This window comes from Paenibacillus sp. LPE1-1-1.1, from assembly GCF_040676435.1.
GTDB lineage: Bacteria > Bacillota > Bacilli > Paenibacillales > Paenibacillaceae > Pristimantibacillus.
Genome location: NZ_JBEGHY010000012.1, coordinates 346,029 through 403,699, shown reverse-complemented (window position 1 = coordinate 403,699; position 57,671 = coordinate 346,029). Strand labels below are relative to the sequence as shown.

The 57,671-nt window shown below is 49.6% G+C and carries 51 protein-coding genes, 1 pseudogene and 1 other annotated feature (1 of these 53 only partly in view); of the genes and pseudogenes, 18 read left to right on the top strand and 34 right to left on the bottom strand.

Features of this window, described 5'->3' with window-relative positions; translation table 11 throughout:
* The 4 genes in view from MRBLPE1_RS12470 to MRBLPE1_RS12455 are tightly spaced (at most 24 nt apart) and all read left to right on the top strand, a layout consistent with a single transcriptional unit that may run on beyond the window.
* On the top strand, window positions 1-323 hold the 3' portion of the coding sequence (locus MRBLPE1_RS12470; protein ID WP_364145695.1) for an ABC transporter substrate-binding protein. 724 nt of this gene lie to the left of the window's left edge; the window shows 323 of its 1,047 coding nt (coding positions 725-1,047); the start codon falls outside the window, past its left edge; it ends in the stop codon at window positions 321-323.
* A gap of 24 nt (window positions 324-347) precedes the next feature.
* Complete coding sequence (locus MRBLPE1_RS12465; protein WP_364145693.1) at window positions 348-1,226, top strand: ABC transporter ATP-binding protein; 879 nt, start codon at window positions 348-350, stop codon at window positions 1,224-1,226.
* Window positions 1,219-2,055 carry an ABC transporter permease gene (locus MRBLPE1_RS12460; protein WP_364145691.1) on the top strand — a complete coding sequence of 279 codons (837 nt, stop codon included), beginning with the start codon at window positions 1,219-1,221 and terminating at the stop codon, window positions 2,053-2,055. Before MRBLPE1_RS12465 ends, MRBLPE1_RS12460 begins: the two co-directional genes overlap by 8 nt.
* A 15-nt stretch (window positions 2,056-2,070) precedes the next feature.
* Complete coding sequence (locus MRBLPE1_RS12455; RefSeq protein ID WP_364145689.1) at window positions 2,071-3,441, top strand: LLM class flavin-dependent oxidoreductase; 1,371 nt, start codon at window positions 2,071-2,073, stop codon at window positions 3,439-3,441.
* Window positions 3,442-5,105: 1,664 nt separating this feature from the next.
* On the opposite strand, the gene MRBLPE1_RS12450 is transcribed toward MRBLPE1_RS12455, so the two are convergent.
* From MRBLPE1_RS12450 to MRBLPE1_RS12435, 4 genes are all read right to left on the bottom strand, one after another.
* Window positions 5,106-5,444 (bottom strand): hypothetical protein, encoded by a 339-nt coding sequence (locus MRBLPE1_RS12450; RefSeq protein ID WP_364145687.1) that lies wholly within the window; start codon window positions 5,442-5,444, stop codon window positions 5,106-5,108.
* Window positions 5,445-5,605: 161 nt separating this feature from the next.
* Complete coding sequence (locus tag MRBLPE1_RS12445; protein WP_364145685.1) at window positions 5,606-6,496, bottom strand: sugar phosphate isomerase/epimerase family protein; 891 nt, start codon at window positions 6,494-6,496, stop codon at window positions 5,606-5,608.
* 19 nt (window positions 6,497-6,515) lie between these two features.
* The gene (locus MRBLPE1_RS12440; protein WP_364145683.1) at window positions 6,516-7,373 is read right to left on the bottom strand and encodes a sugar phosphate isomerase/epimerase family protein; all 858 of its coding nucleotides are present in this window, start codon (window positions 7,371-7,373) and stop codon (window positions 6,516-6,518) included.
* A complete protein-coding gene (locus MRBLPE1_RS12435) occupies window positions 7,370-8,428 on the bottom strand; it encodes a Gfo/Idh/MocA family protein (protein ID WP_364145681.1) in 1,059 nt (352 codons plus the stop codon). The genes MRBLPE1_RS12440 and MRBLPE1_RS12435 overlap by 4 nt, the downstream gene beginning before the upstream one ends.
* Before the next feature lie 141 nt (window positions 8,429-8,569).
* Here MRBLPE1_RS12435 and MRBLPE1_RS12430 point away from each other — a divergent pair, with 141 nt between their 5' ends.
* Window positions 8,570-9,436: an AraC family transcriptional regulator gene (locus MRBLPE1_RS12430; RefSeq protein ID WP_364145679.1), complete on the top strand. Its 867-nt coding sequence runs from the start codon at window positions 8,570-8,572 to the stop codon at window positions 9,434-9,436.
* Window positions 9,437-9,472: 36 nt separating this feature from the next.
* On the opposite strand, the gene rnhA is transcribed toward MRBLPE1_RS12430, so the two are convergent.
* The 6 genes and pseudogenes from rnhA to MRBLPE1_RS12400 all read right to left on the bottom strand — a co-directional run bounded on the left by rnhA (window position 9,473) and on the right by MRBLPE1_RS12400 (window position 16,044).
* The gene (rnhA, locus tag MRBLPE1_RS12425) at window positions 9,473-10,141 is read right to left on the bottom strand and encodes a ribonuclease H (RefSeq protein WP_364145678.1); all 669 of its coding nucleotides are present in this window, start codon (window positions 10,139-10,141) and stop codon (window positions 9,473-9,475) included.
* 46 nt (window positions 10,142-10,187) lie between these two features.
* Window positions 10,188-10,907: pseudogene (locus MRBLPE1_RS12420) on the bottom strand (GNAT family N-acetyltransferase); the annotation flags it as partial.
* A 428-nt stretch (window positions 10,908-11,335) separates the two neighbouring features.
* A complete protein-coding gene (locus MRBLPE1_RS12415; RefSeq protein ID WP_364145676.1) occupies window positions 11,336-12,088 on the bottom strand; it encodes a methylenetetrahydrofolate reductase in 753 nt (250 codons plus the stop codon).
* Between the two features lie 166 nt (window positions 12,089-12,254).
* Complete coding sequence (locus MRBLPE1_RS12410; RefSeq protein ID WP_364147249.1) at window positions 12,255-13,637, bottom strand: serine hydrolase domain-containing protein; 1,383 nt, start codon at window positions 13,635-13,637, stop codon at window positions 12,255-12,257.
* Between the two features lie 118 nt (window positions 13,638-13,755).
* Complete coding sequence (locus tag MRBLPE1_RS12405; protein ID WP_364145674.1) at window positions 13,756-15,132, bottom strand: UDPGP type 1 family protein; 1,377 nt, start codon at window positions 15,130-15,132, stop codon at window positions 13,756-13,758.
* Between the two features lie 15 nt (window positions 15,133-15,147).
* The gene (locus MRBLPE1_RS12400) at window positions 15,148-16,044 is read right to left on the bottom strand and encodes a LysR family transcriptional regulator (RefSeq protein WP_364145673.1); all 897 of its coding nucleotides are present in this window, start codon (window positions 16,042-16,044) and stop codon (window positions 15,148-15,150) included.
* A 119-nt stretch (window positions 16,045-16,163) separates the two neighbouring features.
* Here MRBLPE1_RS12400 and MRBLPE1_RS12395 point away from each other — a divergent pair, with 119 nt between their 5' ends.
* Complete coding sequence (locus MRBLPE1_RS12395; RefSeq protein WP_364145671.1) at window positions 16,164-17,246, top strand: branched-chain amino acid aminotransferase; 1,083 nt, start codon at window positions 16,164-16,166, stop codon at window positions 17,244-17,246.
* Window positions 17,247-17,378: 132 nt separating this feature from the next.
* Here MRBLPE1_RS12395 and MRBLPE1_RS12390 read toward each other — a convergent pair whose 3' ends face one another.
* The gene (locus tag MRBLPE1_RS12390) at window positions 17,379-17,783 is read right to left on the bottom strand and encodes a VOC family protein (RefSeq protein WP_364145669.1); all 405 of its coding nucleotides are present in this window, start codon (window positions 17,781-17,783) and stop codon (window positions 17,379-17,381) included.
* 213 nt (window positions 17,784-17,996) lie between these two features.
* Here MRBLPE1_RS12390 and MRBLPE1_RS12385 point away from each other — a divergent pair, with 213 nt between their 5' ends.
* The 3 genes from MRBLPE1_RS12385 (at window position 17,997) to MRBLPE1_RS12375 (ending at window position 20,677) form a co-directional block, all read left to right on the top strand.
* Window positions 17,997-18,977, top strand: a complete 981-nt coding sequence (locus tag MRBLPE1_RS12385; protein ID WP_364145667.1) for a phosphotransferase — start codon at window positions 17,997-17,999, stop codon at window positions 18,975-18,977.
* Between the two features lie 151 nt (window positions 18,978-19,128).
* Window positions 19,129-19,410 (top strand): ArsR/SmtB family transcription factor, encoded by a 282-nt coding sequence (locus tag MRBLPE1_RS12380; protein WP_308998926.1) that lies wholly within the window; start codon window positions 19,129-19,131, stop codon window positions 19,408-19,410.
* A 70-nt stretch (window positions 19,411-19,480) separates the two neighbouring features.
* Window positions 19,481-20,677 (top strand): MFS transporter, encoded by a 1,197-nt coding sequence (locus MRBLPE1_RS12375; protein ID WP_364145665.1) that lies wholly within the window; start codon window positions 19,481-19,483, stop codon window positions 20,675-20,677.
* Between the two features lie 124 nt (window positions 20,678-20,801).
* Here the strand turns inward: MRBLPE1_RS12375 and tyrS are convergent, their stop codons facing one another.
* The 3 genes from tyrS to MRBLPE1_RS12360 form a co-directional block, all read right to left on the bottom strand.
* Window positions 20,802-22,091, bottom strand: a complete 1,290-nt coding sequence (gene tyrS / locus MRBLPE1_RS12370; protein ID WP_364145663.1) for a tyrosine--tRNA ligase — start codon at window positions 22,089-22,091, stop codon at window positions 20,802-20,804.
* Between the two features lie 71 nt (window positions 22,092-22,162).
* Entirely contained in the window at window positions 22,163-23,215 is a 1,053-nt protein-coding gene (locus tag MRBLPE1_RS12365) for a hypothetical protein (protein ID WP_364145662.1), read from the bottom strand.
* A 21-nt stretch (window positions 23,216-23,236) separates the two neighbouring features.
* A complete protein-coding gene (locus tag MRBLPE1_RS12360; RefSeq protein WP_364145660.1) occupies window positions 23,237-24,025 on the bottom strand; it encodes an alpha/beta fold hydrolase in 789 nt (262 codons plus the stop codon).
* Between the two features lie 162 nt (window positions 24,026-24,187).
* On the opposite strand from MRBLPE1_RS12360, the gene MRBLPE1_RS12355 reads away from it, so the two are divergent.
* Window positions 24,188-24,718, top strand: coding sequence for an acyltransferase (locus tag MRBLPE1_RS12355; RefSeq protein WP_364145658.1), 531 nt, complete (start codon window positions 24,188-24,190; stop codon window positions 24,716-24,718).
* Between the two features lie 195 nt (window positions 24,719-24,913).
* On the opposite strand, the gene MRBLPE1_RS12350 is transcribed toward MRBLPE1_RS12355, so the two are convergent.
* The 6 genes from MRBLPE1_RS12350 to MRBLPE1_RS12325 all read right to left on the bottom strand — a co-directional run bounded on the left by MRBLPE1_RS12350 (window position 24,914) and on the right by MRBLPE1_RS12325 (window position 36,959).
* Window positions 24,914-26,593 (bottom strand): glutamine--tRNA ligase/YqeY domain fusion protein, encoded by a 1,680-nt coding sequence (locus tag MRBLPE1_RS12350; RefSeq protein WP_364145656.1) that lies wholly within the window; start codon window positions 26,591-26,593, stop codon window positions 24,914-24,916.
* A 92-nt stretch (window positions 26,594-26,685) separates the two neighbouring features.
* Window positions 26,686-26,940 (bottom strand) — a binding site (T-box leader).
* Window positions 26,941-27,108: 168 nt separating this feature from the next.
* Window positions 27,109-27,591: an SRPBCC family protein gene (locus MRBLPE1_RS12345; protein WP_364145655.1), complete on the bottom strand. Its 483-nt coding sequence runs from the start codon at window positions 27,589-27,591 to the stop codon at window positions 27,109-27,111.
* 1 nt (window position 27,592) lies between these two features.
* Window positions 27,593-27,904 carry an ArsR/SmtB family transcription factor gene (locus tag MRBLPE1_RS12340; RefSeq protein ID WP_364145653.1) on the bottom strand — a complete coding sequence of 104 codons (312 nt, stop codon included), beginning with the start codon at window positions 27,902-27,904 and terminating at the stop codon, window positions 27,593-27,595.
* Window positions 27,905-28,604: 700 nt separating this feature from the next.
* Window positions 28,605-30,002 (bottom strand): threonine synthase, encoded by a 1,398-nt coding sequence (gene thrC, locus MRBLPE1_RS12335; RefSeq protein ID WP_364145652.1) that lies wholly within the window; start codon window positions 30,000-30,002, stop codon window positions 28,605-28,607.
* A gap of 164 nt (window positions 30,003-30,166) precedes the next feature.
* Window positions 30,167-36,019, bottom strand: coding sequence for an immunoglobulin-like domain-containing protein (locus MRBLPE1_RS12330; RefSeq protein WP_364145650.1), 5,853 nt, complete (start codon window positions 36,017-36,019; stop codon window positions 30,167-30,169).
* Between the two features lie 283 nt (window positions 36,020-36,302).
* On the bottom strand, window positions 36,303-36,959 hold the full coding sequence (locus tag MRBLPE1_RS12325; RefSeq protein ID WP_364145649.1) for a pentapeptide repeat-containing protein: 657 nt from the start codon (window positions 36,957-36,959) through the stop codon (window positions 36,303-36,305).
* A gap of 246 nt (window positions 36,960-37,205) precedes the next feature.
* On the opposite strand from MRBLPE1_RS12325, the gene MRBLPE1_RS12320 reads away from it, so the two are divergent.
* Window positions 37,206-38,483 carry a DUF3895 domain-containing protein gene (locus MRBLPE1_RS12320; protein ID WP_364145648.1) on the top strand — a complete coding sequence of 426 codons (1,278 nt, stop codon included), beginning with the start codon at window positions 37,206-37,208 and terminating at the stop codon, window positions 38,481-38,483.
* 11 nt (window positions 38,484-38,494) lie between these two features.
* On the opposite strand, the gene MRBLPE1_RS12315 is transcribed toward MRBLPE1_RS12320, so the two are convergent.
* From MRBLPE1_RS12315 to MRBLPE1_RS12300, 4 genes are all read right to left on the bottom strand, one after another.
* The gene (locus tag MRBLPE1_RS12315) at window positions 38,495-38,866 is read right to left on the bottom strand and encodes a carbohydrate ABC transporter permease (protein ID WP_364145646.1); all 372 of its coding nucleotides are present in this window, start codon (window positions 38,864-38,866) and stop codon (window positions 38,495-38,497) included.
* Window positions 38,867-39,006: 140 nt separating this feature from the next.
* Entirely contained in the window at window positions 39,007-39,159 is a 153-nt protein-coding gene (locus MRBLPE1_RS12310) for a hypothetical protein (RefSeq protein ID WP_364145645.1), read from the bottom strand.
* A 233-nt stretch (window positions 39,160-39,392) separates the two neighbouring features.
* Complete coding sequence (locus MRBLPE1_RS12305; RefSeq protein ID WP_364145643.1) at window positions 39,393-40,952, bottom strand: glycine betaine ABC transporter substrate-binding protein; 1,560 nt, start codon at window positions 40,950-40,952, stop codon at window positions 39,393-39,395.
* A gap of 13 nt (window positions 40,953-40,965) precedes the next feature.
* Window positions 40,966-42,075, bottom strand: coding sequence for an ABC transporter ATP-binding protein (locus MRBLPE1_RS12300; protein ID WP_364145642.1), 1,110 nt, complete (start codon window positions 42,073-42,075; stop codon window positions 40,966-40,968).
* 217 nt (window positions 42,076-42,292) lie between these two features.
* Between MRBLPE1_RS12300 and MRBLPE1_RS12295 the strand changes: the two genes are divergently transcribed.
* From MRBLPE1_RS12295 to MRBLPE1_RS12285, 3 genes are read left to right on the top strand one after another with little or no spacing between them, the layout of a single operon-like run.
* Window positions 42,293-42,817 (top strand): DUF4358 domain-containing protein, encoded by a 525-nt coding sequence (locus MRBLPE1_RS12295; RefSeq protein WP_364145640.1) that lies wholly within the window; start codon window positions 42,293-42,295, stop codon window positions 42,815-42,817.
* Window positions 42,818-42,822: 5 nt separating this feature from the next.
* Window positions 42,823-44,214, top strand: a complete 1,392-nt coding sequence (locus MRBLPE1_RS12290; protein WP_364145638.1) for an MBOAT family O-acyltransferase — start codon at window positions 42,823-42,825, stop codon at window positions 44,212-44,214.
* Between the two features lie 21 nt (window positions 44,215-44,235).
* Window positions 44,236-45,384: a DHHW family protein gene (locus MRBLPE1_RS12285; RefSeq protein WP_364145636.1), complete on the top strand. Its 1,149-nt coding sequence runs from the start codon at window positions 44,236-44,238 to the stop codon at window positions 45,382-45,384.
* 52 nt (window positions 45,385-45,436) lie between these two features.
* On the opposite strand, the gene ptsP is transcribed toward MRBLPE1_RS12285, so the two are convergent.
* The 6 genes from ptsP to MRBLPE1_RS12255 form a co-directional block, all read right to left on the bottom strand.
* On the bottom strand, window positions 45,437-47,179 hold the full coding sequence (gene ptsP, locus MRBLPE1_RS12280) for a phosphoenolpyruvate--protein phosphotransferase (RefSeq protein WP_364145635.1): 1,743 nt from the start codon (window positions 47,177-47,179) through the stop codon (window positions 45,437-45,439).
* A 39-nt stretch (window positions 47,180-47,218) separates the two neighbouring features.
* Window positions 47,219-47,491, bottom strand: coding sequence for an HPr family phosphocarrier protein (locus MRBLPE1_RS12275; protein ID WP_364145633.1), 273 nt, complete (start codon window positions 47,489-47,491; stop codon window positions 47,219-47,221).
* A gap of 22 nt (window positions 47,492-47,513) precedes the next feature.
* Window positions 47,514-47,966: a PTS sugar transporter subunit IIA gene (locus tag MRBLPE1_RS12270; protein ID WP_364145631.1), complete on the bottom strand. Its 453-nt coding sequence runs from the start codon at window positions 47,964-47,966 to the stop codon at window positions 47,514-47,516.
* Between the two features lie 76 nt (window positions 47,967-48,042).
* Window positions 48,043-49,428, bottom strand: a complete 1,386-nt coding sequence (locus tag MRBLPE1_RS12265) for a fructose-specific PTS transporter subunit EIIC (RefSeq protein ID WP_364145629.1) — start codon at window positions 49,426-49,428, stop codon at window positions 48,043-48,045.
* Between the two features lie 38 nt (window positions 49,429-49,466).
* A complete protein-coding gene (gene pfkB / locus MRBLPE1_RS12260) occupies window positions 49,467-50,411 on the bottom strand; it encodes a 1-phosphofructokinase (protein ID WP_364145628.1) in 945 nt (314 codons plus the stop codon).
* Window positions 50,408-51,196, bottom strand: a complete 789-nt coding sequence (locus tag MRBLPE1_RS12255) for a DeoR/GlpR family DNA-binding transcription regulator (protein ID WP_364145626.1) — start codon at window positions 51,194-51,196, stop codon at window positions 50,408-50,410. Before MRBLPE1_RS12255 ends, pfkB begins: the two co-directional genes overlap by 4 nt.
* Window positions 51,197-51,461: 265 nt before the next feature.
* On the opposite strand from MRBLPE1_RS12255, the gene MRBLPE1_RS12250 reads away from it, so the two are divergent.
* Window positions 51,462-52,529: an LLM class flavin-dependent oxidoreductase gene (locus MRBLPE1_RS12250; protein ID WP_364145625.1), complete on the top strand. Its 1,068-nt coding sequence runs from the start codon at window positions 51,462-51,464 to the stop codon at window positions 52,527-52,529.
* Between the two features lie 569 nt (window positions 52,530-53,098).
* Window positions 53,099-54,175: an SDR family oxidoreductase gene (locus tag MRBLPE1_RS12245; protein ID WP_364145624.1), complete on the top strand. Its 1,077-nt coding sequence runs from the start codon at window positions 53,099-53,101 to the stop codon at window positions 54,173-54,175.
* Window positions 54,176-54,239: 64 nt separating this feature from the next.
* On the opposite strand, the gene MRBLPE1_RS12240 is transcribed toward MRBLPE1_RS12245, so the two are convergent.
* Entirely contained in the window at window positions 54,240-54,614 is a 375-nt protein-coding gene (locus tag MRBLPE1_RS12240) for a winged helix-turn-helix transcriptional regulator (protein WP_364145622.1), read from the bottom strand.
* Window positions 54,615-54,872: 258 nt separating this feature from the next.
* On the opposite strand from MRBLPE1_RS12240, the gene MRBLPE1_RS12235 reads away from it, so the two are divergent.
* A complete protein-coding gene (locus tag MRBLPE1_RS12235; protein WP_364145620.1) occupies window positions 54,873-55,241 on the top strand; it encodes a DUF4180 domain-containing protein in 369 nt (122 codons plus the stop codon).
* 47 nt (window positions 55,242-55,288) lie between these two features.
* On the opposite strand, the gene MRBLPE1_RS12230 is transcribed toward MRBLPE1_RS12235, so the two are convergent.
* The 3 genes from MRBLPE1_RS12230 to MRBLPE1_RS12220 all read right to left on the bottom strand — a co-directional run bounded on the left by MRBLPE1_RS12230 (window position 55,289) and on the right by MRBLPE1_RS12220 (window position 57,266).
* Entirely contained in the window at window positions 55,289-56,167 is an 879-nt protein-coding gene (locus tag MRBLPE1_RS12230) for a DUF72 domain-containing protein (protein ID WP_364145618.1), read from the bottom strand.
* 120 nt (window positions 56,168-56,287) lie between these two features.
* Window positions 56,288-56,752 carry an MEKHLA domain-containing protein gene (locus MRBLPE1_RS12225; protein WP_364145617.1) on the bottom strand — a complete coding sequence of 155 codons (465 nt, stop codon included), beginning with the start codon at window positions 56,750-56,752 and terminating at the stop codon, window positions 56,288-56,290.
* A gap of 97 nt (window positions 56,753-56,849) precedes the next feature.
* Window positions 56,850-57,266 (bottom strand): disulfide oxidoreductase, encoded by a 417-nt coding sequence (locus MRBLPE1_RS12220; protein WP_364145615.1) that lies wholly within the window; start codon window positions 57,264-57,266, stop codon window positions 56,850-56,852.
* A gap of 80 nt (window positions 57,267-57,346) precedes the next feature.
* Here MRBLPE1_RS12220 and MRBLPE1_RS12215 point away from each other — a divergent pair, with 80 nt between their 5' ends.
* Window positions 57,347-57,469: a hypothetical protein gene (locus MRBLPE1_RS12215; RefSeq protein WP_364145613.1), complete on the top strand. Its 123-nt coding sequence runs from the start codon at window positions 57,347-57,349 to the stop codon at window positions 57,467-57,469.
* Window positions 57,470-57,671 lie beyond the last annotated feature (202 nt).

The window sequence follows — 57,671 nt, the reverse complement described above, 5'->3', positions numbered from 1 at the left end:
TCATAAAGAAGAATCCGAATGCCACGCGATTATTTGTCGAAGCGACAGCCAAAGCCATTGAATGGGCGCGCGTTACGCCGACCGAAGAGGTCGTAGCCCGCTATGAATCCATCATTAATAAGCGCGGCAGGAAAGAAGACGCTTCGTCCGTCAAATATTGGCGCAGCACAGGCGTCGCCGGCAAAGGCGGCCTGATATCCGATAAGGAATTCGATACTTGGATTAATTGGTTCGAGGCGGAAGGCTCGCTTAAGAAGGGGCAAGTTAAAGCAGCGGATCTGTATACGAATGAATTCAGTCCTTACCTGAATGAAAGCAAATAATCCATTCCAAGGGAGTGATTGCGCATGACAGCCAAAATTAGCATTCAGCATGTTCAAAAATCTTTTCGCATCAAAAGGAATCTAGGCCATCTCGCCGAAAACACGCAGCCGATCTCCGCTCTGCAGGACATCAATCTGGATGTGAAGCAGGGGGAATTCATGGTTATCGTAGGGCCAAGCGGCTGCGGCAAATCCACCCTGCTAGATCTGCTTGCCGGCTTAACGAAGCCTAACAGCGGCCAGATCCTGCTCGATAACAAAGCCATTACCGGACCCAATTTAGACAGGGGAATCGTGTTCCAGCAGTATGCTTTGTTCCCTTGGAAAACGACGCTCGAGAATGTCGAGTTCGGCTTGGAAGCCAAAGGCGTTGCCCGTAAGGAGCGCCGTGAAATCGCTCAGCAGCATATCGCTTTGGTCGGCCTTGCCGGCTTTGAAAACCGTTATCCGCATGAGCTTTCCGGCGGCATGAAGCAGCGGGTCGCCATTGCCAGAAGCCTTGCCTATGATCCTGAGGTACTGCTTATGGATGAACCGTTCGCTGCGCTGGATGCCCAAACGCGGGAAACGCTTCAGAGTGAGCTGCTCCGCATCTGGGAAGCCACGAAAAAAACAATTATTTTCATCACGCATGGCATAGAAGAAGCTGTTTATTTGGGACAGCGGGTGGCTGTAATGACCTCGCGGCCCGGGCGAATCAAAAAAATAATTACGATCCCCTTCGAGGCCCGCACAAGCGAAGAGGATTTACGCGCCAAGCCTGAATTCGTAAAGCTTCGCCATGAAATTTGGGATCTGCTCAAGGATGAGGTAAGCAGGGCTCAGGAACAGGAAAAGACAAAAACCTTAAACAGCTTCTCTAACGGTAAATCTACTTTGAAAGAGGTGGCCGGCGATGGCTAACGGAAGCATAGGGGAAACAGTTATTTTACGCGAGAACAAAACTACGGAAGCCGTGGATTGGACTTTGGCCAAACTGCGGAAAGCGTTCAAATTCTCGATCGTTATCGTATCGCTGCTTGTATTTTGGGAAATTGCCCCTCGAATCGGGCTTGTTAACGTCACGTTCTTTCCTCCGCTTACAGAAGTGCTTCAAGCGTGGTGGCAGCTGTTCATTTCCGGGGATCTCGCGGAGCATTTGACAGCCAGCCTGCTCAGATCTGGAGGCGGCTTCCTGCTTGCAATCGCCATCAGCATACCGCTTGGCCTGGCGATCGGCTGGTGGAAGCCGGTTGCGGAATATTTGAACCCTTTGCTGGAGCTTATGCGGAATACAGCCGTCCTGGCGCTGCTCCCTGTCTTCATCCTGCTGCTGGGCCTTGGTGAAACCTCTAAAATCGCCATCGTCCTGTATGCGTGCTCCTTCCCGCTTCTGCTCAACACCGTCAGCGGCGTCAAAAACGTTGATCCGCTCTTGATCAAGTCGGCGCGGTCGATGGGCTTGACCTCGATCCGTTTATTTTACAAGGTCATCATCCCCGCTGCGCTGCCAACGATCTTTGTCGGTATTCGCCAAGCAGGTGCCAGCTCCATCTTGGTACTGGTCGCTGCTGAGATGGTCGGTGCGCAATCCGGACTTGGCTACTTCATTCAATACGCGCAATTTAATTTTCAAATTCCGAGCATGTATGCAGGCATTATAACGATTTCCTTCATAGGCGTGGTTGTGAATTATTTGTTGGTAGCATTGGAGAAACGTTTGACGAGATGGAAACAAACCTATAGCGAATAGAAGGGTGCGATCAATATGAGTCAATCTAAGAGGCAGCTGCATTTGAATTTATTTATTATGAACGCGGGGCATCACGAGGCAGCTTGGAGGCATCAAGGAACGGAGCCGCAGCATATCACGGATATCGAGTATTTTGCACGGCTGGCCAAAACGGCTGAGGCCGCGAAATTCGATTCGCTTTTTCTGGCCGACGGGCTCGCTATCAACAACAATATCAAGCATGGCGCTTTTGTCGGGCTTGAGCCATTTACGCTATTGTCCGCGCTAGCCTCGGTGACCAAGCGCATCGGACTTATCGGTACCGTGTCGACCACCTACAATGAACCGTTTCATGTTGCGCGCAAATTCGCTTCGCTCGATCATATCAGCAAAGGCAGGGCAGGCTGGAATATCGTCACCTCTGGAAGCGCGGTCGAGGCGAACAATTTCAACAAGGACTCCCATTTGGAACACGGCAAGCGTTACGAGCGAGCGAATGAATTCCTGCAAGTAACGACCGGCTTATGGGACAGCTGGGAGGATGACGCCCTCGTTATTGATCGTGAATCGGGAACCTTTGCCGACCATCATAAAGTTCGCAGCATTAACCATGTAGGCGACTCCTTCAAGGTTCGCGGACCGCTTAACATTCCGAGATCGCCGCAGGGCTATCCCGTGCTCGTGCAAGCCGGCTCCTCCGAGGACGGCAAGGAGTTCGCCGCGCAATATGCGGAAGCGATCTTCACCGCGCAGCAAACGCTGGAGGACGCGCAGCTTTTCTATTCCGACGTCAAAGCACGCTTGGCCAAATACGGACGCTCGCCGGAGCAGCTGCTGATCCTGCCCGGCATATGCCCGATCATCGGCCGCACCGAGTCGGAAGCAAAGGAAAAAGAACAGGAACTAAACGAGCTGACGGTCATTGATTACGGATTGACCCAGCTGTCCAATATGCTGAACGTCGATTTATTCACCTATCCGCTCGACGGCAAGCTCCCTGAGCTGCCGCGTCTTGAAGAAATAAACGGAAACAAAAGCCGTTTTCAGTTAGTCGTTGATTTGGCGACGCGCGAGGATTTGACGATTCGTCAACTGCTTCACCGCCTTGCAGGCGGACGCGGGCACCGTACCTTCGCGGGAACGGCTGTGCAAATCGCTGACCAGCTCGAGGAATGGTTCGTAAACGGCGGCAGCGACGGTTTTAACGTTATGCCTCCTTATCTGCCGGCGGGTCTTGAGGAGTTTGCGGAGCAGGTCATTCCTGAGCTGCAGCGACGCGGTTTGTTCCGGACGGAATACGACGGCCATACGCTTCGCGAGCATTTCGGGCTGAAGCGGCCGGTTAATCCATACTCGGCTGCTTCGACCTCCGGCGCGGCTGGAGCAGCGGTGGCTGCAAACTCATAAAGCAGCTTGCCGCCAGCTAGCCTTGAAGCCAACGCGGGTATGAGCTGGCTGAGCAGAAACGCCGCCGTTACGCCCGACGCTGACATCTAACGCTAGATGCTACTCGACAAATGTGTGCCGCGAACGCGGCACACATTTGTCGAGTGAAAATACGCAGCAGCCTCCGTATTATCAACTACAGTGTAGTTTACGCAACAGAAATCGTTCTGCAGCACCGCAATCCAGCCTACGATGCAGTTAGTACAACAGAATCTTCGAATCCGCGCAGTTTTCCGGGTCGAAGGCTATTTCTGTTGTACTTTATGCAGCGTAGCTTCTCCAGTAAAGTCCCATGTAAGGTTTCTGTTGTACTTTCTGCAGTGTTGTTTGTATGGCAGTGACAGTTCGCGATCTTACTCCAACACTATCCCTCTTACCGTTATGAGTAGCTCATGCCCGGTGCTGGGATGCTGCGATAATTAAGCTAAAGCCTCAGCATTCTCAGCTACAGTGTAGTTTGCGCAACAGAAATCGTTGTGCAGTACCGCTATCCAGCCTACGATGCAGTTAGTACAACAGAATCTTCGAATCCGCACAGTTTTCCGAGTTGAAGGCTATTTCTGATGTACTTTCTGCAACGTAGCTTCTCCAGTAAAGTCCCATGTAAGGTTTCTGTTGTACTTTCTGCAGTGCTGTTTGTATGGCAGTGACAATTCGCGATCTTACTCCAACACTATCCCTCTTACCGTTATGTGTAGCTCATGCCCGGAGCTGGGATGCTGCGATAATTAAGCTAAAGCCTCAGCATTCTCAGCTACAGTGTAGTTTGTGCAACAGAAATCGTTGTGCAGCGTAGCTTCTCCAGTAAAGTCCCATGTAAGGTTTCTGTTGTACTTTCTGCAGTGTAGTTTGTATGGCAGTGACAGTTCGCGATCTTACTCCAACACTATCCCTCTTACCGTTATGTGTAGCTAATGCTCGGAGCTGGGACGCTGCGATAATTAAGCTAAAGCCTCAGCATTCTCAGCTACAGTGTAGTTTGTGCAACAGAAATCGTTCTGCAGCACCGCTATCCAGCCTACGATGCAGTTAGTACAACAGAATATTCGAATCCGCGCAGTTTTCCGGGTTGAAGGCTATTTCTGCTGTACTTTATGCAGCGTAGCTTCTCCAGTAAAGTCCCATGTAAGGTTTCTGTTGTACTTTCTGCAGTGTAGTTTGTGTGGCAGTGACAGTTCGCGATCTTACTCCAACACTATCCCTCTTACCGTTATGTGTAACTCATGCCCGGAGCTGGGACGCTACGATTATTAAGCAGCAGCCTCCACATTATTAGCTACAGTGTAGTTTGTGCATCAGAAATCGTTCTGCAGCACCGCTATCCAGCCTACGATGCAGTTAGTACAACAGAATCTTCGAATCCGCGCAGTTTTCCGGGTTGAAGGCTATTTCTGCTGTACTTTCTGCAACGCAGCTTCTCCAGTAAAGTCCCCTGTAAGGTTTCTGTTGTACTTTCTACAATGTAGCTAACGCCCTGAGCTGAAAAGTTAAATACTCAGCGTCCGCAGCATGATGGGAGCACGAATGAAACAACCAAAGCCGCTGACAAAACGAAGAAGGTGACTCATAAGACAAATATGGCTACATAAGGCCTTATTGGGACCTTCTTTTTATGAGATTGCACTTCAAATCCCCATCTTCGCTTGAAATGCAGCAACTAGATAAAAGACCTGTAGTCCCAGAAAGACAGCTGCATAAGAAGGATTCAATAGAAATAGGTAACGGAATCTAGATTTAACAACAAACTTCCGCTTATATTGCTTGATGGCCATACCAGCCCCTAAAGAGGATAATAGAAAACAGACAACCAAGGCGATGATCAAACATACAATGAGCAGCTTCAAGCTTGGTGTTATTCTATCTGTGACAATATGGTTAGATTCAATAGCAAAAGTAAGAATAGTAAGAGCCAAAACACCCCAACTTACTGCTCCAAACCAAGCTATCAAACGGTTTTTTCGCATCAGAAATCCCCTTCGCAACTTACTATTTAATTGGCTTCCACACACTTAAACAGCCTACGCTCATAGCATACAAAAAACCTCCGGAATCTTCCAACAGAAGATTCGGAGGTTTTTTGTATACTACCTGCAGCTTTTTATATTTCCTATCCTATGACTCTCTCTTACGCCCTAAAACCCTTCAAAAACTGAACAGCCTTGCTAATATCCGCCTCCGGATTCGTGCCGACCTCGCGTTCGATCGTCAAATAGCCGGTGTAGCTGATTTCTTGCAGCGCCTTCAGGTACGCAGGCCAGTCAACGCCGCCTTCGCCGAGCGGAACCTCGCGGAATGCCGAGCCCGATTCGGCCATTACGGCGATTTGCTCATGATCCAGCGTAACCTCGTACCCATAGTCTCCGTAAACGTCGCGCGGATCGATAGGCCCAAGCTTCAAGCCGTCCTTGGCATGCGTATGAACGATATAATCCTTCAGCATATAAACGCCCTGTACGGGATCATCGCCTGTCACCATGACCATATTGGCCGGATCGAAGTTCACGGCAACGCCCTTGGTGCCGAGTCCGTCAAGGAATGATTTTAAATGCGCCGAGGTCTCCGGGCCTGTCTCGATGGCAAAATAACCATTCATGTCTTTCGCGAACCGCGCCAGCTCCTCGCAGGCCATATGCATCGTCTCGTATACACGGCCGTTTTTGTCGCTAGGTACAATCCCGATATGCGTCGTAATAATATTTGTTCCAAGCTCCATGCCGAGCTCCATGATCCGCTTTGACTTATCGATCTTTTCGCGGTTTTGGGCAGGGTCCTGAAAACCGTGGCCGCCCAAGTCGCCGACCAAAGCAGAAATATCGAGGCCAAGCCCGTCGATATAGGCTTTCCATTCCTTTCTCGCTGCCGCCGAGAGGTTAGCGGGATCAAGCTCACCATGCACCGCGTACATTTGCACGCCATCCGCGCCGACCTGCTGTGCTTTCAGCAAGCCTTCCTTCACGCCAACCTGAAAGCTATCCACGATTACGCCAATTTTATTCGTTATGATAGGCAAAGTCATACCCGCATCGCTCCTCCGATTATAGTTCGTTCCATACCCGCTTTACGAATTCAAAGCCCAGTCTTGTTCCAAGACGGCAATCCTCCAAGCCTTCAAACTCAATGGAAATAAAATCATCGTAGCCGCTGTCCTTCACGAGGCCAAGCACCTGAGGGATCGCGATATCGCCGTGCCCGACAATTGCGCCGCGCAGCCAGTTGCCGCTTTTTGACTTAAACCAGCCTTCGCCTGGGTTATCCGTAGCCGGTCGGTAGTAAAAGTCTTTGATATGCACCATGGAAGCCAAGCCGATATTATTTAAAACCGCAGCATAGGGATTTTCGTCTACGCAAAGGAAGTTACCGATATCAAGCGTCGTTTTAAAATTCGGACGGTCAACTACCTCAATAAGAGCCTGTACGCGGTCGCTGTCTTGAATATAATAGCCATGATTTTCAACGCTTGTCGTAATGCCGTGCGGTGCCGCGTAGTCCGCTATGACTTGGCATGCTTTTGCCAACATCGGAAGCTCCATGAGGAAGTTGGAAATCGATAGGTTCTGCGACGATGCCACGTCATGGCGCATCTTCTTCACGCCAAGCGCAGCTGCGATATCGACTTCACGCTTCAAACGTTCAATTTCCTGCTCAAATTGCTCATCATCCAGGCCGGAAAAGTTTGCGCCTACCGCATAGTTAGACAGCTCGATGCCGCTTTTCTGCGCCTGCTTCTTAATTTCTTCGATCAGCTCCGGGTTTTCCGTTAGGTTAAAGCCTAAAGGCACAATTTCAGCATGTTCCGCACCAATCGAAGCGATAAACACGATAACATCCTGAATTGTCATTTCTCCGCGCTGGAGAGCGCCGTATAAGCTATATGTGCTAATTCCTAATTTCATAGACGCACTTCCGCTCCTTTCGCTGCCGACTCGTAAATGCCGACCAATATTTTCATGATTTCAACACCGTCCTCAACGGGGCTGATCGGCTGCTTGCCGCTTGAAACACAGTCAATGAAATGGTTGATTTCATTTTGGAAAGCTCCGCTAAAATTAAAACCTTTGTTGTCCGTCTGCGGATAGATGTTCAAAATCGTGTCATTCTGCTCCGTTACGATAACCGTTTCCGGATCGATCTCGAAGCCGCCTTTTTCCCCGTAAAGCTTCACGGCCGTTTCATCCGATTTCGCATGCAGCGTGAAGCTGACATCAACAAGAAGCGAAGCGCCGTTCTCAAAACGTATCAAGGCGTTTGCCATATCTTCTACCGTATTTTTAGACGCATCGTAATCCGCTGCTTGATAGAAGCTTAAATTTTTCACATTTGAACGGTTGCCCAGCTTATGGTATGTATTGGCGCTAACGGATACCGGCTTTGGACGACCCATCATGTACCAGCAAAGATCGATGACATGTACGCCGATATCGATGAGCGGCCCGCCGCCCGAGCGTTCGATGTCGGAGAACCAGCCGCCCGGATTGCCCAGTCGTCTTAGCGTCGAGGCTTTCGCAAAATAAATCTCGCCGAATTCACCGCGGTCAGCCATTGCTCGCAGCAGCTGCGCATTCGTGTCATAACGGCGAACGAAGCCGACCTGCAGCAGCTTGCCTGATTTTTCTACCGCTTCCTGCACTTTAAGCGCATCCTCGACGGTTTTGCACAGCGGCTTCTCAACGAGCACATGCTTTCCCGCGTGAAGTGCTGCAATGCTGATCTCGGCATGCGTATTGTTCCAAGTACAGATGCTGACTGCATCGATGACGGGATCTGCAAGCAGCTCGCGGTAATCCGTATATACCTTCTCTGCGCCGTATTTCTCAGCCGCGGCTTGGGCCCGCTCCGCATTCAAATCGCATACCGCGTATAAGGATGCATTTGGATTTTTCTTATAGGCATCTAGATGCAATGATGAGATAGAGCCTGTTCCAATAACCGCGATTTGTATCGGTTTCATTGCTAATCTCTCCTTCAGTATCGTATGGTAGGTTTTGCGTGTCTATACTTTCGTATTATAATGGTTTCAATATGTAACTCCATGCAAAGCTGTGCGGTTTGTTTGTACAATTGTGCTATTAACAGAGAGGAGGCCAACCAGATGGAGAAATTCGAGTCGCTCCGTGAGCCTATGGATATGCCCGATCCGCATTTTCCGATCAAAGTGCACCGCAGCACCTTTGATGAGCAGGGTGTGGTCATTTTTCCGCATCATTTCCATGAGCATCTTGAGTTTCTGTATATCGTTACCGGGAAAGCCTCTATAGAGTGCGGTTCTACAACGATTACAGCATCCGCGGGAGACTTAATCGTCGTGAACAGCAATGAACTTCATTACGGCACGAGCCTCTCCCCGGATTTGTATTACTATGCGCTCATCGCTGACATTTCACTGCTTCACAGCCAATCCGTGGACGCCGCCGAAACCAAATTCATTACGCCCATCACGCAGAACCGGCTGCTGCTCCAAAATTATATAGGCAATGACAGCAAGGTATCCTCCTGCATGCTCGCCATCGTTAATGAGCTCGAGCGGCGAGAGTTTGGCTTTGAGCTGGCCATCAAGTCGGAGCTGTACCGGCTGCTGACCCTATTGCTGCGCGGCCATGTTGCTACCGTTCTCACGCAAGACGAATATGCCGAGCGGATAAAAAATATCGAGCGCTTTGCGCCAGTTTTCCAGCATATTGAGCAGCATTACAAAGAGGAGCTGTCCGTCGACCGATTGGCCGGCATGGCTAATTTAAGCCGTTACCATTTCAGCCGTTTGTTCAAAGAGCTGAGCGGCCATACCGTCACGGAATACATCACGACGACCCGCCTTGGAAAAGCGGATTATCTGCTGCGCCACAGTCCATTGACCGTATCGGAGGTTGCCGCTGCGACGGGCTTTAACGATATCTATTACTTCAGCCGCACCTTCAAAAAACACAAAAAAGTTTCCCCGTCATCGCTCCGGGGAAACTAATTTTTTATCCTATCACTTTAAAAGTTAACGAAAGGACTATTTCCGACCAAAATCCGCCCGGATTTCGCCCCACTCTTCCGTGTTCCATTTCACAACCTTATTCGGATATGTATTCATCTGAATCCATTTGACCGCTTCATCCGTCAGCTCCCAAATCTTCGCGGTAGATGCGTCGCGCTTCAAGGTGGATGCCACCTTCTTGTTGCGAAGCCAGCTAAGCGCCGTTCTTGAATCCGTATATACCGTCTGCTTGCTGTCTTTCTCCTTCAAATACCTTAGCGCATGCACGATGGCAATAAATTCGCCTAAATTATTAGTCCCGTTCTGAATCGGCCCGACATAAAATAAAATATCACCCGTCTGCGTATCCACGCCTTTGTACTCTACGGGGCCCGGGTTTCCTCTCGTGCCTACGTCCACGGAAATGCTGTCGTAATCTATGGATGCCGCCTCTGCTTCGAGCATAACCGTCTGCTTGAAGCTGCTCCCAGTTTGCGCGCGCGGTTGCGATGATGAAGCCTCCTTCCCGCTTCCCCAGTGCTTCTGCCAGCCGTCCTTAAAAGCCGATTCCGCCAGCTGCTTGGTTTCAAAGGATTTGAACTTTGAATCCTTCACTCCGCTGACCTGCGCTTGGCATTCCGCCCAAGTCGTGAATACGCCCGTTTTTTTGCCTACCCATACCACATAATATTTCACTTTAGCCATTTCGAAAAAAACCACCTTTATCTATAAACCGGATTAGCGCTGCCGCTTATTGCTTAAAATCCTCAAACGCCAAAAAATAAACAGGGTAATTAGGCAGCTGCTTAAAACCAAGCTTCCCCGCTATCGCAATGGAATCCTTGCGGAAGCTCTCCGTTGTCCAGTGAGGCGTTCCGCCTTTCTGAATGCATTGATGAATAAATGCAGCTGCCATCGCGGTAGCCAGTCCCTTGCCCCGATGCAATGTCTCGTAAGTATTGATGCCAATCTCATATTCGCTGCCGCTTACGAATACCGACAGGCAGGTGCCGATCACTTCATTTTCCTTAAAAATACAGAAGCCTATTCCTTTGGCGAGAAACGTCTCCGTCGTGTCCCAAAACTTTAATATTTCCTGTTCAATCTTATTTTTGGCATCCCGCTCCATAGCCTTTCTGTCGATCGACAGCAGCTCATATTCACCTGGCAGAACAGGCCATGCCTCCAGCGCCAAAAATGCTTCCATTTGAAAAGAAAAGGGAACCCGCTCTCCCCGGGACAGCCGATTGCGAAATATTCGCTCGACCAGCGCATCCGAGGGTTCCTCGGTTATCAGCTCTAGATTAAAATAATCCTCGCCGATTCCAATCGCTTCCGGCTTTATGCGTTCAATAATGAAGCGCTCCAATTGCGAAAAGAAAGCCTCGCTTGGGCCCCCAATAAGATAGAACATTTCATTTTGGGCCCAGATAAAAGCTGCTGCTGGTGCTTTCGGATCATCAACGTAAACCTTTCCGAGATTGTTCCCTCCAAAACGCCGTAAATCACAACCGCATGCTCACAGTCTTCAAGCAGATGCCGGATTAAGCGACAGCCCTCCGCTGGTTGCAGCTCATAAATCATGAGAATTCCTCACATTCTATTTAAACATTAAACCTTAAACTCAAAGCGCTTTGCTTATCTTCCACGTACCGATGGTTAGGACAGGCTTCAAACCGCGAACAAGCACGGTCTGCGATACGAGACCTTTCAGCCTAAACCATCAGCTCCGCTTCCCCGCGCTTTCCTTCATGCTTTTTCCAAAGCTTCTTTGAACCTATAATACCAAATAGCCGAGCCCTAAGAAACAAAGAGGTATCCTATCTCCAAAGGCAGCAAAAAAAAGACAACCGTCACAAAACGGCTGCCTGATCCTTTCACTGCGCTAATTCGTACAAATCATACCAGCACCTTACTAAAGACGCCGTCGAAATAGGCCTGTAAATCTACTTTAATGGGCATAAAATAGATGTTGCTATTCGTTTCCTTCGTATAAGCCAGCGCCTGCCGCGAGAAGGCAATGTTCCATTCCAAAGTAGGCTTAAAATCCTTCGGAAAAACGACATGGTTTCTCGTTTCCCAGTACCGCTTAGAGGTTTCCGATACGACGGGAGAAACTCCCCAGAAAATATCGGCGCCCTCCAGCATTTCCGAATACAGCTCCATGAGCCGCAGGTCAAAGAAAGGCTGCGTGAAGAAACCATCGACTCCCGCATGAAGCTTCTGCTGCACATATTCGTATTCCTCTCGAATGCTGCTTCGATAAGGGTCTATCGCCGAATAGATCTTAATATGAGGATGCTCACGCTTCAGCTTGGTAATTAAATCAAGGCAGGTCGTTGGATACATCTGCTTGCTGCTATTTTTCGGTTCATCGCCGGTAACGACAAGTACCTCTGAAATACGATGCTCGTCCAAGTAGTCAATTAATGAAAAAGGCTTCCCCGCGTCAAAATCCATGGAACGAATATGAGGAATGCAGTCATTATAATAAGATTTAGACAGGCTTGAGGCTTCCCAGCTTCTAAGATCAAACCTCGTCAAATCCGGAATGTTGATCGTATTAATGGATGGAAACTCTGTTTTCACTAATTGAAGCTCGGCTTTCAAGCCTTCTGAATCTCTCGGTACCAGCTCTAACGAAATTCTCACCACATGGTCTCCTTGCTTCATCTGAGATAAACAAATCCAAACAGCCCTCTATTTTCGAGTTGCATAATAATACATAATACCGAATTTAAATTCAAACTACCAATAAGGATAATAGAACCCATCTATCATTATTTCTTATAAACGCATTAGCCGTCAAACCGGACCGTCAAATTTGGTGTTCCCGTTTCTTTACCGCTTTCTTCGCCCCGCCATACAGCTGTACAAGCAGCTCCATCCTCTCAGCAGAAGTGCAAAAAGCGACCTTGCCTTGCATTCCTTTCAAGAAAAAATCAATCTTATGCTCTTGCACGCAATAAGGGCACAACTCAAATTTAAACGATTTATCCAGCGAGATATAGAGCCGTTCTTGCTCAAAGGTGATCTGAAACGATACCTTAGGCTCATCCTCCACCGCATAGCTGCCAAGGAGCTCCTGCTGGCGGCTTGCGGCGAGTAAGACAGGAGCATACGCAGGCGGCGGCTGGAGCTCGTCGCCAAATGCGATTTGGGCCAGCTCCTTACTTATATGCCCAACCTGCGTCGTAACCAGGTTGGACAACACAATGACGGTTAAATCCTCATCCTTGTAATGCTTCATTTCGGAAATAAAGCCGTTAATGCCGCCGCTATGACCGATTACTTTTCGGCTGCTGCCGCGAATCTCTTCTTCATATACGAATAAGCCATAACCGTATTTACCGTTGAAAGGCGTCGTCATGCGCTCATATGCCTGTTCGTTGATTTGTCGCTGCGAATGCAGGGAAAGTCCCCATATGTATAGATCCTCTATCGTCGAATACATGCCGCCCGCGCCGGACGGAATCGACATATCCGTAAATTCCGCGTGAACCAGGCTGCCCCATACTTCATAACCCGCAGCGCGGTTTTTTAATATTTTCGCAGCGTCATCGTATCCTGAATTAATCATGCCGAGCGGCTTCAATAAAACATGATGGATATAATCCGCATAGGTCCGGCCTGTGATTTGCTCAATCAAATAACTAAGAAGCACATAGCCAGAATTACTATAGTCGAACTGCGTGCCCGGTTCAAACAGCAATGGCAGTCCGATGAATCTGTCAACCGTGTCCGATGTTGAGGAAGGCATTCTCATCCTGGCAGCGTAGTCGTCCAAGCCGGTAAAATTCGGTATTCCCGCGGTATGCGTAAGCAGATGGTGAATCGTTATTTTATCGCCGTTTGGGTAGCTCGTAATATACTTAGAGATCGGATCGTTAACATTAAGCTGCTTTAGCTCATGCATCAGCATGATTGCCATCGCCGTAAATTGCTTGGTCATAGAGCCAATCCGGAATTTCGTTTGCGGAGTATTCGGAATCCCATGCTCGAAGTTTGCCATGCCATAGCCCTTGCTGAGCAGGGTCCTTCCCTCTAAAGCAACCAGTACGCAGCCGTTAAGATAACCGGATTGCGCAAGAGAACTGCAATGCTCATTTAACCGCCGGCTCAATAGCTCATTGGACATTAAGCTTGCTGCATGCATCTGATCATCTCCATCCCAAATGGTTTCCATTTCGTACTTGTCCATCAAAACTTTTACCATCCCATTCTACCAAACACATGTTCGTATTGTAAACAATTTCCTGGCGTTGAACAAAAAAAAGGCCCAGCTTTCGCTGTTCCTTTACAGTCCTTGCCATTCCTATTTATTCGGATGCTCCTGCTTTTAGGATCTCGAGCCACTCTTCTTTCCGCAACCCTTCGCCCCCGTATGACAGCAGCGGCGAGATCTCAATTTCGGCATTGCGCAGCTGTTCCGTTGAGATACCCGCAGCCTGCAGCCAGCTCGCATGAAGCTCCATTATGAGCTTTCGCGCGCTTTCCGGACTATCGACTCCCGTTTTATTTTTCACCGGCGCAAATTCCTCCTGCCGGCTTGTCTTAAGCACGGTTAACCGGTTTGCCAATGGAAAAAAATCAAATATAAAACGCTCAAGCTTGTAGGCATTAGGTTCAGCAGGCTTGATGAGCCCGCCTTCCGCATCCCAGACGTTCATTTTTTTGGCGGCGACATGATAAGGCATCTCGGCATCGGCATGCGCTTCAATAAAGTCCAGCTTAAATAAATGGATCGAAATATGTCCCAGGCCGTAAAACAATCGTCCGTCGATCGTTCTTTCCGTTTTTACCTTATCCGGAATCTCGGTATATTCCAATACAGCGGGACGGCCGTTCTTCAAACAAATAACACCGATTTTCTCCTCCGCGTCCGTTTTCTCAATGACCTTCGTGGCAATCGGATTACCATGTGAAGCGGCCACGCCGATAAATGCGGGATCGGCGACTTTAATCAGCGCATTGTCTACATTGTAATAAAACAGCCATTCCAGCCCTCTTTGCTTCATGTCGTCGATTGCGCCAGACCGCTTCAGGGCTGCGAAGCACTCGCCGTTGCCGCTTGGAGCGAGCCGGATTGTTCCTTCTCCCGAAAGCAGCAGCTTTCCATTGAAATCAAGCGCAGGCATCGTATTTTGCGGAAAGAAGAAGCAGTCTCCCGCCGAATAACCAAAATAGTCCGCCGACCGAAAAAAGGCCACCGTTGCCTCATGGTTGTCAGGGCTAGTCATGATATACCAGGGAATCGTTTTACCGGCTTTCCTGGATAAATAAAGCAGCCGTTCCGCTTGAAGCTGAAATAACGATTTTCGGGATGGCAGTCCGATATCCAGCGTTCCTTTTGGGCCTTCATGGCCTAATCGGCTTCCTTGTCCCCCGGCAACGACAACTGCCCCAATACGGCCGCGACGCAAAAGCTCCCAGCCTCGTTCGGTAAAAGCTGCCTGTTCCTGCTCCCCGTAATCCGCCCAATCTTCAAAAGGAATCGGGCTGATCCGTTCATTTAAGGATACCGGCTGCCGATTTTGTTCAGCAATGGATTTGAATAAGGACTCGAAATCGATTTGCTCGATTTGAGCAGCCAATTTTTCTTTTGCGGCCTGAGGCAATTGCCTCAAAACCGTCAGCACATGCTCCTGCTTATAAGCAAGCAGCGTCTCTTCCACTTGTTTTAGATTAGGCTCCAACACCCTTCCTCCTTTCTACATTACCGTTCGGAAGCTCTCAATAAATTGCTGCGCCCGCTTAGGCAGGTAGTGGTCCTTTAGCCAAAGGATACCGACATCGGACTGAAAGTCCGCATCCTCGATAGCGAGCATTTTGACAACGGTGCTGGGGAAGGATGACATGACCGATTTTGGGAAAACCGTCGCTCCAATCCCTCCTGCAATTAGCGACATGATAATCGCAACGCTCGAGCATTCGCATATAATATTGGGCTCGAAGCCATGGCGTTTGCATTCATTGACGACCTGCTCATGCATGCGAGTCGTTTTGTCCGTCTTGAGAGTAAGGAATGGAAACTGCGCAAGCTCCTTCATGCACAAAGCTTCCTTTCCGGAATATTTCGTCCATGAGCTTGGAATGACGGCTACGAACGGATCGGAAGGCAGCGGCAGCACCGAATATTGCTGCGGATGCTTCTGAGCCTCAAACGGCAGCCTTGCGACGATAAGATCAATCGCCCGCTTCTCCAGCTGCTCGCCTAAGTAAAAGTGGTCGCCCTCCGATATTTTGAACGTGACCTGGGGATACTTCTCCCTAAATAGCTCAATTCGCTTCGGAAGCAGGGAAATGCAGGAAACGACCGACCCGATGGATAAAACGCCGCGAACTCCCTCCTCCATTCCCTTTACTTCCCGGAGGGATTCGTCGAACTGCGTAAGCAAGGCTTCCGCCTTCTGCTTGAGGAGCTCTCCCGCATCGGTAAGCTTAAGTCCTTTCCCGTTTCGCTCAAACAGCCTGATTCCTAGCTCCTCCTCGATCAGCTTAAGCTGGCGGCTTAAGGGAGGCTGCTCCATATTAAGCAGCTTGGCAGCGCGCGTAACCTGTCCTTCTTGTGCTATAGTTAAGAAGTATTTCAGCTGACGCATGTCCAAATCGTTCACTCCGTTCATCTATACCCAAAAGGTATGGACATTCAATAAAATAGATATTTTAAATATACCGTATGAAGTGTTAGCATTCAATTATCGATCACTAAAGGGAGATGGGCCAATTGCTTCAATCATTGGAAATCGAGTTAACCAAAAACAAGAAACAACAGCCAGCAGCAGACCAGCTTGGGTTCGGTAATCATTTTACGGATCATATGTTTATTATGGATTATTCGACGGACAAAGGCTGGCATAAGCCGCGCATCCAACCTTACCAACCGATCGTATTAGACCCGGCAGCAAAGGTTTTCCATTATGGGCAAACGATATTTGAAGGCTTGAAAGCGTATAAAGCCGATGACGGCCGCATATTGCTGTTCAGACCTCAAAAAAACATACAACGAATGAACCGCTCCAATGAGCGTCTCAGCGTTCCAGATCTTGATATCGATACCGTTATCGAAGCCTTGAAGCAGCTGATTGCTGTCGATAAGGAATGGATCCCAACGGCGCCAAGCACGTCGCTGTACATTCGTCCTTTCATTATCGCCACCCAGCCGCAGCTTGGCGTAGCGCCATCCACCCATTACCAATTTATCATCATCATGTCGCCGGTAGGCGCTTATTATACGGAAGGCGTTAATCCGGTTAAAATCTTCGTCGAATCGGAATACGTCCGTTCCGTTAAAGGCGGCGTAGGCGAAGCGAAAACAGCCGGCAATTATGCGGCTGGCTTGAAAGCGCAGGAAATCGCTAAGGAAAAAGGCTATTCCCAAGTCCTATGGCTCGACGGCGTACACCGCAAATATATCGAGGAAGTCGGCAGCATGAATGTCTTTTTCAAAATCAACGGCGTCGTTCATACGCCTGCGTTAAATGGCAGTATTTTGGACGGCGTAACCCGCAACTCCATCATTCAGCTGCTTCGGCATTGGAACATCGACGTCGTAGAACGTCCGATTACGATTGAAGAGCTGTACGTGGCTGGCCGCAATGGCGAGCTGGAAGAGGCTTTCGGCACGGGAACCGCGGCCGTTATTTCTCCGATCGGCGAGCTGAACTGGCAGGATGACGTACTCGTCATTAATCAAGGACAGACCGGCGAGCTGTCCAAGAAGCTTTATGATACGCTGACCGGCATTCAAATGGGCAAGCTGGAAGATCCGCTTGGCTGGATGGTCGAAGCCACTCCCGTTAACGTTTAGCTAGCGGCCGTATCCGTCCGTTGGCGTTAAAAGCTCGTGTTTTTCATTTAAATGATTCAAAATTCATAAAAAGGAATGCCCTAAAGCAGCCGAGCTGCCCGGGCATTCCCTTTTTTTTCGCATGTCCGTGCTCTACGCTTCGCCTTCCTTGCCTTCCGTCCCGCCAAATGCGAAATGGTAGCCATCCGTGTCCATGATCACAAATTCCTTCCAAGGCCCTCCGTCTGTATATATAACAGGCTCCACGGCAACAACCGCGCCTTTGCTTCTAAACTCTTCATACAGGGCATCGAGCTGCGCCCATGTATTCGTATATACCTGCACATCCACGGCATAACCTCCGCCAGCGGGAGGCCTATTCGGCCTAACATCTGCGGGATCGGCCGCCTGGAACAACTTGAGCGCTATGCCGTTCAGCCCGCCCCGCTCGGCCCACCAGTCCGTAACGTTAAAGCCTAACACATCTCGGTAAAAGCTTTGTGACCTTGCCAAATCAGATACCATTAACACGGTTAGGGAATTAAACTTTTCAGCCATTTGTTCTTCCGCTCCTTAGTTCGTATAGGGATAAAGGGATCGATAAAGGATTCCTCCAATTAGGTGTTTTTCCCTTATTTCCAACCTATCTCAAGGCAGGCATTCAGGTAAAAAACAGCTATAGCCAATTTTTCTATCTCATTCTGCTTACGATTCGGATAGGATTAAGCTAAGCTAGGTAACCCTAAAAACGATCAGAAGGATGATACAGGCATGCTGAACGTTACTGCCGTCCATACGGTTTTTCATAAGGATGAGCTTTTTGAAGCCATGGCCGAACTGTATGATATCGGGATGCCGCAAGTAAGCCGATTCATCTCGAACGGCTTAAATGATACGTACGAGGCCGAGACGGATCGCGGAAAATACATTTTGCGCATCTATAAGCATAAGTGGAGAACGGAAGCCGATATCCGGTTCGAGCTGGAGCTGCTCGCTTATTTATCCAGCTGGGATATGCCCGTCTCGCATGCCATTCCAAGGAAAGACGGAGAGCTGCTGACCGAGCTGAACGCGCCGGAGGGCATCCGCTATGCCGCGTTGTTCACGTACGCCGAAGGCGCCGGAAAGGTCGACGCGGAAACAAGCAAATCTTACGGGCATGCCGTTGCGCAGCTGCATCATGCCATGGATCAATATACGCCTAAGCATAGCCGCTTTGAGCTGGACACCCGCCATCTCCTTGATGAACCGCTGCAACAGCTTCTCCCTTTTCTAAAGCATCGTCCCGCTGACGGCAAGCAAGTCACCGAAATCGCGGAAAGACTGAAAAAACAGCTCGATACAGTTTCAAGCGGCTCTTACGACTGGGGAATTTGCCACGGCGACCTGCATGGCTGGAATGTCTATCATTCCGATGACGGCTCCCTAACCCACTTTGATTTCGATTGCTGCGGCATGGGCTGGCGCTCGTATGACCTGTCCGTCTTTCTATGGAATCGGATGCACGGCAAGCAAGACAGCAGCAGCTTCGAGGACGAGTGCTGGGATGCGTTCCTCCATGCTTACTTAAAGGAGCGTCCGTTGAGCGAGCAGGATCTTGCTTTGATTCCGTTATTCGTTGCCGTCAGGCAGCTATGGCTGATTGGCCTTCATACCGGAAGAAGCGAGGTTTGGGGAGCTTGGCAGGATGATGGTTATTTTGACGGCAAGCTAAAGTTTTTAACCCATTGGGTTGATGCACATAAGCTATAGCATCGAATGAGCAGGAGCAGACTGTACGCTTCAGAGCCTCTTGCTCCTGCAGTCTTTTTATTTACAATTTCCCTGTTTACTTTCCAAAAAAGGTATGCTATCTTATTTCTACGCATATAGAAATAACAACTGCAGAAAAGGTGAAGCCACAATGACTGAAGATCATGCGGACGTACGGGAAGCTGTCAAAGTATATAAAGCGCTGGGCGAACCTACAAGGCTCAAAATAGCACTGCTGCTCACCGAGGAGAAAAATTTGTGCTGCTCTGATATTGGATCGAAGCTTGAATCCGTAGCAGGCTCCACACTGTCTCATCACTTGAAGCAGCTGACAGAAAGCGGATTGCTGGATCTCCGCAAGGACGGAACGTATATCTACTACAGCGTGAACCGCAAAATGGCGCAAAAGTACGCGCCGTACTTGTTGGAGTAATTTTTTTCGTTTACTATTTCTATATATTTAGAAATATAAAATTAATGGAGTGAGAGAGGAGCACTATTTTATGTCTAACGCATGGAAGATTTATATGCTTGCCATAATCAGTTTTCTGGTTGGTACCTCTGAATTTATTATTGCAGGCATCTTGGATAAAGTTGCTTCGGATATCGGCGTTTCCGTATCGGCAGCCGGCCAGTTAATCACCGTTTTCTCGCTGGCTTACGCGTTTGGCACACCTATTCTCATGGCTGTCAGCGCACGCATGGAGCGCCGCCGGCTGCTTCTCTACTCATTAGGCATATTCGCGGTCGGCAACTTAATTGCCGTCGCATTGCCTGGATTTGAATTTTTAATCGTATCCAGAGTCATTCTTGCGCTCAGTACCGGGGTATTCGTCGTTACCGCTTTAACCGTCGCAGCGAAGCTGGCTCCTCCGGGTAAACAAGGCAGCGCGATCGCTACGCTCGTTATGGGCTTCAGCACAGCATTAATCATCGGGGTTCCTCTTGGCAGATTAGCGGCTTCGGTGTACGATTGGAAGCTCATCTTCGGGGTTATCGGTTTATTGGGGCTCTTGGCGATGCTCATCATCGTGACCACCATTCCTCAACAAGATGGCGAGGCGCCCGTCCCTCTTCGCAATCAGCTCGCATTATTGAAACAGCCTAAAATCGCAATCGCCTTAACGGTAACGTTCTTATGGATCGGCGGTTACTCGATCGTTTATACGTATATTTCTCCGTTTCTGCTTACGGTCACTAAGCTCAGCGAGCAAGGCGTCAGCATTGGACTATTCGCTTTCGGCATCGCGAGTCTCATCGGCTCCAAATTCGGCGGCTTCAGCACCGACAAATGGGGGGCTCCGCGTACGCTGGTCAGCGGCATGCTGTTCCATACGATTGCCCTCATATTACTTTCGGTTGCCGGGCAATCTCCGATAATCGTCTTCCCGCTGCTTATGCTATGGGCGTTCACGGCCTGGTCATCCGGTCCGACGCAGCAGTATCATCTCATGTCGCTTGCCCCAGAGGCATCCGGTATTATGCTTAGCTTGAACAGCTCGATCCTCCAGCTCGGCATGGCAGCCGGCGCAGGTCTTGGCGGCGTTATCGTAGAGCAAACCTCCCTCCATTCCATAAGCTGGATCGGGGCTACCGGAGTTATCCTTGCCGCTGCGACAGCCGCTACGTTTTTTGGGGTCTCACACTCCCGCTCCCGCCGCAAGGCCGTGGAGAGCAGCCTAGCCAAGACGAGCGCTTAAGCTGCGCAATAATTAAAATACGCTGACGCCGTCTTTAGCGGTAAAAGCTCGTTTTGCAGTGAAATATAAGCAAAAAAAGCAGGCTCCCATTCATGGGGGCCTGCTTTCCGTTCATGACCAGCTTCTATTCGAAGCGAATCAAGAAGTAGTTTTTCTTCCCGCGGCGCAGCACGACAAATTTGCTATGCAGCCTTTGCTCCGCGCTCACGATTGCCTCAGCATCCGTTTGCTTTGTTCCATTAATCGAAATCGAGCCGCTCGTAATATCCTGTTTGGCTTGGCGGCGGGACGGCGCTGCCCCGGATTCGATCAGGAGATCCATAAGCGCAATCTCGTCCCTATCCGAGATAACCGTTGTAGGCATGTCCTGCAGCGCTTCGATAAGCTCCGCTTCGCTCAGCTGGTTTACATCGCCCGAGAAGAAAGCCTGCGTAATTTTCTCCGCGCTGTCCAGCGCTTCCTGCCCATGGACAAGGCGGGTAATCTCGCGCGCCAGCTCGCGCTGCGCCACGCGTTTTTCCGGATGCGCTTGAAGCTCGCTCTCCAAAGCCTCGATCTCCGTACGGGAGAGGAAGGTAAAATATTTTAAAAACTTGATGGTATCGTTATCTTCCGTATTGATCCAGAATTGATAAAATTGGTACGCCGACGTTTTTGAACGGTCAAGCCAGATCGCTCCCGATTCGGATTTACCGAATTTTTTTCCGTCGCTCTTCGTAACAAGCGGCATCGTCATGCCGTAAGCGTCGCCGCCGCCCATTTTGCCGATTAAATCCAGACCCGCCGTAATGTTGCCCCATTGGTCGCTGCCGCCGATTTGCAGGGAACAGCCATGCTCCTGATGAAGCTTATGGAAATCGTATGCTTGCAAAATCATATAGCTGAACTCGGTGAAGGAAATGCCTGACGAAAGTCTTGAATCAACGGAATCCTTCGCGAGCATATAATTAACCGTGAAATTTTTGCCCACATCGCGTAAAAACGTGATCACGTCAAGCGGTTCGATCCAGTCATAGTTGCTTACAAGCTTCGCCGGATTCTCCGCGATATCAAAATCAAGAAAGCGCGACAGCTGGCGCTTCAAGCTTTCAGTCCACTGCGCTACCGTATCTGCCGTGTTCAGCGATCTCTCCGATGAGCGGCCGCTCGGATCACCGATTAAGCCTGTTCCTCCTCCAACGAGCGCAAGCGGAATATGGCCTGCCTGCTGAAAACGGCGCAAGCACAAAATCGGAAGCAGGCTTCCGATATGGAGGCTATCCGCTGTCGGGTCGAATCCGCAGTACAGCACGACGCGCTCGTTTGAAAGCTTCTTATGTAGTTCATTGCGGTTGGTAAATTGCTGCACCAGCCCTCTGTATTCCAAATCCGCCAATAAATCGTCATGATTGATCAATAAAGCTTCGTTTGTCATATAACTCTCTCCTCTATGGTTTCCTACAGTTTACGTCGAATCGCTCTATTTTAAAAGAGATATGCCGGCGGCTAAACGGTTTTATTCCTGTCTCTGCGTTTACGGATCCTTTTTCGAACAAGCGTATCGCATAATAGCAGCGCCGCGCCTACAACAATATCGGTAAATGCCACAAAGATGGCATTAAACGGATAACCACCCATCCTCGAAATATAATACACCGTAAATCCCAAAATCCCAAGCATACTGACCGTAAATACCATGCTTTTTTTAAATAAAAGCGCAAAACCTGCCGCAATGACAGTCAGCGCTCCGGCCGTCCCTATAATGAGAAGATTATGATCCTTCTCGATATTCGTTGGAAACAGCAGTCTATTCGGATAAAGATATGAAAAATACCAGTCCTCGCTCGGTAAATGGTTAAATGCGGCTTTAAATACTTTCGGGCCGACCTGCTCCATCGGAAGATTCGAATACAGCTTTCCGCCCGGCGCGTGAAGCTGTATTTCCAGCTCCACCTGCGGCTCACCCTCCCAAAACTCGGCAGGCGTAAGATAATAAAGATGTGAATAGATGGTATTGATAACGCCTTTCTCATATATCCCGCCGTCCTCTTCGTACCGCACGACTATGTTTTTCTTCTCATGCGGCCCAAAGCTGAGCGGGATTCGCGTCCCAATGGCTTGATTACGGTCTGATCCGTAACTTCCGATTCGAAGCGCTTTGCCGCTTAACGGATCCGTCACTGTGTTTTTGAACGCAGCATGCCAGTTCACAGGCTTGCCTTCGGGAGTCGGACTCGTCTCGATCTGCTTGTCCCCTTCCGTTACGGTTAATGCCTCTGTGGAAGGCGTTAGAAATAAAACATCAACTTCCTTATCCGTATCGGAGTTATTGTAAAGCTCATACTGAACGTTAATTTCCGCATGGCTTTGATGACGGTCATTGCTATTATCGATGCTAAAAACAACCTTCTCGCGAACCAGGCTGATGTCAGAATTTTCATCCAGCTGCAGCTGGCCATGGCCTTTTGCCGGTTCATACAATGGGCCTCCGTTAGCATTAGCCGCTGCCGGCAGGAGCAGAAGCATCAGAACCGCTGCAGTAAGGACTCGCCTAATCATGAGCGTAATAACCAAGCCTCCTTATTTTGCTTCTTTTATTTGTTCCACGGCAGCTTTGATCGTATCAATGACGACTCTCGGCTCTGACAATTGAGGAAAATGCCCGCTTTTTTCTGCGATAATATGTTTGCTGTATCTTGATAACGAAAGCAAATCCAATTGATTCTCCAATCGTATTTTACGAACTTCCTCTGGCATCATACGATTTTCTTTTTCGCCTGTAACCACATATAAAGGGATTTCCGGAAAACGGCCTGTTTGATGAATTTGGTCCACCGTTCTTTTTACAAAATTAACTTCGTTGTATTGTTTATGGGAAGACAAGGAATCAAATAGGGTGAACAGCTTGTTGATCGTTTTTACCACCTTGCCTTGATATTGATCAAGGTTTATATCTTTCGGATGGCTTGATTCTAAAAAAACAATGCCTGCTGCCTCGTTTGGGTAAAGCCGGGCATATAAATTTGCATATAATCCCCCTAAGGAATGGCCAACCAGCAAGAAAGGTGGTTCGAATCCCGCTTTGGTTAATGCCTCCCGTAAGGTTTCGACAATCGTTATTCCGTCTTGGGGTTCTTTCGGCCGATCACTGCCTGCAACACCAAAACGATTATAAGAAAATACAGATGACGATTCCGAAATTTCCGGCAATATTTTCATCCAGCCTTCGATTGGGCCCGAACCGCCGTTAATCAAAACGATATTCGGTTTACCGTTTCCGCTACTATTATATTGCAGCTTCCCTTTTGAAGTTTCCATTTTAGCTTTCTCTATCGGCAATGTACTGCACCTCACTTTTTTTGATTGCAACCACATTATTGATACGCCCTTACTAAAAGCAGGTTACATTTACCATTTTAATATCATTTTTTAGTTAAATATTATTCGTTTTGAATAACTTCACTCGAAAAACCTCTTTATTTTCTGATATAATATTCGAAAAGCGTACTATTAGAAATCGGAGGCTATTATATGGCGTTTAGCACGGTACTGTACAAACTGAAAGGACTCTATAAATTCGGGAAGGCCGCTCCAAAGCTGCGCGGAAAAGTGTTCGTCAATAAACTCGGAGCCATCCAGGTAGGAAAGAACCTTTCCATAGTAGGTCATCCATGGGCAGTCCAAATCACCAGCACCAAGGGTGCGAACTTGACATTCGGGGACAATGTGTACGTGAATGCAGGCGTGGGAATTGCTGCTAACAAAGAAATCGTTATTGGAGATAACGTTAAGATTGGCCCAAGAACGAGTATATTCGATAGTAATTACCACCGTATAGATTCTAGCGATAAAGGTGAGCTCAGCAAAAGAATAACCATTGGGAATAACGTTTGGATTGGAGCGGATTGCACCATTCTTCCGGGCGTCACTATTGGGGATAATTCCGTTATCGCGGCCAAGAGTACCGTGAATAAAAATGTTCCTAACAATGTATTGGTCGGCGGAAGCCCTGCAAAAGTCATTCGCGAACTGGAAATCGAAGATGGCTGGGTTAGAGATTAAAAATAAGAAAGCCTGCCTTAGCCGGCAAACTTCCAGGGCGATGGTACCTTTCATTTCGAACAAGGAACAGGCTTGGAGTTGTAATCCAATAAAAAGAACGGCCCTGCTTGGTCGATTATCGACGGCGGGTCCGTTCTTTTTAAGTTAGCTTGATTGCTTATCAACCGCGATTAGTGCAATCCAGTATGCATGCCGTTAATTTTTTCTCCACGTATCCTTCAGCGGTACTATGCGGTTAAATACCATCTTCTTCTCCGTCGTATGCTTCCGGTCAACGATAAAATAACCATGACGCAAAAATTGGCATTTATCCTCCGGCTTTTGATTTTTCATGCCCGGTTCGATCATGCAGTCTTTTAAGGCGATGAACGATGCAGAGTTAAAGGCGCTTTCCCAGCTAAATCCTTCATCCGCAGGTGATACATGATCAAGCAGCAGACGGTCGTACAAGTGCACCTCAGCTTGCATTGCATGAGCTGCGGACACCCAATGAATGGTCCCTTTCACCTTGCGGCCGGTAAATCCCGTTCCGCTTTTCGTTTCCGGGTCATACGTGCAGCGCAGCTCAATGACGTAACCTGATTCGTTGTCCCTAATGACTTCCTCGCATTTGATGAAATAAGCGCCGATAAGCCGAACCTCCGTGCCCGGCGTTAAGCGATGGAATCCTTTGGAGGGCTGCTCCATAAAATCATCCCGTTCGATGTAAAGGGTTCCGGAAAAAGGGACTTCCCGTTTGCCCAGCGCCTCATTCTCGCTGTTGTTATCTACCATAAGCAGCTCCGTTTGGCCTTCCGGATAATTGGTTATGACCACCTTTAGCGGATGCAGCACGGCCATGGCACCCTTGACCTTCGCTTTCAAATCCTGTCTTGCCGCATGCTCCAGCATGGCAATGTCAACCGAGTTCTGAGCTCTAATCATCCCAATCTCGCTAATAAAGTTTCGAATGCTCTCCGGCGTAAAGCCTCTTCTTCTAAGCCCACGGATCGTCGGCAGTCTCGGATCGTCCCAGCCATCTACAAGCCCTTCCTCCACCAGCTGCCTTAAATAACGTTTGCTCGTTACTGCGCCGGTTATATTCAGCCTTCCGAACTCCCGTTGCCTTGGCGGCTCCGCAAACGCCAGCTCATGCAATACCCATTCGTACAAAGGACGATGGTCTTTAAACTCAATGGAGCATAACGAGTACGTGATGCCCTCGATGGCATCCTGTATCGGGTGGGCAAAATCATACATCGGATAAATGCACCATTGATTTCCCGTCCGGTAATGCTCCGAATGGATAATGCGATAGATGACGGGATCCCGCAGGTTCATATTCGGAGCGCTCATATTAATTTTCGCCCGAAGCACCTTGGAGGACGTCCCATACTCACCGTTCTTCATGTTTGCAAACAACTGCAGGTTTTCTTCCGTGGTACGGTTACGGTACGGGCTGTCCTTGCCTGGCTCCGTAAGCGTTCCCCGGTACTCCGTCACCTCTGCCGGCGATAGATCGCAAACATAAGCTTTCCCTTTCTTAATTAACGTAACGGCAGCGTTATAAATGGCATCCGAATAATCCGAGCCATAATAAATATGGCGTCCCGGGCTATAGCCTAACCACTCGATATCTTCAATAATGGCATTCACATATTCGATATCCTCCTTTAAAGGATTCGTGTCGTCAAAACGCAGATGGAAGCTCCCCTTATACTTTTGCGCGATGGTATAGTTGGTGTGAATCGCATAGGCGCTGCCAATGTGAAGGTATCCGTTCGGCTCCGGCGGAAAACGAGTACAGATTTCACGGGAGAAGACTCCCGCTTGAATATCCTCTTTAATGATTTTGTCCAAAAAATGGTCCGCGGCCGGTTCCATATCATGACTCATAGTTAAACCTCCATAGTTAGGTTAATATTCGTCTTAAAAGCCGTTGTTCACCTGCGAAAATAAAAAAAAATCCCACCCCCAAGACTTCGCGTCTTGGGGACGAAATTTTTCGCGGTACCACCCCAGATTCATTAATATGTCGCCATATTAACCTCTTCAAGTACGGCACCTATGGATGCTTATACTCTAGCTCTATAACAGGAGCTCCTGTCACAGCATCCCCCTTGTCCAGGTTCCGATGTGATGCTCAGAGACTTGTTTCGATAAGTTTTTCCTCGCCCCTTTTCAGCTGCCGGGGTTCTCTGTGAAGGAATCCGCTTATTTACTCTTCTCGTCATCGCCTTTTTTATATTGCATATAGGTTAACAAATCCTTTCGCATACTGCAAATGGTTATTCATCCAAAGTGCAGCGAAGGAAACTGCTTGCATTTTATTCCTCCTATTCGCAATCGGTGACGAAAGTGAAGCTTTTTTTGTAAAATGCGGCTACCGTCAGCTTTATAGATTTAGGATTTTAATCCTTCGTGATCTTATTGAAAGCTTGTACGTACTGTTCGTATTTGACCTGCCATATGTCTTTACGGGATTCGATCGTCCTGCCATCCAGAAGCACCTCGATGACATCCAAGCAAACGTCCCAACCTGCGATATCCCTTGGCGTGTGATCCGTAACTTTCGTAAGCTTCTCCGTTAATACCAAGCGGCAGCCGCCCGGCTCGGGATATAATTCAAAGCGAACACGGTCCTCGCCCCATGTATATTCTAGCACTTCATGCAGCTTAAGCTCCAAAATCTCAAGTTCCTCGAATGTTCCGTTCTGCATATCGAACCTAATGACTCCGCCCTCACGCAGGTCGTCGACGCTAAGCTCAGAAAACCATTTTGCAAGCTTATCGTTATCCGTAAGCCATGACCATACCTTCTCGACAGAATGCTTCAAATGACGTTCAAAACGAACCTCATAACCATTTTCAACCGTTTGTATAACCGCCAGCATATTATTCCTCCTCATCGAGTACCCTCTCCAAATCATCCAGCTTGTTCGACCAAAATGTCCGATAAGGCGTCAGCCAATCCTGTATTTCCTCTAACGGCTTCGCATTAAGACGGTACATATGCTTCTGCGCTTCTTTTCGCACGGTAACGAGTCCTGCTTCGCGCAATATGCGCAAATGCTTCGAAACGCCGGGCTGGCTCAGCGACGATATCGTTACAAGCTCCCCAACGGAGCGCTCCTGCTCACGCAAGTAATCCAGAATCGTTCTCCGATGGGGTTCAGCCAGCACTTCAAATAGTTTGTTGTTTTTCATGCGTTTATATTACCATTTAGTTATATTTCTGTAAAGTTATATACAGGTATGATGCACGGATTCGTTCATGTTTCTCTATGAAATATAGATAAAAACCAATTTCGAAAAAGTTGTTTTTATCGCTGTAAGATCACATATGCTCTTACAGCCACCTTTTGTGCGTGTAGCAGCACGCTAAACGGCAACTTAAGAACCTATAGGTTCTTACAGCCATCAGTAAACGTTACTTTGGACGCTGTAAGAACATATTTGCGCTTACGGACACCTTTTGTGCGTGTAGCAGCATGCTAAACGACAACTTAAGAACCTATAGGTTCTTACAGCCATCAGTAAACGTTACTTTAGACGCTGTAAGATCACATATGCTCTTACAGCCACCTTTTGTGCGTGTAGCAGCATGCTAAATGACAACTTAAGAGCCTATAGGTTCTTATAGCCATCAGTAAACGTTACTTTGGACGCTGTAAGAACACATTTGCGCTTATGACCACCTTTTGCGCATGGATAGCATGCTTCACGGCAACTTAAGAACCTATAGGTTCTTACAGCCCGGTTTACAGTCACCAGTAAACGTTACTTAGGGCGCTGTAAGAACACATTTGCGCTTACGCCACCTTTTTCGTTTGGGCGCCTTTGCAAACAAAAAAGCCGCAGCCTCAGGATTGCTCCCTTGGCTGCCGCTTTTACGGCTATTTCCTATTTATTTAGCGTTATAAAACGCTTCTAGCTCGCTGACTACCGCAGCAAGCGATCCGTCTACGCGAGTCTGGCGCTGCTCTTTGTTAAATAACGACGTGATTTGTTCAGGGAATTGCTGCTCGATGCCGCAAAGCTCGATTGCTTCATTGAACTTTGCCGGATGCGCCGTTGCGAGCGATACCGTGATTTCCTTGTCATCGCTGTATTTGTCAGCCGCAGCCACGCCGCAAGCCGAATGCGGATCAAGCAGATAGCCGTTTTCCGCTTCGTATTTTTTAATGGTGCTCAAGCACTCTTGGCCTTGGACGCCATGCGCGCCGAATTCCGCCTGCACCTTGTTCAGCGCTTCACCGGAAATGACGATTTGTCCCTCCGCCTTGAACTGGTCCATCAGCGTGCGAATTTGCGCGGCATCCTCACCAAGCACGTAATACAAGTAACGCTCAAAGTTGCTTGCCACTTGAATGTCCATCGACGGGCTGTACGTACTGCGGAAATCGCCCGGCTTATACACGCCCTCCAAGATAAAGCGCTCCAAAATATTGTTCTCGTTGGTAGCCAGAATCAGCTTGCCGACAGGAAGGCCCATACGCTTCGCCAAGTAGCCCGCAAAAATATCACCGAAGTTGCCGGTTGGCACGCTGAAGTTTACTTGCTTCGCATCCGTTTGCTTCGCGACCTGGAAGTAAGCGTAGAAATAATATACGGTCTGTGCCAAAATCCGCACGAAATTGATGGAATTAATCGCAGCCAAATGGTTGCTCGCTTTGAAGTCGAGATCAGCGAACAGATCCTTGATCATGCGCTGGCAATCGTCAAAGTTGCCGTCTACCGATAGATTCAGCACGTTATCTTCCTGAACCGTCGTCATTTGAAGCTCCTGCACTTTACTTACTTTGCCATGCGGATGCAGGATGCAAATTTTAATGCCGTTCTTGCCTTTAACGCCCTCGATTGCCGAAGCGCCCGTATCGCCGGAGGTTGCTCCGAGAATATGGATTTTTTTGTTTTGCTTGGCTGCCACGTACGTATATAATTGACCCATGAATTGCAGGGCAATGTCTTTAAAAGCAAAGGTTGGGCCGTGGAAAAGCTCCAGCAAATACAGATCATCCTTCAATTTGCGCACCGGCGTTACTTCCGGATCACGGAAGGTTGAATAGCTCGCGTACACCATATCTTTAAGATCCTGCTCTGGAATTTCACCGTTCGTATAATACGAGAAAATGGCAAGCACAAGCTCTTGATAGCTAAGCTCCTGCCACTCCTTTAAGGTTGCTGCCGAAATAACCGGAATTTCATTCGGAACAAGCAGGCCTCCATCGTTGCCCAAGCCCATCATAAAAGCATCGATAAAACCTATCTTGCCGACATTTCCTCTTGTACTGATGTACTCCATTTGTAAATAGCCTCCTACATGCGCGCAATTATCGCCCTATTTCGTTATTTAAATCATATCATCGTTTTCCATAATAATCGATTCTTTTCACAAGTATATCATTTTTGTTCCCATAAAATAAACGAAAGGCATCCTAAACTTAAGGATGCCTTTCATAATCAACCTTATTTCATAAAGCTTGCCACAATCGCCGCAATTTCGGCGCGCTTAATCTTTTCTTTTGGCCGCAGGGTGCCGTCCTCGTAGCCTTTAATGAAACCGGACTCCGTCAAAGCTGATATAGCTTCCTTCGCCCAGTCCGAAACGCCCGCTTCATCCGTAAAGACCGGCTTGTTCGCGTCGATCGGCGTTACCAGCCGTTCCTTAAGCGCCCTGTACAAAATAACGAAAGCTTCCTCTCTCGTCATCTCTTGGTTCGGCTTAAAGCTGCCGTCCTCGAAGCCGGTTACGATTCCCGCTTCGGATAAGCCCTTCACGTATTTGCTGTACCAGGCCGCAGATGAGATATCCTCAAAGCCGGCGTCGCCGTCTTCGGTATTCAAATCGAGCAATCTGTACATAACCGCCATGAATTCCGCTCTGCTCATCTGTTTGTCAGGCTTGAAGCTGCCATCCGGGAAACCTCCCAGTATGCTTTGCTCCGCAAGCTTATTGATGGAAGCAGCCGCCCAGTGCCCGGCCGTATCCGAGAAGCTCGGCTGCGGCTCTGTGCTTGGGCTTGGTGTCGGACTTGGCGTCGGCGTCGGCGTCGGCGTCGGCGTCGGTGTCGTCTCTCCGCCAGGCGCCGCCTTCTTCTCCACGGTCACGGTCGCTACGGCGATAAACCCGCCGTCCGCCGTCGTCGCGGTGATAACAGCCGTACCTTCCGTCACGCCCGTAATAACGCCTGCCCCGTTCACGGAAGCGACTCCCTCCTGCGTGCTCGACCAAAGGACTGTCTTATTGGCCGCATCCAGCGGAGCGACTGCCGCCGATAGCTGCGCCTGCTCCCCTTGTTTAAGCGTAATGGATTGCTTATCCAAGGCTAAGCCCGTTACGCGGATGTCGGTATTCGGCTGCTCAATTGCTGGAACGTTAGCCAGCAGCTGCTCGTATTCGGATTGCGTGACCGGAATGACGGTGCCGTGCCGCGGGCTTGCCGGCAGCTCGTAGCTAGCGGACAGCGTCCATTCACCCGAGTCCAAATCCGTCGTCTCGAACGGCACATACCCTCTGCCTCCGAACTCATCGATGAACATATACCATTTCTCTTCCGTATTCGACTTGAACACGGTTGGGCCTTCGCCGCGGCTGATCGCGCCTTTGCCTACGCCTTCTTTGATCAAATTAAACGCCGGGTCAAAGATCGAGCTTCCCGACTCCTGCAAAATAAATTTCCCGTTTGGCGTCTCCGACGAGTTATTGCGTTCATCCTTCGTGAATCGGTAAACCTTGCCCGCATGCTGAAGCATCGTGGTATCGATAATGGAATAACCGTAATCCATATACACTTCAGGCTCCGTAAAGGTGTAAAAATCCCTTGTCTTCGCATACATGATGCGCTGATAGCTGCTGCCGGTATGGTTCTCGTCTTCGAAAAGCCTTGAAGCCCAGAATACGACATATTCTCCAGTCGAATCATCATAAATGATTTCCGGTGCCCATGTATTGCCGGCCTCCTTAGGAGATACCTCAGCCATGCGCTGCTCAGACCAATTCACAAGATCATGCGACTCCCATACCATGATTGAACGGCTGCCGCTCGTCTGTGCCGCGTTCCAGTCGCCGCTTCCGTTCATTTTCAAATCCGTTGCGATTAAATAGAACTTATCTCCCTCGGGGGAGCGGATGATGAACGGATCGCGGACGCCCTTGTCCCCTAATCCTGAGCTCAGGACAGGCTCGCCCTCATTCATCTCCTGCCAGTGGAGCGGATCGTTGCCCTCGCTTAGCGCGAAATAAACCTGTTCGCCGTTCGCGGTGCCTTCACCCGTAAAGTAACTGAACATATACCCTGCATAAGCCTCGTCCTTCGGAAGCTCCTTTACGTTTGCCGCAAAAGCCTTCGTCAGCGTAACGCCGTTTTTCGCAACGGCGGCCGTCAGCCTGACCGTCGTGTCTCCGCTGCCATGGGCCGGCCGTTTCACCTCGCCCGTTGTCGTGATTACCGAAGGCTTCTCCGAGGTCCATGTAATGGCCGTTCCATTCTCGCCTGCCGTCGGCAGCGTTAGATTGCCCCGTACATCATGGACGTTATAAATCATCAAGGCTGCCGTATCCTTCGCAACCGCTTCGCCAGCATTCAGCTGCTTCAGCACCGTGAAGGAAAAGGTTCTTGCCGCTGTCGACTTCCCGTCCGTCACGATGGCTGTCAGCACAACGGCTTCATTTTGCGCGTCCGATGAGGGTCTTGTAACCTTGCCTGCAGAGCTGATAACCGCCTCGTTCGCCGACTGCCAAGTAATCGTCGTACCGCTAGCACCCTGCGCCGGCAAAATCAGGTCTGTCCGAACAGCGTCTTTGCTTGCATTATCGCCAAGAAAATTCGCCGCTTCCAATTGATCGGCCGCATGCTCTACGAGCAGCCCTTCCAGGCTTGCCGCTTTTAGATTCGCCGCTTCCATCAACCCGCTCACTTCGGAAGCCAGCAATGCGCCGTCATAGATTTGGAAATCCGCAACCATTCCGCCAAAGTAAGGATCGCCCGCATAAAAGGATTTTCCGATATATCCGCTTGTGCCTGCAGCTTTTTTGATTTGATCGAGCGTAAAACCCCCTGCCGTGCTGGAAGATACCACCTCGCCGTCGATATAAAGCGTCAGCTTGCCGTCCGTTCCGGACATGACCGCTGTGACAAGCTTCCAATTGCCGGACTGCAGCGCCGGCGCTTTGGTCGATGCTTCATTGCGCCAGCCATTGGTGGCGATTCCGAGGCGCGCCGTGCTGTCAGCATTATATTTAGGCGTCATGTACAAATAATGGGTATCATTTTGCCCAAGCGCGAACAGCCATTCCGCTCCGTTCTTGCCGTTCCAATTAACGAGCGCCGACACGGTAACATCCGTCAAGCCCTCCAAAATACCCTGCGGCATTTCGATATAGGAGCTTGTGCTGCCTCCCGCGAAGCTGATTGCTCCCGCCGTATCGGACTTAAGCCACTCCGCGTTCTCCGGATTTACCCATTTGCCGTCATGCTGGCCTGTCTTGTCCTTTACCGCCGCTCCGTCCACATCGCTCATATCATAATGCACGATCAGCTCCGACTCGGAGGATGGGGGCGGATCTACTACGCCGCCTGTGCTTTCCGTAATCATAATCCAGCTGATTTGCGGATCGGAGCTGGATGCGCCCGCGTTTGCCAAGCGATGAACCGTCAGCTCCAGCTTCCCGTCATCAACGGCTACATTGCCATAGCTCATTACATCGCTTGCCGCCGTGAAGACGTAGCCGCTTGTCTTGACCGTCCCGTTCAAAATAATGTCGGCGATCCGCTGCCCGTTGGAATATTGGGACCATGGATCATATAGACCGACATATACATCGTAATTTCCGTTATCCATATCAAACCGGTACGATAAATCATCGCCGGAATTGCCCTTCAAATAGCGCAGGGACGTGAAAATATCACCGCTGCTCGTTCCCGATGCCAGCGTATTATCCCCGACATAACCCCAGCTTTGGTTGTTCGCAGGGTCGTATTTCTGATCGATTGCGTTGCCGTTTAGTACGTTTTCCTCGCCCATCAAGGCTATGATGTCCTTATAATCGGCTGTCTCCGCACCGCCAGCATGGACGAAATAGGCGCTGCCTTCCGGAATGACGTACATTTGATGCTCTACTTTTTTATTCGACAGCTCTGTCAGCGTCCCGCTGATCCGCACCGTGCCCGGCTTCTGGAAGACCGCTGCGTTTAGGCTCCATGCAATCGGCGTATCCTTGCTCGTTCCGTCCGACAAGGTCACGTTAACGGTGCTGGGGAACGTTGGTGCTGTCCCGATTGTTGTGCTGGCGGGGAGCGTTGTATTCACCGTTACCTTCCCCATGCCATCTAATAAATCCAGCGACCATTCCTCATGCCAACGGAGCGCAATCTCGTCATTTTGGCCAAACTCAATCGGCAGCCAGATGTAACGGGAATTTGCCAGATCATTTTGGTTCCAGCGATCGCCCATATAAATGAACTTCCCTGCAGCCGCATCGACCGGAATTACCTGCGTGCTCTGCGAGCCAAAGGTCGTGGAGCTGCCCGGCGCAACATCACGCATCGCCTTCCACGGTCCCATAATATTGTCCGCAACCGTATATTTGCCCACGTTCGGAGCCCAGCCGGTCGCGCCGGATGTAATCATGTAGTATTTGCCTTGATATTTGAACAAAGCGGGCGCTTCGCGCTGGGCAAGCGGAAATACGCGAACATAATCCACGCCGTGAACCGCCTTGTATTCCGTATCGCGCTCTTCGTTGCCGTCTTTGTGCCAGCCCACGACGTCGGTGTAAGAATCATTGAGCTTGGAAATATAGATCGTCAGGTTTTCCTCGCTCGAATACACCAAGTAAGCCGTTCCGTCATCATCTTTGAACAAGGTCATATCGCGTGCCATGCCCGGCTGATTGGGCTGACCGTCATCGGTTGCGCCCGCTGGAGCGCGATCCATGCGATGGCTCTCCTGATAGACGAACGGTCCGAGCGGCGAATCGCTGAGCGCGTAGCCCGCTTCAGCTTTCGCATAGTTGGCTGTTGACGTCGCGCTTGGGCCGTCCGTATGCATCCACATTACGTATTTTTTTGTTTTGTCGTTATAAATGACCTTCGGCCGCTCAATAATCCGGTCCGTGCCGATATCGTTCAAAATATCCGCCTGATCCGTTCTGCCTTCATACAGCCCGGAAATGAGCGGATCGTTAATGAAATCATCCGCCGATTCAATCGCGGTCAGCGCAAGTCCTTTGTCTTCCCAGTTGTACAAATCCTTCGAGACATAGACGCGCACGCCTCTGGCCGGTAAATAACCGTTTGTTTTATCCTCGCCGTACCAGTAATAAGTCTGCGTTTCCTCATCGTACATCATGCCAGCGCCATGTGCCTGAATAACTGCGCCGTTCGTATCCCGCCACACCGCGCCAGGCGTGAACGAATCGTACGGCTCGTTAACCGCAAGCTCCGATATCGCCTTCTTTAAAGCAGCGATAGCCGCGACGATCTGCTCCTGTACCGCGGGCTCCGTGATCTCGGCACTGCCGCTCGAAAGCGTCTGTTTCAGCGTTTTGCTCTCTTGAATGACACGGTTCAGCTCGTCAAGGCTGTATGGCGTGTAATCCGTATTTGACGCTTCTGCTTCCGCAGCGGCGATTTGAATGTCCAATTCAGAGAGCGGAACGGTAATGTTCTGCCTAATGATCAAATAGCTCACCAGCGGATCATTATGGTTTGTGAGCGCGGCGGCTGCCGGCCCTTGAATGCGCACATTCAGCTGTCCGTCCGTTACGCTGATCTTCCGGTAAGTGACGGCCTTCTCCGCCCCGTCGCCGCCGATCGCGAAATCGCCGCCCGATACGTTGTTTCCTTCCAGCAGCAGATTAACGCTTCGTCCGCTCCACGGATTTTTGAAGCCGAACGTCACGTCATATTCGCCGGGCGGAAGCTCGAAGTCGTAGGCCAGAGCCTTATCTCTCACTTGTGTTCCGTTGTAATATCTCAATGAGCCCGATTTTGCCGAGGCATCGCTTACGCTTGTCGCGCTCGTTGCCGTGACCAGGCCCCATGCTTTGGATGTAACCGGATCAACGCCGTACACCTTTTCTGTTACGGAGCTGTATAGACCGAGCTTATCCGAGCCCTCAGCAGTTGCCGGAGTCGGGTCCCCTGCATTTACGAAATAAAGAATGTAGTCGTTATCCTTCAGCTCCTGCTCCGTAAACTCGGCTGCCGTTGTTCCCTGTCCTTCGCTCGCTGCATATGCGGGCGCCAATGAGGTTAGAAACGACGCGAACATCGAGACGCACAGCGCCAAAGACAACCATTTCTTCTGTTTAAACAATCGTATTCCTCCTTCAAGCATGTTGATCGCTCATTCTGAATGCGCTTACAACTAGGATGGCAGAACGTCAACACGAATGATATCGAAGATGGTCTCCTTGTTCAACTGAACAATATAAACGGCAATGAACTCCATTCATACCCTCGTATTTCACTGCGGTCTACACAGCTATGTTCACTAAGGTTCACTTTTTTCACCCGCCCGTTTCACAAAAAAAGATGACACCTGCCGGCAGGCAGGTGTCATTCCCGCTCATTTTCCAGAACGGTTATTGCTTTAGCATTTAGAGGCCGTCATCCACGACCAGCCCAAAAATCGTGGCAAACGTAATCGCCTGCGCCGGCGATATGATGCAGCGGCGCAAATCCTCGAGCGCTGCCCCCAGGCTGTTAAACTCGCAGCTGCTGATATCGATGCCGCCAAGCTTAGTCTGCGAAAACTGCGCTTGGTCGATATTGGCTTCTTTCAAATAAAAGTTGGATAATGTCATATTGGACAGGTCTGCTTTGGCAAGCGAGGTTTTCTCGAACTTAACTCCCTTCGCATTGGAGAAACGAAGGACGGCATAATCCGCATAACATTGCTCGAACCATACGTTGCGCAGCGTCGAACCCGTAATATCCATGCCGAGCAGCTTGCAATTCTGAAAGGATACGCGGTGCAAAATGACTTCGCTCAAATCAATATTCGATAAGTCGCAATTGACGAACCGAACATCCGTAAATTCAGCTTTCCGTAAGCTTACGGCCCGGAACACGACATTTTGGAACACCACTCTATCGAAGCATGCCTTATAAGCCGATTGGTTATGAATGCCGCTATCCTCAATGATGCTGTCGCTTATCTCATACTCATCCGCCCACTCGTAATCCGGCACCGTCAATGCCGTGAGACCGTCCGGAATTTTAGGCGCATCAAGCTTTTTTTCCTTGCTGGACATCTAGCAAATACCTCCCCCTGCGGCAGTTCCTTTGCCGGCCGCTGAACCTAATTCCCATTATATACGATTACACCGGCCTGTTCGATGGCATTCCTTCGCTTCCGGTCTTGCTTCAAAGCAGCTCTCTGATGACTTATTGACCAGCCCCATCTATAATGAAGAAATTAATACTGTAAAAGGAAAGCAACCTCTGCGGTGCCGCAATGCTCGTATAAGAGGATTATGCTATACATATGGAGGTGCGCTATGAAATATGAAATGACGCTGGAGCAGCGCGATCACATCATGGGGCAGCTGTCAGAGGAACAACGCCATTTCATGCATCATGAGCTTGTCAGAGGCAGAAGAACGTTGTTTGCGAGGCAGCTTGCGCGAAAAAAATGCCAGTTTATCCCCGAGGATGCGCAGTTTGAGGATATTGCGGCATTTATCGAGGAATGGGACTATATCGGCTTCACCGACAGCGGCGAGGTTTCGCCGCATACGAAATGCGAATGCGGACGTTCGCTGCGCTACCAGCACCAGGTGCTGCATTTGCCGTCGAACACGATTCGCTATTTCGGCATCGAGCATCTGCAGCTGCATACGGGGATCGATGCGAAAGCCATCGCGGATATCATGAAGGGGTTCGATGTGCTGGACGGCGAAATGAACGAGGTGCTTAGCAAGTTCCGGGATGGCTGGCAGCTGGATCAGCATCTTTTTCTGCCGCTGCCGGCCGAGCTCGACGTTCCGCCTGATATTCAGGCCCATATCGATGCCAAGCTTCCTCTGCTCGATAGGCAGCTTGCCCGTATCCGCAGAAGGCTGCATGAGCTTGATGTTGCAAGCAGAAAAAAGCGGCTGGCAGCCGCTTTAACTTACTTCGATCAATCAGCCTCCGAAGAGGATGAGCCTGACTTCCCCGAGGCGGAGAGCATCCAGAAAGACGAAGGCAAGGAGAAAAACAGCGAGCCTGCTACTGAAAGCAATAAGCAGGGCGCCGATCAAGGCTCCTTTCATTTTGGAGAATACGATGCTGTCCAGGGGGCCTTCAGCTTTGGGGAAACGGACGGCGGCCAAGCGGCCTTCGTCTTCGAAGCATCAAACGGCAGCCAAGGCGCCTTCGTCTTTGATGAAGAGGAAGAAAGCCAAGGCTCGTTCCTGTTCGACGAGCCATCGGAGAATCCGGCGAATCAAAGTCGGGATGCGTCCGCTTTCGAGGAAGCCGGCAGGAAGCTCGGCGCCGCCGCGCGAAGAGAAAACGAGGTAAGCAGCTCGGATGCGAAGCGGTCAAGCCCCTTCTATCTGTCTCCCTCAGCCCAGCACGTCGTGGATGATGCCATCAAATACGGCCGCATCAGCACCCTTGCCATCTCCAACTTCCTCATCGAGCAAAAGCTCGTTCAGGACACGCGGATGTCTACCGGCAAGCCCGGCATTTATATCGCCGTTGCCGCTTACATGGACAAGCTTGCCGCAGCTGGCCAATGCGAGCTTGTGAGCAGCGATTCCGAGGATCGCGTCTATAAAAAGAACGAATAGAGAGCTTAAGCTTAACCTTTTACAGCCGAGCCGACGGTAAGCGCGTTCTCGACCTGTTCGCTGAACAGGATGTAGATCAGCACCGTCGGCAGGCTGGCAATCGTCATCGCCGCTCCTATCGCGCCCCAATCCGTCGTAAATTGCCCTTGGAAAAACAGCAGGCCAAGCGGCAGCGTCTTCAAGCTTTCTTTGGTAATCAGAATGACGGCCATCGTAAATTCATTCCATGAATTCAGAAAAATAAAAATAACCATCGTAGCGAGCGCAGGCTTAATGATCGGCAGCATAATACTGAAGAATGTCCGGTAAATGCTCGCTCCGTCAATGCAGGCCGACTCTTCCATCTCAATAGGAATGCTGCGGAAGAAGCCGTAAAACAACATGGAAGCAAATGAAATGTTAAAGGCAATATAAGGAGCTGTTCATAAAATAAACCGGTACGTTATATTTCGACCATGCCTCTACGTAGTTCTCAAAACGCAGATGCATAGGCGGGCCGAATGGGTTCGTTACGAAAATTTCATCATTGTTTTTCAGAGAATAAAAGATCATCCACACGAGCGGATATACCGACAAGAGGAATAATAATAAGCGGAACGTGGACATGCGTAATCTTATTGCGGATTAATCGGTTGCGGAACCATTCGAATCGTTTTAGCCGATTGTACACGTTCACCCGTTGTCCCCCTGAGCAGAATATGCTTCTTTTTTTACTAGTTTTACTAAATAAATCAACTTTTGAAGCTACAGTTTAACACGAAACTTGAGGTGGTTGGGATAGATATAAAAATTTCTCTCTCTTGAAAGAAAAACACCTTTATTGTTTGATGTCATAGAGGTGTCTATCAACCATGCAAACAATAAAGGTGTCTAATTTTAGAAATGGAAGGCAACTACCTACGAAGCAATTTATTCGATCAATCCCTCATCCCTCAACCACTGTTCGGCAACGACACGAGCTTGTTGTCCTTCCAGATCCACTTTGCCATTCAGCACCGACATCATACGATCATCAATTTTGCCAGCAAGAAGATTCAGTACTTCCTCAAGTTCAGGATGTGCTTGAAGTGTCTCCAAGCGGATGATAGGTACAGCGTAATAGGGTGGAAAATATTGTTTGTCATCCTTGATTATCTTGAGATTGAATGCTTCGATGCGGCCGTCCGTAGAGAAGGCGTCATTCGCATCCGTCGTTCCTTCTTTCACAGCGCTGTAGGTTAGCCCGGGATCCAGCCCTTTCACTTCCTTGAACTTCATACCGTAGGCCTGCTGCAGCCCCGGGTATCCATCCGGGCGCTCCAGGAATTCGTGAGTGGCGCCTAATGTAAATAACTGTGATTTTTTCGCCAAATCCGACAGCGTTTCGATTTTCTCCTGTTCAGCACGCTCCCTTTTCATAGCAAGTGTATATGTATTGTTGAAACCAATCGGCTTCAGCCAAGTGATATTGAATTTTTGCTCATAGGCTTCCTTTACCCTTCGGTATGTTTCCTCCGGCTTACCTCCGATTGGCTGCTCCTTAAGGACGGAGGTCCACCCTGTTCCCGTATACTCCGGGTATATATCAATATTTCCTTTGATCAAGGCATTATGTGTCACCTGGGATCCTCCAAGGAAAGGCTTGCGCACGACCTTCAAATCTGTCTTCTGTTCAATTAAGGTCGCCATCATATGAGTCAAAATATCCTGTTCGGTAAAATTTTTACCGCCGACAACGATTGAATCAGAACCGAACGGATTACCCTTCGCCACGATTCCTGCCAATATTGCGACAATCAGTGCTGTACCAAGTCCTATTTTCAATCCTTTGAAAAACTTGGATGGTCTTTTACTGCGCGTACGCAAGCCCTTCGGAGTAACGGCTCTCTCCATCCATCCCAGTAAGTAGTCAAAGAGGAGCGCTAATAAAGCTGAGGGAATTGTGCCCGCCAAAATCAATTCGGTATTGACCGTCGAGATCCCCCGGAATATTAAATCCCCCAAACCTCCCGCACCGACAAGCGATGCCAGCGTAGCTACGCCAATAAGCATAACGGTCGCCGTACGTATACCTGCCATGATTACGCTCAATGCAAGCGGCAGCTCCACCTTCAGCATGACCTGCATGCTTGTCATCCCCATACCGATCCCGGCTTCTTTGATCGGCTTCTCCACGTTCATGATGCCGGTATACGTGTTTCTCAGAATGGGCAGCAGGGCATAGACGGTCAAAGCAACGATGGCCGGAAACATCCCTATTCCGAGAATCGGAATCATAAAGCCGAGCAAGGCTAAGCTGGGAATCGTCTGAAACAAGGAAGCTACACCAATCACCGGTGCAGCCAACCTCGGAAAACGAGTCAGCAGCAGCCCTGCGGGAATCGAAATCACGATCGCGATTAAAAGAGCGATAAACGAAAGCTCGATATGCTCCATTGTCGCGCGGTAAATGTCCTCTTGCCTGCTTATAATCACATGCCAAAGACTCATGGCTAACTCTCCTTCAAATCTGCTTAAGCAGAGCATCAATTAGACTAGAATTGGTGACAAGGCCCGCCAACAAGCCGTTAGGATGTACCACTGGCAAGCTATACAAGCCATGCTGCCTCATAAGTTCCACAGCATCAGCCACTCCTGTTCCGGTTTGTACAGTCTGAATATCGGATTTCATAATGTCTTGGAGGGTTAAATCTTCGTGATGGTACTGCTCCGCGAGCAGCTCTTTCGTCACGATGCCTTTCAAAAACCGGTTCTTATCCGTTACGAGCAAGCTCGTCACCCGGAATTGCTTCATTAGCTTTGCCCCGTGAGCCAGACCGCGCGTCATGGAGATCGTCACCGGATTTTGAACCATTACATCGTCCACCGTCAGCTGCTCTGATTCATTCAACCGATTGCCTCCAATAAACGTTCGTACGAAATCATTTTTGGGGCGGCGCAGGATGCGGTCCGGCGTGTCTGCTTGAACGATTTCCCCGTCTTTCATCAACACGATACGGTCGGCGATTTTTAGCGCTTCATCCATATCATGCGATACGAAGACAATCGTTTTCTTAACTTCCTCCTGCAAATGTATCAATTCATCCTGCAGCTGTTCCCGGCTAATCGGATCCAGCGCGCTAAAAGGCTCGTCCATTAAAATAATCGACGGTTCTGCCGCAAGCGCACGAATGACTCCAATTCTCTGCTGCTGGCCTCCGCTCAACTCCGCAGGGTATCGATCCCGATATTGACTGGGATCAAGTCCAACCATTTCCATGAGATCGTCAATTCTCTGTTCATAGGAATTTTTTTCGATTCCCTTTAGTTTAGGTACGATTGCTATGTTTTCTTTGATCGTCATATGCGGAAATAAACCAATATGCTGGATGACATAACCGATATTTCTTCGCAGCTCGACCGGGTTTATGCGGGAAATATCCTTTCCTCCAATCAAGATTTGGCCGGAGGTTGGTTCGACAAGGCGATTAATCATTTTCATCGTCGTCGTCTTGCCGCAGCCGCTCGGTCCGATTAAGGTAATAAGTTCTCCTTCCTTAATCTCTAGATCAATGCCTTTTAGCGCAGTCGAACCGTCACTGTATCGTTTCGTCACATTTGTGAATTGTATCAATCAGACACCTCGTGTTAGTCAGGATAGAATTTCTGTTATTTTGACCTTGTGTTTCTTTTCTATACGATATATACCACTGCATCAAATGAACTGATTCTTGAATGGCATGGCGGAAGTTATTTTTTAACATCATAAATTAACTGCAACATTAACGGATTCATTACCGTTTTTACCTTTTGAAAAACAAAAAAATAGGACACCGAGGAGATTGAATGTGATGAAAAAAAATTATTTTGCTTTTATGCTCGTTATTGCGCTGGGATTGGTGCTGACCGCTTGCTCCGGAGCAAACTCGAATAACACCGCTAACAACAATACATCCGCAAATAAAGAGGAACAGGCCGTTACGACTAAAACGACCAAAGAAATGGTTGACGGCATGCTGGCCAAAATCGAGCAGCCAGCATTAATCGAAATGACCGGCGATATGGTTAAGCAAATGTACGATATCGACCCTGCTTTGCTTGAACAATATACGATTATGTCGCCGATGATGAATATCAAAACGAATGAAATGGCTGTTTTTAAAGTGAAGGATGCCAAGGATATCGCGGCAGTCGAAGACGGCATTAAGAAGCGTGCCGGCGACGTTCAAAAAATGTTCGAAACCTATCTGCAGGATCAATACGAAATCGCCAAAAACTATAAGCTCGTAACGAAAGGCAGCTATGTCTTTTTCGTAATCTCCGAACAAGCCGATCAATTCGTAAGTGAGTTCGATACTTTCTTCGAGCAAAAATAACGAGTATGGTATTCAGCAGCCTACTCTTCCTCTTTCTATTTCTGCCTGCTGTGCTGCTGCTTTACTTTGTATCCCCGTGGCGAATAAAAAACCTTGTTTTATTCGTAACGAGCCTCATTTTTTACGCATGGGGCGAGCCTGTATACATTGCGATCATGCTGCTCTCCACGGTAACGGATTACGGCTTCGGGCTGCTTCTAAGCCATCCGAAGCGAAGCAGCTTGCAGCGGAAATGGATTGTCGTCGCTTCCGTCATCGTCAATTTGACCCTGCTGGGTTATTTTAAATACGCTGATTTTCTCATTCAGAACGTGAACGCATGGCTGGGTACGCAAATCCCGTTAACCGAGCTGGCACTGCCTATCGGGATATCGTTTTATACGTTTCAATCCATGTCCTATATTATTGACGTTTATAGGGGTACGGCTAAGGCACAGCGCAATTGGCTCGATTTCGGCACCTTCGTCGCTTTGTTTCCGCAGCTGGTTGCAGGTCCTATCGTTCAATATTCGACCATTGCCGAGCAGCTGCGGCATCGTACCGTCGACACCGGAATGTTCGCCGAAGGCGTAAGACGGTTCATAATCGGTTTGGCCAAAAAAGTGCTGCTTGCCAACAATATCGGGCTGCTTTGGAATACCATTTCAAGTACCGGCACGGACACGATGCCCGTCTTGACCGCATGGCTCGGCATAATCGCCTTTGCCTTTCAAATTTATTTTGATTTCAGCGGGTATTCGGATATGGCGATCGGTCTCGGCATGATGTTTGGCTTCCGGTTCAACGAAAACTTTAATCGGCCCTATACGGCGCAAAGCATTACCGACTTCTGGCGGCGCTGGCATATCTCGCTCAGCACTTGGTTTAGAGATTATGTGTATATCCCGCTTGGGGGCAACCGGAAGGGCCCGTGGAAGCAGCTCCGCAACATTATGATCGTGTGGCTGCTTACAGGCATATGGCATGGCGCAAGCTGGAATTTCCTGCTTTGGGGTTTGTATTTCGGCGTCGTTCTCGTCTTGGAGAAATGGTTCGGCTTGAAGCTCTTGCAGCGATTGCCCGCATGGATTCGGCATGCGTACGCGCTGTTTCTAATTTTAATCGGCTGGGTGTTCTTTGCTTTTGTGGATTTACAGGATATGGGGGGTTATTTTGCCGCGATGTTCGGCGCGAACCATCAGCCGCTGTGGAACAATGAATCTTTGTATTTGTTATACACGAACGCTGTCCTGCTCGTGCTGTTGGTCCTTGCTTCCATGCCGAGGCGCAACGAAATCAAAAAAATCCGCGGCTTCGGACCGGTTATAGAGCTTGGCTGGCATGCGGTCCTCTTCCTCATGTCGGTCGCTTATTTAGTCGATGCAACGTTTAATCCGTTCTTATATTTCCGTTTTTAAAGAAAAAGGAGGCTCGCAGCTATGAGCAAAAAAACGGATCGCGCTTATGTCTGGGGCTTCGTCAGCCTATTGTTCGCCATGCCTCTATTATTTTTCATTCTGCCTGTTCAAGCATTCTCCGACATGGAGAACCGCACGCTTCAGAAAGCTCCCAAGCTTACTTGGGATCATATTTGGTCCAAGACATTTTCCGAAGAATCGGAAAACTATGTGACCGATCATTTCCCTTTCCGGACAAGTTGGGTATGGACTAAATCCGTGCTCGAGCAGCTTCGGCTGCAGCAGGAAAACAACGGCATCTATAAAGGCTCGGATGGCTATTTATTCGAGAAGCTGAGCAAACCGAATGAGACGGAAATCAAGGAATATGCAGCCGCGTTGAAGAAATATGCGCAAAACCATCCGGATGCGAGCATTACCTTCATACTGGCTCCAACCTCTATCGGCTTATATCCCGAGCGTTTGCCTTGGCTGGCTGACGCTTATCCGCAAAAAGAAGTCAACGGCTTTATCGGTAAGCAGGTGCAAGGCAGCATGTCCTTCATGGACGGCTTTGATTTTCTTAGTGCAGCAGCCGACGGCGACAAGCCCATTTATTATAAGACGGATCACCACTGGACCACCTACGGCGCTTACCTTGCTTATGCGGCTTATGCCGGGCAGATGGGCTGGACGCCCGTTCCCGAGGATGACTTCAATATTGAGACGGTCACCGACTCGTTTCTAGGCAGTTATCATACACGCAGCCAGTTCAGCGGTTTAAAACCCGATTCCATCCAAGCCTACAAAGACAAAAGCGGTATTCAAACAGACATGTATATTGCCGATACGGACAAAACGGTGCCGAGCATGTATGATCCGGGCTATCTGGCCAAAAAAGATAAATATTCGTATTTTCTCGGCGGCGTGCACGCGCTTATGACGCTTCACAGCGAGCTTCCTCCTGACAAAATAGACCTGGATAAGCTGCTCGTCATCAAAGACTCCTACGCGCATAGCTTCCTCCCTTTCCTGACACAGCATGTGCAGGATATCCATGTTATCGATATCCGTTACTATAATGGCAGCATCAGCGATTATATGAAAGAAAACGGAATAAAAGAGGTATTGATGCTTTTTAATACGACGACTTTTGTTTCGGAGCGTAATTTACTGAAATTGAAGTATTGATAAGCAAAAAAGGAGCAGCCGTGTTGGCTGCTCCTTTTCAAAATAAAAAAAGTTATTGCTCCAGCTTCAGAAAAGCCGCAAGCTCAGAACGGATCTCTGCCGGCGTATCCATATCGAGGAGCCGTTCGGTCAGCTGTACGCAGGCGCTGTGATCGAGCTTCCTAACCGTCTGCTTGATACGATGCACAGCCGAAGGCGACATGCTCCATTCATGCAGACCGAGACCGGCAAGCAGCGGAGCAGCAAGCGGATCGCCTGCCATGCTGCCGCACATACCCGTCCATTTGCCATGTTTATTCGAAGCGTCAATGACCGTCTTAATAAGCTGCAGAACAGCCGGATGGAAGTAATCGTACAAATAAGAGACCTTCTCATTCATCCGGTCCACCGCAACCGTATACTGTACCAAATCGTTCGTGCCGATGCTAAAGAAATCGACCTCTTTGGCCAAGCGGTCCGCTATCAGCGCGGCGGAAGGAATTTCGATCATAATGCCGATTTCAATCGCTTCGCCAATGCTCGCTCCCTCGTTAATTAACTGCTCGCGAGCCTCTTCGTACAACGCCTTGGCTTGGCGCCACTCGTCCATGCCCGAAATCATCGGAAACATGATCTTTACGTTGCCATACGCTCCGGCCCGAATAATGGCCCGCAGCTGCGTGAGAAACAGCTGCTTCTGATCCAGGCAAAGACGGATCGCGCGATAGCCGAGAAATGGATTCATCTCTTCGGGCAGCTGAAGGTACGGCAGCTCCTTATCCCCTCCGATATCCAACGTACGGATAACGACCGGGCGTCCTTGCATGGCTTCCGCCGCTTGGCGGTAAGCCTCGAATTGAATCTCCTCGGAAGGCATCTGGGAGGTGCTCATGAACAAAAATTCGGTCCGGTACAAGCCGATGGCCTCCGCGCCCTTCTCCAGCAAACCCGCTGCTTCCTGCGGTGTTCCGATATTCGCGGCAATCTCGAAGGCGAAACCGTCCTTCGTTACGGCAGCAAGGTCACGATATGCTTGTAAGCCTTCCTGCTCCAGCTGTTCAGCGGCAAATGCAGCCGCGAATGCTTCCTTCGTGGACTCCGCCGGATACAGAACGCATTCGCCGGTCGAACCGTCGATAATCATTTCTTCCCCATGCCGGATTTTCTCGATCGCCTCGCCTAATCCGAGTACGGCAGCGATCCCCAGCGAGTTCGCGAGAATCGCGGTATGAGACGTCTTGCCTCCGATGCGGGTTACGAAGCCAAGCACATATTGTTTATCCAATTGAACCGTATCCGAAGGTGTCAGGTCGTCGGCAACAATGATGACCTCGCTCGTTATATCGGACAACCGTGCGCCTTGATGCCCTACAAGCTGCGTCATCAGACGGGTGCCGACATCTCGTATGTCAGCCGCTCTCTCGCGCATGTATTCGCTCGCCATCGCTTCGAACAGCCCGGCTACCTGATTAACGATACGTCTGACCGCGGCTTCGGCCGACCATTGCTCGGTTTGGATGAGCTTCTGCATCGGCGGGTAAAATGCCGGATCGCTCAAGAAGCTAACCTGACCTTTCAGGATCGCGGCCTTTTCTTCGCCAAGCGTCTGCTTAGCGCGTTCAATGAGTGCGGTGAGCTCCACAACGCATTGCGCTTTGGCCTGCTCCAAGCGAGCCAGCTCTTGGTCCGGCTGCTCGGTCTTGCTCTCTTTGATGTCTTCAAGCTTTAATGGCTTATAGACAAAAGCCCTGCCTATCCGTATGCCCTCCGATACGCCTAGTCCCGTCAATCGCTGCTCGGTTGTTTCTGTCTTCATTTTGCGCTCCTCCTTGCTGCGGCTTCGTGCAAGCCGATATTATTCTTCGCCGAATCCGCTTGCTACCAGCTCGGAAAGCTCCGCGACCGCTTCCGCTTCATCCGGTCCTTCGGCTTGGATCGTAATAATGGCCCCTTTTTCCAAACCCAGCGTCATGAGATTAAGAATGCTTTTGGCATCGGCTACCGTAGTTGTGCCTTCCGGCATGATCAGAACCGTCGATTGAAATTGTGTTGCCTTTTCAGTAAAAAGCTGCGCGGGACGGATATGAAAGCCGGCAGTGTTTTGAATGACTACTTTTTGTGCGTACATGCGGTCAGGCCTCCCCTTTTGGTTATATCGTTTCAAGCAAGCTTTTTAGCTGGTCCGAATGCTCGACGGCCATCAGCTTCTCGCGGAATTCGGAATCAATGAGCTTACGCGACAATGCAATTAATATTTTCAAATGATCGTTGCCTTCTGCAGCTTCAGGTACGGCAATCATAAACACGACTTTAACCGGTTCTCCGTCAAGCGATTGCCATTCCGTAGGCGTCGATAGCTTAGCGAATGCGATGCCTGCCGTCGCGACACCGCTGGATTTGCCATGCGGAATCGCTACGCTGAATCCGATGCCTGTCGAGCCCGTACCCTCGCGCGCGAGAACTGCGTTCATGTATGCTTCCTTATCCGATACGGAACCGGATGCGGCAAGGCCGTCAATCATAGCAGCAATAATGCTGTTTTTATCATTCGATGCCAGCGGGATAAATATAGCCTTTTCGTCCAAAAGAGAGTTAATGTTCATGGTGTATTCCTCCTGAATATATAATTGTTTTAGAAAATAGGGGGAGGATTCCCCCCTATCCGTTTGTTTTCCCCTTTTATGCTTGCGTGCGCTGCTCAACCGGCTTTTTAAGTATGCTCAGCATGACCGCTGTCACAACCGTCCCGATGATGATCGCGAGCGCATACAGCGCCAGATGGCTAACCGCATTCGGAATCGGGAGAACGAAGATGCCGCCATGCGGTGCGCGCAGCGTTGCGCCGAAAGCCATCGACAAAGCGCCAGTAACTGCCGAGCCTACCACAATAGAAGGAATGACGCGGAACGGATCGCCGGCAGCGAATGGAATCGCTCCTTCCGTGATGAACGAAATACCGAGTACGGACGCCGCCTTGCCTGCATCCTTTTCTTCTTTTGTAAATTTATTTTTGGCAAGCAGCGTTGCAAGCCAGAGACCAAGCGGAGGCGTCATGCCTGCTGCCATAACCGCTGCCATCGGACCGAAGACATCGCTTGCAAGCAAACCTACCGCAAACGTATAAGCGGCTTTGTTAACCGGACCGCCCATATCGAACGCCATCATCGCGCCGAGCAATAGGCCAAGCAGTACGGCATTCGTCGTTCCAAGCCCGGTAAGCCAAGCCGTAAGACCATCCATAATCGCTTTAACCGGTTCGCCGATTACATAAATCATCATAAGGCCAGTGAAGCCCGACGCAAGAAGCGGAATGAGCAGGATCGGCTTCAAACCTTCCAGGTTGCGCGGAAGCTTAATGTTTTTCTTCAGGAAAAGCGATGTGTAGCCTGCCAAGAAACCCGCAAGGATACCGCCGAGAAAACCAGCCCCGATGGTCGATGCCAGCATGCCTCCGATGAGCCCCGGTGCGAGACCTGGCTTCTCCGCAATAGAGAAGGAGATAAAGCCTGCAAGAACGGGAACCATTAGGGCAAACGCCGACCCGCCCCCAATGTTCATTAGCGCAGCTGCGAATGTGCCTTCTACCTTGAATGCTTCGATGCCGAATATAAACGATAAGGCAATAAGCAGGCCGCCGGCTACAACAAGGGGAAGCATGTGCGATACGCCGGTCATTAGATGCTTATAAGGCCCGCTTCGTGCTGAGCTGCGCTCGGACTTCGACTGCTCTACCTGGTTCGCATAGCCGCCCGGAGCGGACGCTTGTTTGGCTAATGCTTCTTCCAGCAACCCTGCCGGGTTTTTGATCGCTTGGGCGACAGCCACTTTTACGACCGGCTTTCCTGCAAACCTAGATTCCAGCACATCCGTATCGGCAGCGACGATAATCGCATGCGCTTCCGCAATTTCCTGCTCGGTAAACTCATTCTCGACGCCAACGGCGCCTCTGGTTTCCACTTTAAGCGGAATGTTTTTTTCCTTGGCCGCTTTAATCAAAGACTCGGCGGCCATATACGTATGAGCGACACCGGTCGGGCAAGCCGTGACAGCAAGTATTTTTTTCATAGCTCAATAATCCTCCTTGGAATGGGCATATGTTTTTTTTAATAAGATGTGAGCGCAACCCTTTGAACCGAATGCATGACCTCTTGCAGAGTACACACCTGCGTGCCTGGCTTGGAAGCCGTAATCGTGCCCGCCGCGGATGTCCATCTCGCTGTTTCTTCGATTGATTTGCCTTCAAGGAAGCTGTATACCATTGCGGCAACCATGGAATCTCCTGCCCCTACCGTGCTTACCGGAACGATTGGGAACGGGCTTGCTCTCACCGCTTCCGTCCGGTTGACGAGAAGAGAACCCTCTGCTCCCATAGAGACAAGAACATATTCAATGCCTCGGTCAATCAAAGTTTTTGCCCCTCTGATTACTTCCTCCATGGTGCCGAGTTTCTCGCCAAGCAGCGCTTCAAGTTCATGAATATTTGGCTTTATAGCGAACGGGGATGCTTCGACACCGCGTGCAAGCGCCTCTCCGTCTGCATCAAGTATTGTTTTTATTCCCAGCTCCCGCGCAATCTCGATTAACGTTTGATAATAATCGGGCGGCGTACCGGGAGGTAGACTGCCGCCCAGAACGATAATAGACGCTTCTGCTGCCTTGGTTTTAAATAATTCCCGGAACTGCTCCAGCAGCGGAGCGTCAACCGCGAAGCCCTGCTCGTTGAGCTCGGTCGTCTGTTTCGTCGATTCATCGACCATTTTCAGATTAATCCGCGTCTCTCCTTCAGCCTCGATCATGGCGGAATGGACGCCCAGCTTCTCCAGCTGGTCGCGAATGACCTGCCCTTGATAGCCTGCCGTGAACCCCAGCGCATTGACTTCGATACCGAATAGTTTCAATACCTTTGCAACATTAATTCCTTTTCCCCCTGCATCGGTTCGCATCTCTTTGATCCGGTTTAACCCTCCGTACTCAAACTGTTCTACGGTGACGGTCTTATCCAATGCCGGGTTCAGCGTAACGGTGATGACTGAAGCAGCCGGCTTCATTGTACAGCACCTCCGTTACCAGCCAAGACAATAACGATTCCTTTTTCTTCAAATGACTGCAAAACAGTCGGCGAAGCTAACGAATCCGTAATTAATGTCGTGACATCCTCGATTTCCCCAAACCGGGAAAAGGAAACTTTTCCGAATTTGCTGTGGTCCGCTAACAAAATAACCTCATCAGCCGATTTAATCATTCGATTCTTTGTTGCGGCTTCAATAAGATTCGGCGTAGACAATCCGTTCTCGGCATCAAACCCGTTCGTTGCAAGAAACAGCTTATCGACATGTACCGATGCGATAGCCCGCTCCGCGAATGGACCAACCATGGCCTGCGTCTCCGGACGAAGCATGCCTCCCGTCAGCAGAAGCTCAATGCTCTTCTCATTCGCCAGCTCCTGTGCGACCATGACCGAGTTGGTCACCACGGTCAATCGTTGGAAGTTCTTTAGCAGCTTCGCTAAATGATACGTCGTAGTGCCCGAGTCCAGCATGATGGTATCGCCTTCGCGAATGAGCGACAGTGCCGCCTTTGCAATATCGAGCTTTTGCTGCTGAAAGCGATCCTCTTTCTCCACGAAAGAAGGCTCGCTACTGTTACTTTGCATAGCCGCTACCGCTCCGCCATGTGTACGGCGCAGCAGCTCCTGCTCCTCCAAATCGCTCAAATCCCGCCTAACGGTCGATTCCGATACTTGAAAATGATTCGACAGCTCCTGAACGGAAGCACGGCCGTGTTGACGAACGTAATCCGCTATTTGCCGCTTGCGTTCTTCTTCAAACAACATACAGTTTTGCCTCCTTGCTCAAATTATCTATTTGCAATGAGTGATCAGATTGTTTGTTCATTTGCTCATTTACTCTCGTTTGTAATTGTATATGACTATTTAGATATTGTAAAGCGCTTTCTTCGTGATTTTTTATGATCGTTATGCGTGGTATGTGTATCATGATGACCGATGCATGACTGATTCGAGCATGAGATAACTTACTAAATTTGAGAAACCATAATAAATTGAGTAAAATATAAGTTAATGAAGGGGGAGTATTTAAATGGCCGATTTGGCAGCTAACATGGAAATAGGAATCAGTACATTTTTGGAGACGACGCCGGACCCGGTAACAGGTGCAGTCATCAGCCATGCCGAGCGTCTGCGCAACGCGGTAGAAGAAATCGTTTTGGCCGATCAGGTCGGACTCGATGTATATGGGATTGGCGAGCATCATCGCGCAGATTATGCAGGTACCTCGCCGGCAGTTGTATTAGCGGCAGCGGCAGCCATGACTAAGCGTATTCGGCTTACGAGCGCGGTAACGGTTCTGTCCTCTGACGACCCCGTTCGCGTCTACCAAGCCTTCTCAACCCTGGACGGCATTTCGAATGGGCGGGCTGAAATTATGGCGGGACGAGGATCGTTTATCGAATCCTTTCCGCTTTTCGGTTACAGCCTGGATGATTATGAAGAATTGTTCGAAGAAAAGCTGGAACTGCTCCTTGCCATTCGAGACTCGGAGAAGGTAACTTGGCGAGGCGGCCATCGTCCTGCGATCGATAATCTCGCTGTCTATCCAAGGTCCGTTCAGAGCCCGCTCCCTGTATGGATTGCAAGCGGCGGAAATCCGGAGTCGGCTGTCCGGGCAGGCACGCTGGGCCTTCCTATCGCTTTTGCCATTATTGGCGGAATGCCAGAGAGCTTTGCACCGCTTGTCGCACTCTATAAACAAGCCGCGGCAAAGGCTGGGCATGATCCGAGCAAGCTGTCCATTGCGACGCATTCGCATGGATTTGTGGGCGACACGACCGGGCAGGCAGCCGATTCGTTTTTCCTACCGACGCAGGCCCAAATGAATGTTATCGGCCGTGAACGCGGCTGGCGGCAAAATTACAACCGCGAAGCTTACGATGCCGCGCGCAGTCTTCGCGGGGCACTCTACGTCGGCGATCCGGAATACGTCGCCGAAAAGATTCTCCTACTGCGCAAAAATTTAGGAGTTACCCGTTTCTTCCTGCATGTCAATGTAGGAACGATGCCGCATCGCGAGGTTCTGCATGCGATTGAGCTTCTCGGCACAAAGGTGGCGCCTATCGTACGCAAAGAGCTTGCGCGAAGCGAGTCTTAAGTAAGACTGCACCGGATTAGCTTCTCCAAAAAAAAAGAAGTGTACGGGCCGATTGGCGGCCTGCACACTTCTTTTTTTACGCTCTTCTTTTGGATGGGGATAAACCTCCCCCTCCTATGCGCGTAACAGCAACATAAAGCTTACTTTCGTGTCACATGTACTAACAGGATAATACGGCGCTATATTTATACATCCACTAAACTTTGATTATTTTTGTCTTAGATAAGAAAAGACGTTAATCCAGAAAATGCATCCCAGCAAAATCTGAATTCCGCATTCTTCAATATTTATCCCCGACCCGCTCAGAAACACTCCTGTAAAAAAGCCAAGCACGATACTGATCAAAACTTCCAGCAGCCTGGTTTTCATTATACAATCCCCACTCCTTTTAAAAAAACAACATACTCTAAAGACGGCTAAACATGCATTTAGTTGCGTTCATTCCTCCGTAATTTCAAGCCTTATATTACTTTCAAGTAACTATATCACTCTAAAGTGCGTACTTTTTATTCCTCGCCGCAACATTCACAATGAGGTTGAGACCATAACGGATGAGGAGAGAAAAACTTATGAAAGCACAAGAAACGCTGCCGCGCAAAACGGCGCTTGTCATTGGAGCCAACGGAGTTATTGGCAGGAATTTAATCGAGTATCTCGAGCAGCTTCCCGATTGGGATATCATTGGCGTATCGCGGCGTGGCGGGGACTCAAGCAACAAAGGCCGAACTCGATATGAAGCTGTCGATCTGCTAAATGAAAGTGATACGCGCGAGAAGCTCGGCCGTTTAACGGAAGTCACCCATATCTTTTATGCTGCCTATCAAGACCGTCCTACTTGGGCCGAGCTGGTTCCCCCAAACCTCTCCATGCTCGTCAACGTCGTCAATGCAATCGAGCCGGTCGCTTCGGACCTTCGGCATATCAGCCTCATGCAGGGCTACAAAGTATACGGCGCACACTTAGGTCCCTTCAAGACACCCGCCCGTGAAACAGACGCCTATCATATGCCGCCGGAGTTTAATGTCGACCAACAGCAGTTCCTTGAACGGCGGCAGCCGGGAAGCGACTGGACCTGGTCTGCGCTCCGCCCTTCCGTCGTATGCGGGTTCGCATTGGGCAATCCCATGAACCTAGCGATGGTCATTGCCATTTATGCATCCATTTCGAAGGAGCTTGGGCTGCCGCTTCGTTTCCCCGGAAAACCAGGTGCCTATAACAGCTTGCTTGAGATGACCGATGCAGGCTTGCTGGCAAAAGCCACCGTCTGGGCGGCCACGGATGACCGCTGCGCAAACCAAGCGTTCAACATCACGAATGGCGACCTGTTCCGATGGAATGAGCTTTGGCCTAAGATTGCTGCAAGCTTTGGCCTTGAGACAGCGCCTCCGCTGCAGATGTCTCTGGATGTGGTTATGGCTGATAAAGAGGAGCTATGGAAAGCCATGGTGAAGAAGCATGGTTTAGTGGATAACGCCTATAAGGATGTTTCCTCCTGGCGGTTTGGGGACTTTGTATTTTCTTGGGACTATGATTTTTTTGCGGACGGCACGAAGGCTCGCCGTTTCGGCTTTCATGAATTCATGGATACAGAAGCGATGTTTCTGAATATCTTTGAGGATTTGCGGCAGCGTAAGGTCATCCCTTGACCTATGGCTTCTTACAACAAAACCGGTCTCTGGCATCCAGCGACCGGTTTCTATTTTTAACGAATTAATTTTCGTCCATTCGAGGCGCTCCGGCCAAAATCTTGATCTTATCGCCGTAAGCGCGCTCGGCATGCCGATCTCCCCATCTGCACATGAGATGAAGAATCTCTTTTAGGCTCCAGCCGTACTCCGTCAGTTCATACTCGACCTTGGGCGGCACTTGATTGTATGAAATCCGGGCAATTATGCCATCGTCTACCAATTCCTTCAGCTGCTGGGTAAGCACTTTTTGCGTTACCGAAGGTAACAGGCTCTTCAGCTCGCCGTTGCGTTTCTTGCCGAACGTCAGATGGAAAAGTATGACCTGCTTCCACTTTCCACCGATGACCTCGAGCGTTACCTCCACTGCCGTATTGTACGTTTTCCCCGGTTCCAGCATAGGTTCACATCGCCTCCCTGCCCTCTACGATATCGCCTTAAGCCTGTGGGCGCAAGTATCGCCTATCCTGTAATCGTTCAAGGTAGCCGTTGTTTTATTGTTTTCATCAGCGTTATCGAAAATGCTGCAATCGCAATCAACCCTTTCCGGCTAAAACGAATAACCTAGTTACGATTACAATGTCTCGATTTTGAACTATACTATTTATATAGTGCTGCTTGCATTTAATATAGCTAACTGCGAAAGGCGGAGATAATAATGAAAATAATTGTTGACCAGCTGGCTGAATCTAAAGTAGCTATTATAGAAAGCGATGAGATCGTCATCCATGATGTACAAGGAGCGCTCGACTTGATGGCTTCCGTTAGATACCATGAGGATTGCTACAAAATTGCAATAAACAAGTCGAACATCACCGAGGATTTCTTCGAGTTAAAAACGCGGCTTGCCGGTGACATTTTGCAAAAGTATACGAACTATCGGGTTAAGCTCGCCGTTATTGGAGACTTCGACGTCTATGACAGCGAAAGCCTAAAGGATTTTATTTTCGAGTGCAACAAAGGCAATCAGGTATTTTTTCTGAAAGATTTGCCGTCCGCGCTGCAAGCCCTCCACCATGCCCCGTGACCGCATCAGCGATGTGGTCTATATTTTCTTCAACTTTTGAAATAGGCTCAAAATAAATCCAGCTGCTCCACTACCGGAGCAGGCGGTTCATTCGGGCTCCCGCCATCCGGACGCGTCAATCCCAGCAGCTCCATCAGCCGCTTGGCGTTACCTGCCGCGTCTCCGCCGGAGTTGTTGTTAAAAATAACATGTATATGCTTGCTCTGCTGCTCCAGCAGCCTCAGCTTATCAACCCAGTCCTGCAGCTCGGCCTCGCTGTAACGGTATAAATAACGGACCTCCCGCCAATTCGGAGCGCTGGCCTGATTCCAGCCGGAAACGTTTCGGCCGTGGAACCTAACGACAGTGGCCTCGTTATCCGTTGCCTTCAGCACCGTCGGAATCGAGCCGATTCCCGCCTGCGGCTCGTCGCACACGCTATGCATCCATTGCTCCCGCTCCATGAATGCCAGTGTTTTCTCCCTATACTCTTCGGTAAACCAGCTTTGATGGCGAAATTCGAGCGCGCAAGGAATTCCGCTCATCCGCGCCTTCGTTTCCCTAAGAATGCGTACGTTTGCCTGCGTGCAATCGAACCAAGGCGGATATTGGAACAGCGCTGCCGTCAATCGGCCTGCCGCTATCACCGGTTCCAGCATTTCCCGAAACGCCGCGAACATCTCGTTCGTTTCAGTCGCCGGTATGGTTGGACCCCGCTGATGCCCCGTCATGCCCTGATAAGCCTTCACGAGAAAATGCAAATTTTCGGGCGTATCCTCAAGCCATTTTGCAAACCGCTCCTTAGACTGGATCGCATAAAAAGTGCTGTCTACCTCCACGAGAGGAAAATGCTTCGCATATTGCCGCAGTTTACTGCCGGCTTTGGCAACGGAGACATACAGCTGATCATGATCGCCCCAGCCGGCTAATCCAATATGTATCGGCATGTCCTTCCCCCCATTTCCGCTTTTTAACTATTATACCTAACTTTTATGCAGGAAAAAAACAGCCCCCTTGTAGATGGATCTACTAGAGAACTGTTTTTCGTTTCGTTCATAGGCTGCCGCTTATAGATACCGATACTCCGAAAAGGCAGCCGCTTGTCCATTGTACGCACCGTCATCATCGACCAAATTCCAAACCGTCGCTTTCAGGATATAGAACCTTCGTCCCGTACTTGAAATACGGATGCCCGTGTAATTGTCTACATAGCCGTTTGCCGTTACCGCTTCAAAAAAACGGTCCCGCTCCTGCCGTTCCATAGGCTCTGCCGTAAGTCTCGATGGCGTACTCGTGAACGTCTCCCCATCCATTTCCCAAAGCTCAAGTCCGCGCCGATTGCCATAATTCAGTACAGGATCGGTCTGCGTTCCATGTGACAAAATGACGATCGGCGCTTGAAATAGCTGATCTCTCAGACTCTCGCCCGGCACAAGCGCCAGAAGCTCCTTGCCTGTCCATTTCTTGAAGCTATCCACCAGCAGCTTGGCATGCTCCTCCGTTGCTCCAACGCCGGTCAGCGGTATTTGCATCCTGATGTTCCTCCCCGTTTTGTTCGCTTCCATTTATATAACACGGGGAGCAGCGCATGTCTACTTCTTGTTGACCCAGCTTATGCTTATAGCTCCATTAGGCTTGGTTTAGCTTCCGCAAGCGAAGCAGCGCCGTCAGGATAATCAAAAAAGCAGCAAGCGCCAGCATCGGAATCGTTATAAAACCAAACCAATTTAAATAATCGCCCTGGCAGGAGACCGGGCCGCAGGCTGCAAGCGGCGAGTCATGCGGCAGCTTTTGCAATACCGAATGATAGAGTGAGAAGCCTCCTCCTATTACCACAAGCGGAAGAGCATAGGAAACGATGCCCGTATCCCCCTTCGCATACGCTATGCCAAGCAGAATCGCCAGCGGATACATGAAAATGCGCTGAAACCAACAAAGGCTGCATGGCGCAAAATGCATCACCTCGCTCAAATACAAGCTTCCCGCCGTCGCTAGGACAGCCGCTGCCCAAGCAAGAAACAGCCCATTCGATTTTTTCTTATTCAATTGATCATCCAGAATGTACTCCCCGCCTTCCTCGAGCATTCATGCTTATGTTTATTTTGGCTCAAAGGAAGGAGGAAGGCATGACCCGAAAGAGCTATTGCATTTCCTTTATCATCCATCCAAGTACGGGTACGACTTTCGGCGTCGGCGGAAGCTCCACCTCTCTCTGTAAGCGCACATATGTGCTTACAGCGACCAAGTAACCATGATTTACTGCCTGTAAGCACACCAATGTACTTACAGCGGCCTTTCGGCGTCGGCGGAAGCTCCACCTCTCTCTGTAAGCGCACATATGCGCTTACAGCGAACAACTAACCACGATTTACTGCCTGTAAGCACACCCTTGTGCTTACAGCGGCCTTTCAGCGTCGGCGGAAGCTCTACCTCTCTCTATAAGCGCACATA

Coding starts and splice junctions, on each gene's coding strand:
- thrC (WP_364145652.1), bottom strand. CDS start 30,002: ATGGAGTACATCAGTACAAGAGGAAATGTCGGCAAGATAGGTTTTATC.
- MRBLPE1_RS12255 (WP_364145626.1), bottom strand. CDS start 51,196: ATGTTGTTTGAAGAAGAACGCAAGCGGCAAATAGCGGATTACGTTCGT.
- MRBLPE1_RS12450 (WP_364145687.1), bottom strand. CDS start 5,444: ATGCGAAAAAACCGTTTGATAGCTTGGTTTGGAGCAGTAAGTTGGGGT.
- MRBLPE1_RS12275 (WP_364145633.1), bottom strand. CDS start 47,491: ATGTACGCACAAAAAGTAGTCATTCAAAACACTGCCGGCTTTCATATC.
- MRBLPE1_RS12290 (WP_364145638.1), top strand. CDS start 42,823: ATGGTATTCAGCAGCCTACTCTTCCTCTTTCTATTTCTGCCTGCTGTG.
- MRBLPE1_RS12295 (WP_364145640.1), top strand. CDS start 42,293: ATGAAAAAAAATTATTTTGCTTTTATGCTCGTTATTGCGCTGGGATTG.
- tyrS (WP_364145663.1), bottom strand. CDS start 22,091: ATGACAAACGAAGCTTTATTGATCAATCATGACGATTTATTGGCGGAT.
- MRBLPE1_RS12230 (WP_364145618.1), bottom strand. CDS start 56,167: ATGCCGATACATATTGGATTAGCCGGCTGGGGCGATCATGATCAGCTG.
- MRBLPE1_RS12270 (WP_364145631.1), bottom strand. CDS start 47,966: ATGAACATTAACTCTCTTTTGGACGAAAAGGCTATATTTATCCCGCTG.
- MRBLPE1_RS12305 (WP_364145643.1), bottom strand. CDS start 40,952: ATGAGTCTTTGGCATGTGATTATAAGCAGGCAAGAGGACATTTACCGC.
- MRBLPE1_RS12390 (WP_364145669.1), bottom strand. CDS start 17,783: ATGGCTGAAAAGTTTAATTCCCTAACCGTGTTAATGGTATCTGATTTG.
- MRBLPE1_RS12240 (WP_364145622.1), bottom strand. CDS start 54,614: ATGCTGGAACCGGGGAAAACGTACAATACGGCAGTGGAGGTAACGCTC.
- MRBLPE1_RS12215 (WP_364145613.1), top strand. CDS start 57,347: ATGACCCGAAAGAGCTATTGCATTTCCTTTATCATCCATCCAAGTACG.
- MRBLPE1_RS12250 (WP_364145625.1), top strand. CDS start 51,462: ATGGCCGATTTGGCAGCTAACATGGAAATAGGAATCAGTACATTTTTG.
- MRBLPE1_RS12440 (WP_364145683.1), bottom strand. CDS start 7,373: ATGAAATTAGGAATTAGCACATATAGCTTATACGGCGCTCTCCAGCGC.
- MRBLPE1_RS12460 (WP_364145691.1), top strand. CDS start 1,219: ATGGCTAACGGAAGCATAGGGGAAACAGTTATTTTACGCGAGAACAAA.
- MRBLPE1_RS12315 (WP_364145646.1), bottom strand. CDS start 38,866: ATGTTGTTTTACGGCTTCTTCCGCAGCATTCCTATTGAGATGGAAGAG.
- MRBLPE1_RS12350 (WP_364145656.1), bottom strand. CDS start 26,593: ATGAGTCATGATATGGAACCGGCCGCGGACCATTTTTTGGACAAAATC.
- MRBLPE1_RS12430 (WP_364145679.1), top strand. CDS start 8,570: ATGGAGAAATTCGAGTCGCTCCGTGAGCCTATGGATATGCCCGATCCG.
- MRBLPE1_RS12285 (WP_364145636.1), top strand. CDS start 44,236: ATGAGCAAAAAAACGGATCGCGCTTATGTCTGGGGCTTCGTCAGCCTA.
- MRBLPE1_RS12455 (WP_364145689.1), top strand. CDS start 2,071: ATGAGTCAATCTAAGAGGCAGCTGCATTTGAATTTATTTATTATGAAC.
- MRBLPE1_RS12435 (WP_364145681.1), bottom strand. CDS start 8,428: ATGAAACCGATACAAATCGCGGTTATTGGAACAGGCTCTATCTCATCA.
- ptsP (WP_364145635.1), bottom strand. CDS start 47,179: ATGAAGACAGAAACAACCGAGCAGCGATTGACGGGACTAGGCGTATCG.
- MRBLPE1_RS12325 (WP_364145649.1), bottom strand. CDS start 36,959: ATGTCCAGCAAGGAAAAAAAGCTTGATGCGCCTAAAATTCCGGACGGT.
- MRBLPE1_RS12445 (WP_364145685.1), bottom strand. CDS start 6,496: ATGACTTTGCCTATCATAACGAATAAAATTGGCGTAATCGTGGATAGC.
- MRBLPE1_RS12365 (WP_364145662.1), bottom strand. CDS start 23,215: ATGATTAGGCGAGTCCTTACTGCAGCGGTTCTGATGCTTCTGCTCCTG.
- MRBLPE1_RS12375 (WP_364145665.1), top strand. CDS start 19,481: ATGTCTAACGCATGGAAGATTTATATGCTTGCCATAATCAGTTTTCTG.
- MRBLPE1_RS12345 (WP_364145655.1), bottom strand. CDS start 27,591: ATGCTGGCGGTTATACAAACGGTTGAAAATGGTTATGAGGTTCGTTTT.
- MRBLPE1_RS12340 (WP_364145653.1), bottom strand. CDS start 27,904: ATGAAAAACAACAAACTATTTGAAGTGCTGGCTGAACCCCATCGGAGA.
- MRBLPE1_RS12320 (WP_364145648.1), top strand. CDS start 37,206: ATGAAATATGAAATGACGCTGGAGCAGCGCGATCACATCATGGGGCAG.
- MRBLPE1_RS12265 (WP_364145629.1), bottom strand. CDS start 49,428: ATGAAAAAAATACTTGCTGTCACGGCTTGCCCGACCGGTGTCGCTCAT.
- pfkB (WP_364145628.1), bottom strand. CDS start 50,411: ATGAAGCCGGCTGCTTCAGTCATCACCGTTACGCTGAACCCGGCATTG.
- MRBLPE1_RS12380 (WP_308998926.1), top strand. CDS start 19,129: ATGACTGAAGATCATGCGGACGTACGGGAAGCTGTCAAAGTATATAAA.
- rnhA (WP_364145678.1), bottom strand. CDS start 10,141: ATGGCTAAAGTGAAATATTATGTGGTATGGGTAGGCAAAAAAACGGGC.
- MRBLPE1_RS12410 (WP_364147249.1), bottom strand. CDS start 13,637: ATGGACAAGTACGAAATGGAAACCATTTGGGATGGAGATGATCAGATG.
- MRBLPE1_RS12465 (WP_364145693.1), top strand. CDS start 348: ATGACAGCCAAAATTAGCATTCAGCATGTTCAAAAATCTTTTCGCATC.
- MRBLPE1_RS12235 (WP_364145620.1), top strand. CDS start 54,873: ATGAAAATAATTGTTGACCAGCTGGCTGAATCTAAAGTAGCTATTATA.
- MRBLPE1_RS12385 (WP_364145667.1), top strand. CDS start 17,997: ATGCTGAACGTTACTGCCGTCCATACGGTTTTTCATAAGGATGAGCTT.
- MRBLPE1_RS12245 (WP_364145624.1), top strand. CDS start 53,099: ATGAAAGCACAAGAAACGCTGCCGCGCAAAACGGCGCTTGTCATTGGA.
- MRBLPE1_RS12225 (WP_364145617.1), bottom strand. CDS start 56,752: ATGCAAATACCGCTGACCGGCGTTGGAGCAACGGAGGAGCATGCCAAG.
- MRBLPE1_RS12355 (WP_364145658.1), top strand. CDS start 24,188: ATGGCGTTTAGCACGGTACTGTACAAACTGAAAGGACTCTATAAATTC.